Genomic DNA, 57,671 nt, shown 5'->3' on the forward strand with positions numbered 1-57,671 from the left:
ACAATACGACGCGCAACTGGCGGAAAAAGTCAGCCGTTTACAGACGATGATGACGCCCTTTGCTGCGCCTGAGGTGGAGGTGTTTCGTTCACCGGTTAGTCACTACCGGATGCGCGCCGAATTCCGCATCTGGCACGATGGTGACGATCTGTACCACATCATCTTTGATCAGCAGACCAAACAGCGCATCCGCGTCGATCAATTTCCCGCCGCCAGTGAACTGATCAATCAGTTAATGCCAAAAATGATCGCCGCGATCCGCGATAATCGCGCATTGCGCCATAAGTTGTTCCAGATCGATTACCTGTCGACCATGAGCAACCAGATCGTTATCTCCCTGCTCTATCACCGTAAGCTGGAGGAGGAGTGGCAGCAGGCTGCCACGGCCCTGCGCGATGCGCTGCGTGCCGAAGGTCTGGATGTGCAGCTGATTGGCCGCGCTACAAAAACCAAGATCTGCCTCGACCGTGATTATATTGATGAGCGTCTGCCGGTGGCGGGCCGCGAGTTGATTTACCGTCAGGTGGAAAACAGTTTCACCCAGCCCAATGCAGCGATGAATATCCAGATGCTGGAGTGGGCGCTCGACGTGACGCAAAACGCACGCGGCGATCTGCTGGAGTTGTACTGCGGTAACGGTAACTTTTCACTGGCGTTGGCGCGCAATTTCCGCCGCGTGCTGGCGACCGAAATCGCCAAACCTTCGGTGGCGGCTGCGCAGTACAACATTGCAGCCAACCAAATCGATAACGTGCAGATTATCCGCATGGCGGCGGAAGAGTTCACTCAGGCGATGAACGGTGTGCGCAGTTTTAACCGCTTAGAAGGCATCGATTTGCAGAGCTATCAATGCGAAACCATTTTTGTCGATCCGCCGCGCAGCGGGCTGGATGCTGATACCGTGAAGATGGTGCAGGCCTATCCGCGCATCCTTTATATCTCGTGCAATCCGCAGACCCTGTGCGACAACCTCGCCACCCTGGGGGACACTCACGAGGTGGCTCGCCTCGCGCTGTTCGATCAATTCCCCTATACCCATCATATGGAGTGCGGCGTGTTGCTGACGCGCAAAGGCTGAATAAAAACGGGAACCCTGAGGTTCCCGTTTTTTTAGTTCTTGTTCTTCGGCCGCTTAAAGCGCGTCGCAATCCAGAACACCAGACCCACCATCAGGATAGTCGGAATGAAGTTGGAGCCGATATCCGGGTATTCGGCACGCACCAGCGCGCTGTAAACCAGAATGCCCAGCAGGAAAAACGCGGCCGCCAGCGATGGCATACCATCCGGCATATTACGGTTGAGATACCGCTGATGCAGGCACCAGGCCGCGAGGCCAAGGGCAATCAGCGGAAAAATCGAAAATGGCACAAACGCACTGAACAGCACCGAAAAGGAGCCGTTGATGGCTAAACCGGTGATAAAAGCCAGTAACAGCGTTCCTTTATCGCGGGGGTTTTGCTCAATCATTTCATTATCCTTATCACATTACTCTTCGGGTTTTTCCAGTGTTACCGCCAGACGTTCCTGCTCCCGGCGATACCAGTAATACGCACCTTTGGCGATCATCCGCAGTTGCAGCACCAGCCGTTCTTCCAGCCTGCGACGCTGCTCGATATCCACATCCAGCGCTTCCGCACCGGCGCTGAACACAATGGTCACCATCGCTTCCGCCTGCGCTTCGGTAAAACTGCGCGGCATATGATTTTCCAGCTCAAGGTAATCCGCCAGTTCAGCAATAAAGTGCTGAATCTCACGCGCAACGGCGGCACGAAACGCAGCTGACGTTCCGGAGCGCTCGCGTAGTAAGAGACGAAAAGCGTTGGGATTGTTCCCGATGAATTCCATAAAAGTGGAGACCGAGGTCTTAATGATGCTGCCACCCTTGGCAATACGCTGGCGTGCCTGACGCATCAGCTGACGCAGCATCAGGCCGCTTTCGTCAACCATCGTCAGCCCCAGTTCGTCCACATCCCGGAAATGACGGTAAAACGAGGTGGGCGCAATGCCAGCTTCACGCGCGACTTCACGCAAACTCAGGCTGGCGAAACTCCGTTCTGCACTTAACTGACTGAAGGCGGCTTCAATCAGAGAACGTCTTGTACGTTCTTTTTGTTGCGCTCTGACGCCCATTCTCTCTGCCTTGTGAGTAATCAGGCAGGCACTATAACAAACTTTTCAGCGTACAGGCCGCAAAGTTTGTGACCGCCTGTTAACCTCACGGTTTGTCAAAATCGGGCAAAAATCGCTGTTAGAATTCAGAAGTGCGCGGCGGGATGTTAGAATCTCGTTGTAAAAATGTATAGAAACATAGGACGTACTGGTATGCAAAAGTCTTACGATTACGATGCCATTGTGATTGGCTCCGGTCCGGGCGGTGAAGGTGCGGCCATGGGCCTGGTGAAGCAGGGAGCGCGCATCGCGGTGATCGAACGCTACCATAACATCGGCGGCGGTTGTACTCACTGGGGCACCATCCCCTCCAAAGCGTTGCGTCATGCTGTCAGCCGTATTATCGAGTTCAATCAGAATCCCCTTTATAGTGATCACACCCGACTTCTGCGTTCCTCCTTTGCAGATATCCTTAACCACACTGAAAACGTTATCAGCCAGCAAACCGCGATGCGGCAGGGCTTTTACGAGCGAAATCGTTGTGAGCTTTATCAGGGCGATGCCCATTTTGTTGATGCTAACACCATCGAAGTGGAACAGCCGGACGGCACCCGTGAGCGTTTAACCGCAGAAAAATTCGTGATTGCCTGTGGTTCGCGCCCTTATCACCCGGCTGATGTCGACTTTACCCATCCCCGCATTTATGACTCCGACTCAATTCTCAACCTGCACCATGAACCAGGCCACGTCATTATTTACGGTGCCGGGGTGATTGGCTGTGAGTACGCCTCGATTTTCCGCGGGCTGAACGTCAAGGTTGACCTGATCAACACCCGCGATCGTCTGCTGGCGTTCCTCGACCAGGAGATGTCAGATTCGCTGTCTTATCACTTCTGGAACAGCGGCGTGGTGATTCGTCACAACGAAGAGTTTGAGAAGATTGAAGGCGTTGACGATGGCGTCATCATCCACCTCAAGTCCGGCAAGAAGGTGAAAGCGGATTGTCTGCTGTATGCCAACGGCCGTACCGGTAATACCGATTCGCTGTCGCTGGAAAATGTTGGGCTGGAAGCGGATGGTCGCGGCCTGCTGAAGGTCAACAGCATGTACCAGACGGCGCAGCCGCATATCTATGCGGTTGGTGACGTGATTGGTTATCCGAGCCTTGCCTCAGCCGCTTACGACCAGGGTCGTATTGCCGCGCAGGCGATTATCAAAGGCGAAGCCACCGCGCATCTGATTGAGGATATCCCCACCGGGATTTATACCATTCCGGAAATCAGCTCCGTCGGCAAAACGGAACAGCAGTTAACCGCAATGAAGGTGCCGTATGAAGTGGGACGTGCCCAGTTTAAACACCTGGCGCGTGCGCAGATTGTCGGTATGCATGTGGGCAGCCTGAAGATCCTGTTCCACCGCGAAACCAAAGAGATTCTGGGTATTCACTGCTTTGGTGAGCGTGCGGCGGAGATCATCCACATCGGCCAGGCCATCATGGAACAGAAAAATGGCGGTAACACGATTGAATACTTCGTGAATACCACCTTTAACTATCCCACCATGGCTGAAGCCTATCGCGTCGCCGCGCTTAACGGGTTAAACCGCCTGTTTTAACGTGGAGTCGAGAAGCGTAAGCATATGGGTTTTGATTGCTTCTGCCAGCTGCTCATAGCGGCTGCGCAGAGGCGACCCAGGACGATACACCAGTGCAATGGTGCGCTGCGGCACCGGTTTGTAACAAGGCAGATAACAGACGCCATCGCGCACGCGCTCATGGGGAACCGCCAGCGCCGGTAACAACGTGATCCCGCTTCCTGCGGCCACCATATTACGCAGCGTTTCCAGGCTGGTCGCCCGGAAATGGGTGTCTTCATCCGCACCCGCTTCAAAGCAGAAACCCATCGCCTGATCGCGCAGGCAGTGACCATCTTCCAGCATCAGCAGCTTTTCACCGGCCAGATCCGACATCGGCACACGATCGCGGTCGTGCCACGGATGATCCTCGTAGATCGCCAGTTTCATTGGCTCGTCAAACAGCGGCACCTCAATAAAGGCTTCGCTCTCTTTCACCAACGCCAGAATGGCGCAATCGAGCTTACCGCTGTCGAGCTGCGCCAGCAGCTGTTGCGTCTGCGCTTCGTGCAGATACATCTCCAGCTTCGGGAAGGTCTGATGCAGCATCGGGATGATTTGCGGCAATAGATACGGACCCGTGGTGGGGATAAGGCCAATGTGCAGCGGACCGGACATGGTTTCGCCCTGCTGGCTGGCCATCTCCTTCAACACCTTAACTTCACGCAGTACGGTGCGGGCCTGATCCACCAGCAACAATCCCGCCTGGGTAAACAATACCTTACGGCTGGTTCGCTCCAGCAGCATGACGCCCAGTTCATCTTCCAGCTTACGAATTTGCCCGCTTAGCGTGGGTTGGCTGACATGACAGGCATCAGCGGCACGGCGGAAGTGACGATGCTCCGCAAGCGAAACCAAATACTCCAGATCACGAATGTTCATTGATATCCTCCGAACCACGATAGCCCGTGGCGATAGATAGAATAGCAATGAACGATTAGCCCTATCAAGCTGCGGACAGGAATAATACGTGGCATCTGAGAAGCAATGAAAAAAAGAGGCTGAGAGAGTAAGGAGCAACACCTGCAATCAGTCTGACAAATCACTGTGTTGGCCGGGAGTGCCAACCCTTTGATGATGTGCCAATAACAATATGAAATTCCGAAGCTAGAGGTTGGCGGGCTATCGACATAGCCCGCTTTTTTTTGCCTGCTTAACGCAGACGCTGCTGGGCTTCCTGAATCGCCAGCGCGACCTGCTGTGGCGACACACCGCCACGCGCATTACGTTTGTCGAGGCAGGATTGCAGCGACAGAATCGGATAGACATCGTCCTCGATCACCGCGCTGAATTGCTTCAGCTGCGCCAGGCTCAGCGCTTCCAGCGCCACGCCCTGCTTAATCGCTTCAACTACCGTTTCACCCACGATATGGTGCGCTTCACGGAACGGCACGCCTTTGGCGACCAGATAGTCGGCCAGCTCGGTGGAGTTGGCATAGCCCTGCTCAGCCGCTTCCTGGCAACGCGGACGTTTCAGCTGAATACCATCCAGCACCAGTACCGACATATGCAGACAGTCGAGCCAGGTGTCGAGCGCATCGAACAGCCCTTCTTTGTCTTCCTGCATATCTTTGTTGTAGGCCAGCGGCAGACCTTTCAGCGTCATCATCATGCCCGTCAGCGCGCCCTGTACACGGCCACACTTGCCGCGGATCAGCTCCAGCGCATCCGGGTTTTTCTTCTGCGGCATCAATGAGGAGCCGGAGGTCACTTTGTCTGACAGCTCAACAAAACCCGCTTCACCGGTGTTGAAGAAAATCAGGTCTTCCGCAAAGCGCGACAGGTGAACCATGCCAATCGAGGCATCCGACAGCAGCTCCAGTACGTGGTCGCGGTCGGAAACGGTATCGAGGCTGTTACGGGTGGCAGAGGCGAAACCTAACCAACCCGCCAGCTGCTGACGATCGATCTCATAGGCCGTACCGGCCAGCGCGCCGCAACCCAGCGGGCTGACGTCGAGACGCTTCAGCGTGTCCTGCAAACGGCTCTCATCACGCGCCAGCATTTCGACATAGGCCAGACACCAGTGCGCAAAGGTCACCGGCTGGGCGCGTTGCAGGTGGGTATAACCCGGCATCACCGCGTCCTGATTCGCTTCCGCAGTCACCACCAGCGCTTTTTGCAGCTCACGCGTCGCATCCAGCAGCACAGCGACCTGCTCTTTGCACCACAGTTTCAGATCGGTCGCGACCTGATCGTTACGGCTACGGCCGGTGTGCAGTTTTTTGCCCAGCGCGCCGACTTTCTCAATCAGTTTGCCTTCCACCCAGCTGTGGATGTCTTCGGCATCGCTTTGCAGAATCTGTTGCGGATTAGCGCGCACTTCGGCCAGCAATTCGTTCAGCGCGGCTTCCAGCTGCTGCTGTTCTTCACTGCTCAGCACGTTAACCGTGACCAGCGCTTTTGACCAGGCGACAGAACCGATGATGTCCTGCTCCGCCAGGCGGTAGTCGAAACGCAGCGAGTCATTGAATTGTTTGAACCGTTGGTCTGCTGCCTGAGTAAAGCGTCCACCCCAAAGTGCCATCTGAATACTCCTGAATGCTGTTAAACAAAGGGCGGCCCGAAGCCGCCCTTGAAACTGTGTCGTTACCGCGGAATTACTTCTTCTGCTCGTTCAGCGCGCGAATGCGTGAAGAGAGCGAGAACAGACGGATAAAGCCGCCCGCGTGACGGTGGTCGTAGACTTCGTCTTCGCCGAAGGTGGCAAACTCTTCAGAGTACAGGCTGTTGACGGATTTCTTCTGAATCGCCGTGGCCTGGCCTTTGTACAGTTGCAGAACCACTTCGCCGTTGACCAGCTCAGCCAGGGACTCAGCGGCCGCCTGGATAGACTGACGCAGCGGTGCGAACCAGCGACCGTCGTACACCACGTATGACATTTCCTGGCCCAGCTGCTCGCGCCATTTGAAGCTGTCGCGATCCAGAACCAGCTGCTCAACCGCACGCAGCGCGTTCACCATGATGGTGCCGCCTGGGGTTTCGTAGCAACCGCGAGACTTGATGCCCACCAGACGGTTTTCCACGATGTCGATACGGCCCACACCGTGTTTCGCGCCCAGTACGTTCAGTTTTTCCAGGCACTGGAACGGGCTAAGCTTCTCGCCGTTCACGCCAACCACGCGACCTTTTTCTACGGTCACGGTGACGTTCTCCGGCTGATCCGGCGCTTCCAGCGGATCAACGGTCCACACCCAGCAATCTTTGTTCGGTGCGTTCCACGGGCTTTCCAGCACGCCGCCTTCGGTGGAGATGTGCCAGGCGTTCTCGTCACGGCTGTAGATTTTTTCCAGCGACGCGGTGGTCGGGATGTTGCGCTCTTTCAGGTAGTCGAGCAGCGCTTCACGCGAACGCAGGTTCCACTCACGCCACGGCGCAACCACTTTCAGCTGCGGCGCCAGCGCGGTGTAGGTGGTTTCGAAACGCACCTGGTCGTTACCTTTACCGGTCGCACCGTGGCACAGCGCATCCGCGCCGACTTTCAGTGCCAGCTCAACCTGGGCTTTCGCGATAATCGGACGCGCCATGGAAGTACCCAGCAGGTAGGTGCCTTCGTACAGCGCACCGGTCTGCAATACCGGGTAAACATATTCACTGATGAACTCTTCACGCAGATCAACAACGTGGCACTCAGACGCACCTGACTGCAACGCTTTCTTCTCAACGCCATCCAGATCGGCAGGGTCCTGGCCGATATTCGCCACGAAGGCAACCACTTCACAGCCGCCGTAGTTCTCTTTCAGCCATGGAATGATGGCAGACGTATCAAGGCCACCGGAGTAAGCCAGAACAATTTTTTTGATGCCTTGCGTTTGCATTTCGTAATCCTTGAATCAGTATCGTTAAGCGAGAATCCGGGTGCCAATCGACACGCCGTTGAAAAGGGTTGGCAGCTGTTCAGCATGACGCCAGCTGGCGATATCGACCGGACGACCCAGGGTACGGGCCGCGTCGAGCGCTGCGTTAACTTTAACAATCATGCCATCGGTAATGATGCCCTGCGCGATCAGCTGTTCCGCTTTCGCTGCGGTCATCTCGGCGATGCGCTGGCCTTTGCCATCGAGAATACCGCTGACATCCGACAGCAGCACCAGATCGGCACCGATAGTCGCCGCCAGCGCGGTCGCCGCCTGGTCAGCGTTGACGTTCATCAGTTCGCCGCCATCGGTGATACCGATAGAGCTGATCACCGGCATATAGCCTGCGCCCAGCAGCGTATTCACCAGCGCCGGGTTGCCCGGTGTCGCATTACCTACGTGGCCCAGTTCTTCGTCGAACTGCTCGACATTCACCAGACCCGCATCACCCAGGCACAAACCCACCGCGTTGATGCCATATTTTTTCGCCCAGGCCAGCAGGGTCTTGTTCGCCGTACCGGCCAGGGCACCGGTAATAATGTCAATCTGATCGGCTGGCGTCACGCGCAAACCGTTCTTCTTTTTCACCGGCAGCGCGAGTTTCTTCATCAGCTCGTCCACCAGGCAGCCGCCACCGTGCACGATAATCAGCGGACGCTGATATTCAGTGCGGTACGCCAGCAGCGCATCAAACAGACGGGCCAGCGCTTCTTCGCTGTCCAGCAGGACGCCACCCAGTTTAATAATCAGCGGATTGGTCATGGTTTACTTACTCGTCCGTTAAATCAGTGACAGCGTTTCGGGGAAGCCGAAACGAATATTCAAACACTGAACCGCCTGGGAAGAGGCGCCTTTCAGCAGGTTATCTTCGGCGGCAACCACAATCAGGTGCTCGCCCTGTAATGCAAAACCGATGTCGCAGAACGGCAGGCCGACCACGCCTTTCAGCGCCGGCACACCTTTCTTATAGAGACGCACCAGCGGCTTGTCGTGATAAGCATTGTGGAACGCTTCCGCCACGTCCTCTTCCGTCACGCCCGGCTTCAGGCGGCAGGTCACGGTCGCGAGGATGCCGCGCGGGAAGTTGCCCAGATGCGGCGTAAAGATCACCGGCGTGCCGAGATGGGCAACAATTTCCGGATGATGACGATGATTGAACAGGCCATACGGTTGCAGGCTGACTTCGCAGAAACTGGTGGTGACGCTGGCTTTACGCCCGGCACCGCTCACGCCGCTGGTGGCGTTGATCACCGGCCATTGCGCTTCATTCAGCAGGCCCGCTTCCACCAGAGGTTTCAGTGCCAGCTGCGAGGCGGTGGGATAGCATCCCGGTACCGCCACCAGCTGCGCGTCTTTGATTTTTTCGTGTTGCCACTCCGCCAGACCGTAGACCGCTTTATCCAGCCAGTCGCCGTGCTGATGGGTGAAACCGTAATATTGATTGTAGAAAGCACCGTCGTTGACGCGGAACGCGCCGGAGAGATCGAACACCACACAACCGGCCTTGAGGAATTCCGGGGCCAGATCGTGGCTGACTTCGTGCGCCGTGGCGAGGAACACCACATCGACTTTATCCGCCCATTCAGCCGCATCGCTCAGCGGCTGCAACGGCAGGTCGACAATCCCTTTCAGCTGCGGATGCAGATCGGAGAGTAATTTTCCGGCATCCGGGCTTTGCGCTGAAACCGCTAAAGCGGTTATGTTCATATGCGGATGGCGATTCAGGTAGGTGGCAAGCTCTACGCCAGCGTAACCACTGGCACCAACGATCAGCGTATTCAACATCAGGCTGTATACCTTATTACAGTCACACGTTCCGGGTCGCGGCCTTGCCCCGTTGCCCACGATGCCGTTTGCAGAAGATTTACTGTTCACATGCAGACGACGTTAATGTATTTTTATTCACTATTAATGCATGAATATTGATACATCCTAACCCAAGGACCGTCAACAGTGAAGACAAAATTACCACCTTTTATCGAACTCTACCGCCAGCTGATTGCCACCCCATCGATCAGCGCCACCGATGCCGCACTCGATCAGAGCAATGAAACTTTAATCAATTTGCTGGCGGGCTGGTTCCGCGATCTGGGCTTCAGCACCGAAGTGCAACCGGTACCCGGAACCCGCCATAAATTCAACCTGCTGGCGCGGACCGGAACCGGGGCTGGCGGCTTATTACTGGCGGGTCACACCGACACCGTTCCGTTCGATGATGGCCGCTGGACGCGCGATCCGTTTACCCTGACTGAACACGACAACAAACTGTACGGTTTAGGCACGGCGGATATGAAAGGGTTCTTTGCCTTTATTCTGGATGCGCTGCGTGACGTTGACGTGACCAAACTGAACAAGCCGCTCTACATTCTCGCCACCGCCGATGAAGAAACCACCATGGCGGGCGCGAAATATTTTGCCGAATCCACGCAACTGCGCCCGGACTGCGCCATTATCGGTGAACCGACGTCGCTCAAGCCGGTACGCGCGCACAAAGGCCATCTGTCGAATGTGATCCGTATTCAGGGGCAATCCGGCCACTCCAGCGACCCGGCGCGTGGCGTTAACGCCATCGAACTGATGCACGAGTCGATCACCCAGCTGATGCAGCTGCGCAACACGCTGAAGTCGCGTTACAACCACGATGGTTTCGAGATTCCTTATCCGACCATGAACTTCGGCCATATTCATGGCGGTGATGCGGCCAACCGTATTTGCGCCTGCTGTGAACTGCATATGGATATTCGTCCGTTGCCGGGTCTGACCCTGAGCGATCTGGATGGCCTGCTCAACGAAGCGCTGGCACCGGTAAGCGAGCGCTGGCCGGGTCGTCTGACGGTGGGCGAGCTGCATCCGCCGATTCCGGGTTATGAGTGTCCGGCGGATCATGAGCTGGTAAAAGTGGTGGAAAAACTGCTGGGTACGCCGACCGAAGTGGTGAATTACTGCACCGAAGCGCCGTTTATCCAGCAACTGTGCCCGACGCTGGTATTAGGTCCGGGTTCTATCAATCAGGCACATCAGCCGGATGAGTTTATTGATACATCATTTATTAAGCCGACCCATGCGCTCATCACGCAGGTTGTGCATCATTTTTGCCATTGATTAACAACAAATGGGGCATTTCACTGTTTAATCAGCAAAATGCCCCGTCAATGTTCGGGATTTGATAATAAGAATAACTTATCTCGCTTCACTCCAGTTAAATTCTTTGAATTTCCAACATTTAGCAGCAAAATTTCGTCAGTTTAAGGCAATTGACGAACCGGACGATACGTGGCTAGATAAAAGACGAAGTTATGCCCGTTGGGTGTATGAATTAAAAAGACGATAAGGGTGTCAGGGTCAAATGAACGAACAATATTCCGCAATGCGAAGTAATGTCAGTATGCTCGGCAAACTGCTCGGGGATACGATAAAGGATGCACTGGGAGAGAACATCCTCGATCAGGTGGAGACTATCCGCAAACTCTCTAAGTCATCCCGTGCAGGAAATGACACTCATCGTAAGGAACTGCTGACTACGCTGCAAAATCTGTCGAATGACGAGCTGCTGCCCGTCGCGCGCGCATTCAGCCAGTTCCTGAATCTTACCAACGTGGCAGAACAGTATCAGACCATTTCCCGTAGCGGCGACGGCGCTAATCACCCGGAACTGCTGAAAACCACGTTCGATCGCCTGAAACAGCAGAAAGATCTCAATGAAAACGACATCCGCGCGGCGATTGAATCGCTATCGCTGGAGCTGGTGCTGACCGCGCACCCCACCGAGATCACCCGTCGTACGCTGATCCACAAGCTGGTTGAAGTTAACAGCTGCCTGCAACAACTCGACCATACCGATATCTCCGATTACGAACGTAATCAGGTGATGCGCCGTCTGCGTCAGCTGGTCGCCCAGGCATGGCATACCGACGAAATCCGTAAATATCGCCCGACGCCGGTCGACGAAGCCAAATGGGGCTTTGCCGTGGTGGAAAACAGCCTGTGGGAAGGCGTACCGGCGTTTCTGCGCGAGCTGAATGAGCAGGTGGAAGAGACCTTTGGTATGCAGCTACCGGTCGATTTTGTGCCGGTGAAGTTTACCTCGTGGATGGGCGGTGACCGCGACGGCAACCCGAACGTGACCGCCAGCGTCACGCGCCATGTCCTGCAACTCAGCCGCTGGAAAGCAGCCGATCTGTTCCTGCGGGATATCGGCGTGCTGATTTCCGAGCTGTCGATGTCCGAGTGCAGCGACGAAGTGCGCGAGCTGAGCGGCGACCCGGAAGCGCTCGAGCCGTACCGCGTGATTCTGAAGCGTATCCGCAGCCAGCTGATGACCACGCAAGCGTTTCTGGAGCGTCGTCTGAAAGGCGAACGCCTGCCGCGTCCGGCCGATCTGCTGGTGTCCAACGATCAGCTGTGGTTGCCGCTGTATGCCATCTATCAGTCCCTGCAACAATGCGGCATGAGCATCATCGCCAATGGCCAGCTGCTGGATACGCTGCGCCGCGTGAAGTGCTTTGGCGTGCCGCTGGTACGTATCGACCTGCGTCAGGAGAGCACCCGTCACACCGAAGCGATTGCCGAAGTGACGCGCTATCTCGGCCTTGGTGACTACGAAAGCTGGTCAGAAGCCGATAAGCAGGCGTTCCTGATCCGTGAACTGAATTCCAAACGTCCGCTGCTGCCGCGCCAGTGGGAGCCGAGCGATAACACCCTCGAAGTGCTGGATACCTGCAAAGTCGCAGCAGAAGCGCCGCAGGGATCGATTGCCGCCTATGTGATTTCCATGGCGAAGACGCCATCCGACGTGCTGGCCGTACATCTGCTGCTGAAAGAAGCCGGCATTCCCTACGCCATGCCGGTGGCACCGCTGTTCGAAACCCTCGACGACCTGAACAACGCGAACGACGTGATGAGCCAGTTGCTCAGCATCGACTGGTATCGCGGCTTTATTCAGGGCAAGCAGATGGTGATGATTGGCTATTCTGACTCAGCAAAAGATGCTGGCGTTATGGCGGCCAGCTGGGCGCAGTATCAGGCGCAGGATGCCTTGATCAAGACCTGCGAGAAAGCCGGTATCGCGCTGACGCTGTTCCACGGACGCGGCGGTTCTATCGGCCGTGGCGGCGCACCGGCTCATGCTGCGCTGCTGTCGCAACCGCCGGGCAGCCTGAAAGGCGGCCTGCGCGTCACCGAACAGGGTGAGATGATCCGCTTCAAATACGGCCTGCCGGAAGTGACAATCGCCAGTCTGTCGTTGTATACCGGTGCGATTCTCGAAGCCAACCTGATGCCACCGCCGGAGCCGAAAAACGAATGGTGCGACATCATGGACAATTTATCTGCCCATTCCTGCGCGATGTATCGTGGTTATGTGCGTGAGAATCCCGATTTCGTGCCGTATTTCCGCTCAGCCACGCCGGAGCAGGAACTGGGCAAATTGCCGCTCGGCTCGCGTCCGGCGAAACGTCGTGCCAGCGGTGGCGTAGAATCGCTGCGCGCCATCCCGTGGATCTTTGCCTGGACGCAGAACCGTCTGATGCTGCCCGCCTGGCTGGGTGCCGGTGCCGCGTTGCAGAAGGCGATGGATGAGGGGCATCAGGATCAGCTGGAAGCGATGTGTCGTGACTGGCCGTTCTTCTCCACCCGCCTCGGTATGCTGGAGATGGTGTTCTCGAAAGCTGACCTGTGGCTGGCGGAATATTACGATCAGCGTCTGGTGGATAAATCACTGTGGCCGCTGGGCCAGCAGCTGCGCGATCAGCTGGACGCCGATATCAAAGCGGTGCTGACCATTGCCAACGATGCGCATCTGATGGCGGATCAGCCGTGGATTGCCGAATCTATCGCGCTGCGTAACGTCTATACCGACCCGCTGAACGTGTTGCAGGCAGAGTTGCTGTATCGCTCACGCGCGCAGGAAGAACGTGGTGATGAGCCAGATGCGCGCGTAGAACAGGCGCTGATGGTGACCATTGCGGGTGTTGCAGCGGGGATGCGTAATACCGGTTAAGCAGAGTGATTGCTGACGAGGTCGCCATTAATGGCGACCCTACACGCAAAGTGCGCATTTATATGCGCCGTCAGAAAAGCAAAAGGGGCCGAAGCCCCTTTTTTCTTATCCAACCGCAGCGCCCGGACGCACGCCCAGCGTGTGGCAAATCGCATAACTCATTTCGGCGCGATTCAGGGTGTAGAAGTGAAAATCTTTCACGCCTTCACGCGACAGAATCTTCACCATATCCATCGCGATATTGGCGCCGACCATTTTGCGCGTTTCCGCGTCATCATCCAGCCCCTCAAACATCGCGTTCATCCAGCCCGGCACGCGCACGTTAGTCATGGTGGCAAAACGTTGCAGCTGTTTAAAGTTTGAGACCGGCAGAATGCCCGGCACGATTTCTACGTCGATACCGGTCGCTACGCAGCGGTCGCGGAAGCGCAGATAGCTTTCCACGTCGAAGAAGAACTGGGTAATCGCACGGTTGGCACCGGCATCAATCTTACGCTTCAGGTTAATCAGGTCCGCCTGCGCGCTTTTGGCTTCCGGGTGCACTTCCGGATACGCCGCCACCGAGATATCGAAATCGCCCACCTCTTTCAGCAGTTCGACCAGGTCAGAGCCGTACATATCCGGCTTGCCGCCGCCCGGAGGTAAATCCCCGCGCAGGGCGACGATGTGGCGAATGCCGTTATTCCAGTAATCGGTCGCAATGGTTCGCAGCTCATCGCGGGTCGCGTCAATGCAGGTCAGATGCGGTGCTGCTTCCAGACCGGTGCGTTCTTTGATGCCCTTGATAATGCTGTGCGTGCGGTCGCGCTCGCCGGAGTTCGCGCCATAGGTGACTGACACAAATTTCGGCTTCAGGCTGCTGAGGCGATCGATAGAATTCCACAGGGTCTCTTCCATTTCGCTGGTGCGTGGCGGGAAAAACTCAAAGGAGACATTAATTTGCCCGTTCAGCTCAGCCAGGCTTTGATTCAGCGCTTCGCGCTGATTGGCATGAAAGAAACTCATCCTGTTACCTCATCTTCACACATCGATTATTTGCGGCCTGCGAACATCCATACGTTTAGACGTCCAGATGCACAAAATGAACGATTAACGTCGAAGCGTCAATGGAAAATTAATGAACAAGCGTGACAAATATTCAAACAAGGTGAAAGAGTTTCATGATCGCAGGGGCAAGATGAAAAACGCAGACGGTAAATACCGTCTGCATGGCACTGACAGATTACAGCAGTTGGGCGAGGCGGTTGATATCAGACTGGATAGCCCCCGCGGTAACGTCGCGTCCGGCGCCTGGCCCGCGGATCACCAGCGGATTATCGCGATACCAGCGACTTTCGATGGCGAACACGTTATCGCAGGGCAGCAGCGCCGCCAGCGGATGTTCCGGGCGCACCGCTTCAACGCCGACACGCGCTTTCCCGTTGGCATCGAAACGCGCGACATAACGCAGCACCAGCCCCATCTCCTGCGCCGCTTCCAGACGCTGAACCATCTGATCATTCAGTTCGTCAGCGTTTTCAAAGAAGTGGTCAATCGATTCGCCTTCACAGCTGGATGGCACCAGCGACTCAACGCGGACCTGATTCGGTTCGATGTTGTATCCCGCTTCACGCGCCAGAATCACCAGCTTGCGCATCACGTCCTGACCAGAGAGATCAACACGCGGATCGGGTTCAGTCAGCCCCTGCTGCCACGCCTGATCCACCAGCTCGGAGAACGGCACGGTGCCATCAAATTGCAGGAACAACCAGGAGAGCGTTCCGGAGAAAATGCCGCTGATCGCCAGAATGGCATCGCCGCTTTCACGCAGATCGCGCACCGTGTGGTTTACCGGCAGGCCCGCGCCGACGGTGGCGTTATACAACCAGTGACGACCGGTTTTGGCGAAGGCATCGCGAATCTGGCGCCAGCTCTGGCTATTCGACGCCCCGGCGACTTTGTTGGCGCTGATCACATGGAAACCGTGGCTGGCGAAATCCAGGTACTGCTGCGCCAGCGGCTCACTGGCCGTGACGTCCAGCACCACCAAATCATCGAACGGATGCGCCCGCATCCACAGGAACAGCGACTCTTCATCGCGCTCCACAGCCTCATCGTCAAAGAACGCCAGCGCGCGGCTGGCTTCGAGACCATCATAGCTCAGCAGGCTGCGGCGGCTGTCCGCCACACCGGCCAGGATAAACTCAAACCCGGTACGCGCCGACAACGTCTCCTGCTCACGCGCAAACAGCTCCAGCCAGCGCGAGCCGATATTGCCTTTGCCGAACAGCATCAGGCCGATGCGCTTCTCCGCACGGAACAGCGACTGATGCAGCCCCTGAATCAAATGCTGGGTAGGTCCGACGCGCAGCACCGCCACGATGCTGATGTGCTCATCCGACTGCCAGACAAACTCCACCGGCTGATCTTTGATCTGCTGCCAGAAGCGATGGCTGTGCAACGGATTGCGCGTCACACCGGCACCGACCAGCGCCACCAGCGCTAAGCCATCACGCAGTTGCAGATGGCCCGGCAGCGCCGCGTCCTGAAGCAAGCTAAAGGCGCTGTTGACCACTTCGGAGGTATAGCAGAGCTGCAAAAGCTGACGATCAGGATGCGTACCCACCGCCAGCGGACGCAGTTGCGCGCGCTTCAGCAGCAGATCGATCTCTTTATTAAGGATGGCGAAATCGTGGCTGTCCGGGATCTGAATCTCAATCAGGCAGACATCATCGTGACTGGTCACGATACGCGCGCCGGTGCCAGAGGCCAGCACGCGTTCAATACGTGTTGAACCCTGCTCCGGCTGGTAGCTGCAACGCAGCTGTAAATCGATATCGCTGTTGGACACCGGCTGAAGAGTACGGGTGTGCAGCACCGGCGCAGCCAGACGCGCCAGCTCGCTGGCTTCATCCAGGCGCAACAACGGCAGCAGACAGGCATCCGAGACTTTGCGCGGGTCGGCGCTATATACGCCCGCCACGTCACTCCAGATGGTGACGCGCCCGACACCGGCCAGCGCACCAATCTGGGTGGCCGAATAGTCAGAACCATTGCGCCCCAGCAGTACGGTTTCGCCCGCGTCGTTGCGACTGATAAAGCCGGTTACCACCAGGCGTTTATGCGGATGCTGCGTCAGCAGCGCCTGCAACAACGGCCAGGATTTGCCTTCATCCACCTGCGGTTGTGCGGCACGTTCAGCGCGCAGGAAATCGCGCGCATCCAGCCAGACCGCGTCAATATCACGCTGGCTCAGCACTGCCGCCATTAAACGCGCAGACCAGACTTCGCCATGCCCCACCACCTCAGCGTAAACCGCATCGGTAATAGTGCCATCCAGCAGCGCCGCCAGTTTTTCCAGATCGCGGATAAAGGTGGCGGTGAGGGTTTCAGCGGTTTCAGCAGGCAGCAGCGAAGCAATCAATTCACTGTGGAAACGCCGTAATGCCTGTTGCACCTGGTGCGCAGACAACCGATCGTTCTGGCTCAGCTTGAGCCAGCTAATCAGCTGGTTAGTGGTGCTGCCTGCGGCAGAGACCACCATCAAATCGCCCGGCTGGCTGTAATCCGCCATAATGCTGGCAACGCGTTGATAACAACGCGCATCGGCCAGGCTACTGCCACCAAATTTGTGCAACTGCTTACTGGTCGGCGTTCCCGCGCCTGCTGAAATCGTCATGGTTACCCCTCGGCTGCGATCCGGAATGCATTATCCAGATCGGCGATTAAATCTTCGTGATCTTCAATTCCGACAGAAATGCGCAGCAGCGTTTCGGAAATTCCCGCAGCCGCGCGCGCTTCGGCCGACATGCCAGCGTGTGTCATGGTTGCCGTGTGTGAAATCAGGCTTTCAACGCCGCCCAGCGACTCAGCCAGCGTAAACAGCTGCAACGCTTTCAGGAAACGACGCAGACGGGCTTCGTCGGCATCCAGTTCGAAACTTAACATGGCGCCAAAGCCACGCTGTTGACGCACCGCATATTCGTGACCGGCATTTTCCGGCAGTGAAGGATGATACAGTTTTTTCACCAGCGGTTGTTGCTTTAGGTAATCAACAATCGCCAGCGCATTACGCTGAGCGGCCGCCATGCGCGGTGCCAGGGTGCGCAGACCGCGCAGCAGCAGATAGCTATCAAAAGCCGCGCCGGTCACGCCAATATTGTTGGCCCACCAGGCCAGTTCAGTAACCAGCGCCGGGTCTTTGGCGATCACCACACCCGCGACCACATCTGAGTGACCGTTGAGGTATTTGGTACAGGAGTGAAGCACCAGGTCAGCGCCAAGCGCCAGCGGGTTTTGCAGTGCCGGGCTGAGGAAGGTGTTATCAACTACGCTGATGGCGCCCGCTGCGCGCGCAGCCTCACAAATTCCGGCGATATCCACCACGCGTAATAACGGATTGCTGGGGCTTTCGACCAGCACCAGTTTTGGTTTTTCCGCCAGCGCCGCCTGCAATGCCGCTTTATCGCCCTGATCAACAAACTTCACGCGATACGCGCCGCGTTTGCTCAGGCTATCGAACAGACGGTAGCTGCCGCCGTAGCAGTCGTGCGGGGCCACCAGCAGGTCACCCGGCTTCAGGAACACCGTTGTCACCAGATGAATCGCCGACATGCCGGTATTGGTTAATACCGCGCCTGCGCCACCTTCCAGTTCCGCCAGCGCACGCTGCACCACATCACGCGTCGGATTGCCGCGACGTGAATAGTCATGAGCGCGTGGCTCGTTGAAATCGAGAAAGTTATAGGTACTGGAAAGGTGAATCGGTGGGACAACGCAGCCATATTGCTCGTCATCATTCAAACCGCTGCGAACTGCGATGGTTGCCTGTTTACGCGTCATGGTGCTTACTGTTCCTGAAGAGTAATAAGAAGAGGCAACAGGATAGCACTCCGTAGATGGACGTCAATACATCTGGACATCTAAATGTCTTTGCGTATAGATTGAGCAAAGCCCGAATAACCGCTAAAATTACGCGTCATCGCCTGGTGTTCAGCGCGCTTTCTGCCGAAAGTAACGTTTAAGCATAAAACCTGCATTTTCAGGGGTCAGGCACCAAAAAATCGGGCATAATCAACGGATTTCCCCACATTCCACTTTTATTGATTAAGGTAACCCATGGCTGAATGGAACGGCGAATATATCAGCCCTTACGCTGAACACGGTAAGAAAAGCGAGCAGGTCAAAAAGATTACGGTATCTATCCCGCTGAAAGTTCTGAAGATTTTAACGGACGAGCGTACCCGCCGTCAGGTGAACAACCTGCGTCATGCCACGAACAGCGAGCTGCTGTGCGAAGCCTTTTTGCATGCTTTCACCGGCCAGCCTCTGCCGGACGACGTTGATCTGCGCAAAGAACGCAGCGATGAGATCCCGGAAGAAGCGAAGAAGATCATGCGTGAGATGGGCATCAATCCCGATACCTGGGAATACTGAAGCCAGAAACAAAAAAACCCAGCCGAGGCTGGGTTTTTTCTTGCTGCCGACTCCTGAAAGCCGACGGCAAACAAATCTTATTTCTTGCTGGTTGGCAGGCTGAAACGCTTGTTGAAGCGATCAACACGACCACCGGTGTCAACGACACGCTGCTTACCAGTGTAGAACGGGTGGCATTTGCCGCACACGTCCAGGTTCAGGTTGTGGTTCATGGTAGAGCGAGTGTTGATCACGTTACCGCAAGAGCAAGTGATGGTCACTGCTTCGTATTTCGGGTGAATACCTTGTTTCATGGGAGAACCTCATAAAAGGCCGTGTCGCTCTCTATGCCAGGCGAACCTGCACAGCACCACACGCGGTTGAACAATATGTGTAATCTTTGACGAGCGATTCTCATCAAAGGCGGCGTAGTATACAGAAAATGACCGCTTTTGGCAAATGGCGTGGATGGATATCCGCCTGCCGCGCCAGCGTGTACACTACTTCTCCTTATTACAGAACCGGATAGAGATCGTCATGCCCGTTGTTCAGGTTGCCCTGCCCGTTCCGCTGCCTCGCCTGTTTGACTACCTGCTCCCCGCTGATGCGGCACAGCCGGTGGCGGGCAGCCGTGTCAGCGTGCCGTTTGGCAACCGAAAAATGGTGGGCATTGTGGTCGCGGTGCGCGCAACCAGCGACCTGCCGCTGACGCAGCTAAAGCAAATCGATGCGCTGCTGGACGACGGCAGCCTGTTCTCCCCCGAACTGTGGCGCATTCTGCACTGGGCGGCGCAGTACTACCATTCGCCACTCGGCGAAGTGCTCAGCCATGCGTTGCCGGTATTGCTGCGTCAGGGCAAACCGGCGCAGGAAGCCCCGCTGTGGCAATGGGTGATCAATGACGCCGGACGTGAAGTGGCGATGGAGAGCCTGAAGCGCGCACCCAAGCAGCAGCAGGCGCTGGCAGCGCTTCGGCAGCAGCCGCTCTATCGTCATCAGGTCAGCGAGCAGGATCTTACCGATGCCGCGCTCCAGGCGCTGCGGGCCAAAGGGTTGTGCGATCTGCGTGAACACGCCGCGCAAATGCACGACTGGCGCGAGACCTTCGCGGTCAAAGGCGAACGGCTGCGCCTCAATACCGATCAGGCGATGGCGGTGGGCGCGATTCGTAGCGAAGACGATCGTTATGCCGCCTGGCTGCTGGCCGGTATCACCGGTTCCGGTAAAACCGAGGTCTATCTCAGCGTGCTGGAAAACGTGCTGGCGCGGGGTAAACAGGCGCTGGTGCTGGTGCCGGAAATTGGCCTGACGCCGCAAACCATCGCCCGCTTCCGGGAACGTTTCCACGCACCGATTGATGTGCTGCACTCCGCGCTGAACGACAGCGAACGCCTTGCCGTCTGGCTGCGGGCGCGCAGCGGCGAAACCGCGATTGTGATTGGCACCCGCTCCGCCCTCTTCACTCCGCTGGCCCGCCCTGGGGTGATCATCATTGATGAAGAACACGACAGCTCCTATAAACAGCAGGAAGGCTGGCGCTACCAGGCGCGCGACCTGGCGGTTTTTCGCGCCCATGAAGAAGACATCCCGATTGTGATGGGATCGGCGACGCCGGCGCTGGAAACGCTGCACAACGTGCGCAACGGCAAATATCGCCAGCTCAACCTCACCAAGCGCGCCGGTAATGCTAAACCGGCGTTGCAGCAGCTGATTGATCTGAAAGGCCAGCAGCTGAAAGGCGGCCTGGCCCCGGCGCTGCTGGGCAAAATGCGCCAGCATTTGCAGGCCGATAACCAGGTGCTGCTGTTCCTTAACCGCCGCGGTTTTTCACCGGCGCTGATGTGCCATGACTGCGGCTGGATTGCCGAATGTCAGCGCTGCGACCGTTATTACACCCTGCATCAACATCACCGCCAGCTGCGCTGCCACCATTGCGACAGCCAGCGTCCGCTGCCCAATCAGTGTCCGGGTTGTGGTTCCACCCATTTAATGCCGGTGGGCGTTGGGACGGAACAGCTGGAGCAGCAGCTCGGCACACTCTTTCCTGGCGTGCCGGTATCGCGCATCGACCGTGACACCACCAGCCGCAAAGGCGCGCTGGAGCAACATCTGGCCGATGTGCATCGCGGTGGCGCGCGCATTCTGGTTGGCACCCAGATGCTGGCGAAAGGCCACCACTTTCCCGATGTCACGCTGGTGTCGTTATTAGATGTCGATGGCGCGTTGTTCTCCGCTGATTTCCGCGCTGCCGAGCGTTTCGCGCAGCTCTACACCCAGGTTGCCGGACGCGCCGGGCGCGCAGGCAAACAGGGCGAAGTGTTGTTGCAGACCCACCACCCTGAACATCCGTTGCTGCAAACCCTGCTGCACCGCGGCTATTTTGCCTTTGCCGAGCAGACGCTGCTGGAACGCCAGTCAGTCCATTTGCCCCCCTGGACCAGCCACGCGCTGTTCCGCGCCGAAGATATGGATAACCAGCAGGCGGCCGAATTTCTCAACCAGCTGCGCAATTTGCTGGAAGCCAGCCCGCTGAAGGATGCATCGCTGTGGCTGATGGGGCCGGTCCCGGCATTGCAGCCTAAACGCAGCGGACGCTGGCGCTGGCAGCTGCTGCTGCAACATCCATCGCGTAAACGTCTGCAACAGTTGCTAAGCAGTTCGCTACCGCTAATCTCGACGTTACCCGCCTCGCGCAAAGTCAAATGGACGCTGGATATCGACCCGACTGAGAGCTAGGTCATGTCACATCTGCGATCGGGATCGAAAAAAGTCGCGCAAGTCACAAATTTTATGCAAATTAGGTAACAACCCCACCCGACGTTCGGTTAACAATAGTGCCCAGCCTGGCTGATGCCTGGCTTTCGTTAGAAATTCACGCACCGTATTGCGTCAGGAGCAAAACGTTGGATCAGAAGCAACCCTCATCCGTCGCCACCATGAAAGATGTGGCAGAGAAAGCGGGCGTTTCGACCGCCACGGTTTCTCGTGCATTGATGAATCCGGAAAAAGTCTCACCGGCCACGCGGCAGAAAGTCGAACAGGCGGTGATCGCCGTCGGTTATTCACCGCATAGTCTGGCGCGCAACGCCAAACGCGGCGATACACTCACTATCCTGGTGATAGTGCCGGATATCTGCGATCCCTTTTTCAGTGAAATAATTCGGGGTGTGGAAGTGACCGCCGCCCAGGAGGGATATCTGGTGCTGATTGGCGATTGCGCCCATCAGAATAAGCAGGAAAGAACCTTTCTCAATCTTTTGATGACGCGTCAAATCGACGGCATGGTGCTGCTCGGTTCGCAGCTGCCGTTTGAGGCAGGCATTGATGACCAGCGCAACCTGCCGCCGATGGTAATGGGGAATGAATTCGCGCCGGAGATGGCGCTGCCTACGGTGCATATCGATAACCTGACGGCCGCCTTCGAAGCGGTTAATCACCTGCTGCAACTCGGCCATCGCCAGATTGCCTGCATCACCGGGCCGGAACATGTCCCGCTGTGTCAGTACCGTTTGCAGGGCTACATTCAGGCGCTGCGTCGCAGCAACCTGCCGGTTGACCCCACGCTGATTGTGCACGGCGACTTTACCTTTGAAGCCGGCGCCAATGCGCTGAAGCAGCTGATGAGCCTGCCGAATCCGCCCAAAGCGCTGTTTTGCCATAGTGATTTGATGGCGCTGGGCGCGATGAATCAGGCACGCAAGCTGGGTATGCGCATTCCGCAGGATCTTTCCGTGGTGGGCTTTGACGATATCGAACTGGCGCAATATTACGATCCGCCCCTGACTACCGTCGCGCAGCCGCGGTTTGAGATCGGTCGTGAAGCGATGTTATTGCTGCTGGATGAGTTGCAAGGCAAGCGCGTCAACAACGGTTCCCGCCTGCTGGATGCGGAACTGCGCGTGCGCGGCAGCACGGCACCGGCCGCAAAACGTGAAAAATAGCCGCCTTTGCTGTGCATTTTCAGCGGATTCTGAAGGCAGACTCCGCTGGTCAAAGTTCCGGCCCTTGAGTAACATGGCGAATTCCTTGCCGGGCAATTAACAGCACATTTACACGCCCATGGCACTTTTTTGAAGGGTATCAGAACGAGAGTGGCACAAAGAGATTACGTAGGCCGCGGGCGTTCAACAGGGACGCGTCGCAAAAAAAGCACGGGCCGCAGCAAGAAAAGCAAAGGCGGTTCGGGCACCTCCAAACTGATGATCGTACTGGCCGCGGCCGTACTGGTCACCTTTGCCGGTGGCTTATGGTTCATCTCCCACCACAAAAAAGAAGAGACACCGGTCATCCCGGATCACAAAGCTAACGGCAACGGCCTGCCGCCGAAGCCGGAAGAACGCTGGAAATACATCAAAGAACTGGAAAATCGTCAGCTCACCGTCCCGACCCCAACGGAACCTTCCGCGGGCGGCGGCGTACAATCGCAAACGCAGCTGACCGATGAACAGCGCCAGCTACTGGAACAGATGCAGGCGGATATGCGCCAGCAGCCGACCCAGCTGAATGAAGTGCCGTGGAACGAACAAACCCCGGCGCAGCGCCAGCAGACCCTGCAACGTCAGCAGCAGCAACAACAGTTGCAGCGCCAGCAGCAGGTTCAGCAACAGCAACACGCGCAGCCGATACCGCAGCAGCAGCCGGTAACCCGTCAGCCGCAGCAGCCTGCGCCGATCACGCGTGTGCCGGAACCGCAAAGTCGTCCAGCGGAAACCGCGAAAGCGAAACCGGTCGAGAAAGCGCCGTCACAGCGCTGGATGGTGCAGTGTGGTTCGTTTAAAGGGACGGACCAGGCGGAATCCGCGCGTGCCGCGCTGGCTTTCGAAGGTTTTGAGAGCCGGATTACCACCGGCGGTGGCTGGAATCGCGTGGTCATTGGGCCGTTCAAAGATCGTACCAGCGCCGACAGCACGGTAAAACGCCTGCACAGTTCCGGCCACGGAAACTGTATTCCCCTCGCTATTGGGGGTTGAAACCCTTCAATCCCGCCCCATATCTGGTTGCATGATACTCCGCGCTGTATGCGCGGAGTCCTTTATCTACTGCAACAAGGGGTCTGCCCGTGACAACAATAGTAAGTGTACGACGCAACGGCCATGTAGTGATTGGCGGTGATGGCCAGGCTACTCTCGGCAATACCGTAATGAAAGGCAACGTTAAGAAAGTGCGTCGTCTTTACAACGACAAAGTTATCGCCGGTTTTGCTGGCGGCACCGCAGATGCCTTTACCCTCTTCGAACTGTTCGAACGCAAACTGGAAATGCACCAGGGACATCTGGTGAAAGCCGCGGTCGAGCTGGCTAAAGACTGGCGTACCGACCGTATGCTGCGCCGCCTGGAAGCACTGCTGGCGGTGGCCGACGAATCCGCCTCGCTGATCATCAGCGGTAACGGCGACGTGATCCAGCCGGAAAATGATCTGATTGCTATCGGTTCGGGTGGACCTTACGCCCAGGCAGCGGCACGCGCCCTGCTGGAAAACACCGAGTTAGGTGCAAAGGATATCGTGGCCAAAGCGCTCGATATCGCTGGCGATATCTGCATCTACACCAACCATAATGTTAACTTCGAAGAATTACCGTCCAAGGCGTAAGGATCTGAATCATGTCTGAGATGACTCCCCGCGAGATTGTCAGCGAACTCAATCGCTTTATTATCGGCCAGGACGGCGCAAAACGTGCCGTGGCTATTGCGCTGCGTAACCGCTGGCGTCGTATGCAGCTCGACGAAGAGCTGCGCCATGAAGTCACGCCGAAAAACATCCTGATGATCGGCCCGACCGGCGTCGGTAAAACCGAAATCGCCCGTCGTCTGGCCAAACTGGCCCATGCGCCGTTCATCAAAGTGGAAGCCACCAAATTCACCGAAGTGGGTTACGTCGGTAAAGAAGTGGATTCCATCATTCGCGATCTGACCGATGCGGCCGTGAAAATGGTGCGCATTCAGGCGATTGAGAAGAACAAATACCGTGCCGAAGAGATGGCTGAAGAACGCATTCTCGACGTGCTGATCCCACCAGCGAAAAACAACTGGGGCCAGCCGGAGCACAACGCGGAGCCGTCTGCGGCACGTCAGTCTTTCCGCAAGAAGCTGCGTGAAGGCCAGCTGGACGACAAAGAGATTGAGATCGATCTGGCGGCCGCCCCTATGGGTGTGGAAATCATGGCCCCTCCGGGCATGGAAGAGATGACCAGCCAGCTGCAATCCATGTTCCAGAATCTCGGCGGTCAGAAGCAGAAGCCGCGTAAGCTGAAAATCAAAGACGCCATGAAGCTGCTGATTGAAGAAGAAGCCGCCAAACTGGTGAACCCGGAAGAACTGAAGCAGGATGCTATCGACGCCGTTGAGCAGCACGGCATCGTGTTTATCGATGAGATCGACAAAATCTGTAAGCGCGGCCAGTCATCCGGCCCGGATGTGTCGCGTGAAGGCGTGCAGCGTGACCTGCTGCCGCTGGTGGAAGGCTGTACCGTTTCCACCAAACACGGCATGGTGAAAACGGACCATATCCTGTTTATCGCCTCCGGCGCGTTCCAGGTGGCCAGCCCGTCCGATCTGATTCCGGAGTTGCAGGGCCGTCTGCCGATTCGCGTTGAGTTGCAGGCGCTGACGGTAAACGATTTCGAGCGCATTCTGACCGAACCGAATGCCTCCGTGACCGTGCAGTATAAAGCGCTGATGGCGACAGAAGGGGTGAATATTGATTTCACCGAGGACAGCATCCGCCGCATCGCCGAAGCAGCATGGCAGGTGAACGAAACCACCGAGAACATCGGTGCGCGTCGTCTGCATACCGTGCTGGAGCGTCTGATGGAAGATATCTCCTATGACGCCAGCGATCGTAACGGTGAATCGATCACCATCGATGCTGAATATGTTGGTAAGCATCTGGATCAGCTGGTCGCCGACGAAGATCTCAGCCGCTTTATCCTGTAAGTCATCGTCGCAACGATGCCCGGCCACTGTGCCGGGCATTTTTTTTGCGCAGGATATTGATGCAGCGCTTTTTTTAGCGGGTGATGATTTTGCCAACACTTGCCAGATAGCGATATACTTATCGCTCCTGTGGCAAACAGACGACATCCTTATGAAATACGACATATCTGGACTCTGCGACATCTACCATGAAGAAGTGAACGTTGTTGAACCGCTTTTTTCCAACTTTGGCGGACGCACCTCATTCGGTGGTCAGATAACCACAGTGAAATGCTTTGAAGACAACGGCCTGTTGTATGACCTGCTGGAAGAGAACGGCCGTGGTCGGGTGCTGCTGGTTGATGGCGGCGGTTCCGTGCGCCGTGCGCTGGTGGACGCAGAACTGGCGCGTCTGGCGGTGCAAAACGAGTGGGAAGGGATTGTGGTGTACGGCTCGGTGCGTCAGGTTGACGAACTGGAAGAGCTGGAACTCGGCATCCAGGCGATTGCAGCCATCCCGGTCGGTGCTGCCGGTGAAGGCATTGGCGAAAGCGATGTGCGCGTCAACTTTGGCGGCGTGACCTTCTTCTCCGGCGATCATCTTTACGCGGATAACACCGGGATGATCCTGTCTGAAGACGCACTCGACATCGAGTAACCTCAGAAACAAAAACGGGTGCCGCGGCACCCGTTGTTTCAAGCGTTCAAAGTACGCTTAAACTTCTTCCATTTTTCCCAGCAGGGCACGCAGACGCTCCTGCCATACATGCTGTTCTTCTTTCAGCTGCTGGTTTTCGCGCACCAGCGCATCCTGGTTGCCAGAAGACTGCTGAACTTCATTCTTCAGGCTATTATTCTGATCTTTCAGCTCTTCGATTTCCATCTGCAGCAGGGTGATGGTATCAATCGCCTGCTGTACTTTCGCTTCCAGTTTTTCGAACACTTCAAATGACATCTTTCTGACCTCTCCTAAATCTTGCAAGGCGTTGATGGTGCTGACCCGACGCAACGCGCGCCCGTCCATGACGCGGTCAGCAACGATGTCCCGATTGTATGTAGCGCGCCCCGGCAAGTCCAGCGGCGCAAGGCTGGCGAGGGGAGTCTGTAACACTTTTCAGTCAATGCCTAAAAAAATGCGCACCTGCGAGCATATTTATCCATAACACCAACGATAACCCTGCGCACAACGCGGCTAATAGCGCTTAAAGAAACGCAAAAGACGCGAAAACGCGCATTTTTATGACGGAGCACACAGAATTCGATTTCGCTATTTCTCGTTTATGCTCGTTAACGATAAATTTACAACAGCCCTACAAGTGAGCTGGGTGCCTCAAGGAATGAGAACAAAAACTGATAAAATTTAACCTCGCTTCAGGAATGCCATTATGAGTCAGACAACAAACACACTAACTGGTCAGTGCATCGCCGAATTTCTTGGTACTGGTTTGATTATCTTCTTTGGCGCGGGCTGTGTTGCTGCGTTGAAACTTGCCGGTGCCAGCTTCGGTCAATGGGAAATTTGTATTATCTGGGGTTTAGCTGTCTCCATGGCGGTCTATCTGAGCGCTGGTGTTTCGGGTGCGCATCTTAATCCGGCGGTGACCGTGGCACTTTGCCTGTTTGCCAACTTTGAAGGCCGCAAAGTGCTGCCCTACATTGTGGCGCAGGTCGCAGGTGCGTTCTGTGCTGCGGCGCTGGTCTACGGTCTTTACTACAATTTGTTTATCGATTTCGAGCAAAGTCATCAGATGGTGCGTGGCAGCGTGGATAGCCTCCAGCTGGCAGGTATCTTCTCTACCTATCCAAACCCGCATATCAGCGTGGGTCAGGCGTTCCTGGTTGAGATGGTAATCACGGCTGTGCTGATGGCGGTCATCATGGCGCTGACTGATGACGGTAACGGTGTGCCGCGTGGCCCGCTGGCACCGCTGCTGATTGGTCTGCTGGTTGCTGTGATTGGTGGTTCGATGGGGCCGCTCACCGGCTTCGCCCTAAACCCGGCTCGTGATTTTGGTCCGAAGCTGTTTGCGTGGCTGGCAGGCTGGGGTAACGTCGCCTTCACGGGTGGCAAAGACATTCCTTACTTCCTGGTTCCGATTTTTGGCCCGCTGGTCGGCGCCTGCCTCGGTGCCTTCGGTTACCGCGCATTGATTGGCCGTCACCTGCCAGTCAACATCGTGGAAAGCAGCAAATCAGACAATACGGTCGCCCGCGCTGAGCAGCGTAAAGCGTAAGTTTCACATTTAGATCATCAGGAAAAGCATAATGACTACGACTGATAAAAAATACATTGTCGCGCTCGATCAGGGCACAACCAGCTCACGCGCCGTGGTTCTGGACCATGACGCCAATATCATCGCGGTTTCGCAGCGTGAATTCACCCAGATCTACCCGAAAGCGGGCTGGGTAGAGCATGACCCGATGGATATCTGGGCGTCACAGAGTTCAACGCTGGTCGAAGTGCTGGCCCATGCCGACATCCGTTCTGACGAAATCGCCGCGATTGGTATTACCAACCAGCGTGAAACGGCCATTGTCTGGGATAAAGAGAGCGGCAAACCGATCTATAACGCCATCGTCTGGCAGGACCCGCGTACTGCGGATTACTGTAACAAACTGAAGAAAGAGGGTCTGGAGGAGTATATCCAGCACACCACCGGCCTGGTGATTAACCCTTACTTCTCCGGCACCAAAGTGAAGTGGATCCTCGACCATGTGGAAGGCGCGCGTGAGCGTGCAAAACGCGGCGAGCTGCTGTTCGGCACCGTGGACACCTGGCTGGTGTGGAAAATGACCCAGGGCCGTGTGCACATCACCGACCACACCAACGCCTCACGTACCATGATGTACAACATTCACAAGCTGGAGTGGGATGAGCGTATGCTGGAAATCCTCGACATCCCGCGTGAGATGTTGCCAGAGGTTAAAGGCTCGTCTGAAGTTTACGGCCAGACCAACATTGGTGGTAAAGGCGGTACGCGTATTCCAATCGCCGGGATTGCCGGTGACCAGCAGGCCGCGCTGTACGGTCAAATGTGTGTTGAGCCGGGTATGGCGAAAAACACCTACGGTACCGGCTGCTTTATGCTGATGAACACCGGCACAGAAGCCGTCAACTCAACCCACGGCCTGCTGACCACCATTGCCTGCGGTCCACGCGGTGAAGTGAACTATGCGCTGGAAGGTGCGGTGTTTATTGGTGGTGCGGCAATTCAGTGGCTGCGTGACGAGATGAAGCTGATCAGCGATTCGGCTGACTCTGAATACTTCGCGCTGAAAGTGAAAGACACCAACGGCGTCTATATGGTGCCCGCCTTTACCGGCCTTGGCGCACCATACTGGGACCCGTATGCGCGTGGCGCGATTTTCGGCCTGACGCGTGGCGCTAACGCCAACCACATCATCCGTGCAACGCTGGAGTCGGTGGCTTACCAGACGCGTGACGTGCTGGAAGCGATGCAAAACGATGCCAACACTCGCCTGCAATCTCTGCGTGTGGATGGCGGTGCGGTTGCCAACAACTTCCTGATGCAGTTCCAATCGGACATTCTGGGCACCCGCGTTGAGCGTCCGGAAGTGCGTGAAGTTACCGCGTTGGGTGCGGCGTACCTTGCTGGTCTGGCAGTGGGCTTCTGGAATGACCTTGATGAAGTGCGTTCCAAAGCCGTGATTGAACGCGAGTTCCGTCCGAGCATTGAAACCACCGAGCGCAACTTCCGCTACGCCGGCTGGCAGAAAGCCGTCGCCCGCGCCCAGGCGTGGGAAGAACAAGACCAGTAATCCCCCTGTGACCCGCGGCGCCCTGCCGCGGGTTTTTTCCGCCGCTTTTCCCCGCTGTGCTACACTGCCCGCCTGTTTTTTGTCAGGTGCAGACCATGAAACGAGAACTCGCGATTGAATTTTCCCGCGTTACCGAAGCCGCCGCACTGGCGGGCTATCACTGGTTAGGACGCGGCGATAAGAACGCTGCTGACGGCGCTGCCGTCAACGCCATGCGCATAATGCTTAACACCATCAATATCGACGGCCAGATCGTCATTGGCGAAGGCGAAATCGACGAAGCGCCGATGCTGTACATCGGCGAAAAGGTCGGTACCGGCCAGGGCGATGCGGTGGATATCGCCGTCGATCCGATTGAAGGCACGCGTATGACCGCGCTGGGCCAGGCCAATGCGCTGGCGGTACTGGCGGTGGGCGATAAAGGCAGCTTCCTGCATGCACCTGATATGTACATGGAGAAATTGATTGTCGGGCCTGGAGCGCATGGCGCTATCGACCTCAATTTACCGCTGGAAACCAATCTCCGGCAGATCGCCGACGCGCTGGGCAAATCGCTCGGCCAGCTCACGGTCTCCATTCTGGCCAAGCCGCGTCACGATGCGGTGATTGCCCAGCTGCAGCAACTCGGCGTGCGCGTCTTCACCTTTCCCGATGGCGATGTGGCGGCATCAATTCTGACCTGTATGCCAGACAGCGAAGTGGATGTGTTATATGGCATTGGCGGCGCGCCGGAAGGCGTGGTGTCTGCGGCGGTGATCCGCGCGCTGGATGGCGATATGCAGGCGCGTCTGCTGCCGCGCCATCAGGTGAAAGGCGATAATGAAGAGAATCGCCGCCTGGGCGAGCAGGAGTTGCAGCGCTGTGCCGCAATGGGCATTGAAGCGGGTAAGGTGCTGACGCTGGAACAGATGGCGCGCAACGATAACGTGATTTTTGCCGCCACCGGCATTACCACCGGCGATTTACTCAAAGGCATCACGCGCAACGGCAACATCGCCACCAGCGAAACCCTGCTGATTCGCGGCAAGTCGCGCACCATTCGCCGCATCCAGTCGATTCACTATCTGGATCGCAAAGACGCGGCGCTGCACCCGTTTATCCTGTAACCGTCTGCTTGCCGCTCTCGGGATGACGTGAGAGCGGCCACCAGCACAGCAGCATCACCAGCGCGGTGACAAACATCAGCATCCCAAGGCTGAACTGATCGCGTTGCGGCATCATGGCCGACAGCCACGCGACCAGCCCGGAACCGAGATTCTGCAAACCGCCGATCAACGCCCCCGCGCTGCCCGCCAGCCAGGCGTATGGCTCCATCGCGCCTGATGTCGCCAGCGGAAACAACATACCTGCGCCAAAGAAAAACAGCGCAGCAGGCACCAGCAGCGTCCAGATGTTCATCACGCCAAACCAGGCCGGAACCCACATCAGCAAGCCCGCCAGCAGGCAGCTGTTTACGCCATACCACATCAGCGTATGCCAGGATTTTTGCTCGCGTCCTGCAAACCAGGCGCCGAAAAACGCCGCCGGGATTGGCAGGATAAACAGGATGCTGACCGTCAAGCCATCCAGCCCCAGCACGCCGCCCATCAACACGCCACAGCTGGCTTCAAACACCGCGATCCCCGCCAGCGCGCCAATCAGCAGCAACAGATAACGCACGAAGTTGCCATCGCTAAGTAAGGTGGCGTAGCGCCGCAAAAACGGCGTCACCGGCGCTTCGGCTGGCCGTGTTTCCGGCAGCCAGCGCGCCATGGCCGCCGTCACGCCCACGCACAACAGCAGCAGGAAGGCGAAACAGGCATGCCAGCCAAACAGATGGGTCAGCAACGCGCCGATGACCGGCGCCAGCAGCGGACTGACAAGGATGCCCATATTCAGCAGGCTATTGGCCTGGCGCAGCGCCACACCGGCATAGAGGTCACGCGGCATGGTGCGCGCCATCACCCCTGCCACCCCGGTACCCAGCCCCTGAATGGCGCTACCCAGCACCAGGATATGCAGCGATGGCGCAAACAGCGCGATCAAGGCGCCAGCGGCAAAGATCGTCATACCGGCGAGGATCACCGGCCGCCGTCCGATATTGTCCGACAGCGGGCCGTAGATCAGCTGCGATCCGCCGTAGGTCATTAAATAGGCCGCCATCACCTGCTGCATCGCGCCGCTGCGCACGTTGAGCGCATCCGCCATCGCTGCCATCGCCGGTACATAGATGGTTTGCGCCATCTGCCCTACGGCCACCAGCACAATCAGCATAAACAACAGGAAGCGGTTTTTCGTTTTCGTAATCAACATGGAACAAAATGTCTGTCTGAGAAACAAAGTAAAGACAGCAGTAAAAAAGGCTGTCCCGAATGAATGGCGGCAAAAATATCAGGAATAGATGACAAAGCGAGAGGTGAGGCAAAAGCAATTGCCCCAATGTCGTCAATGCTGCTGTACCGGGTTGTAAAGCGCCCGCTACAGTTGAAGCTGAGTGCGCTGCATTTGTCGCTGAGAGCCATTTGGCCCGCCTGGGACTGGAAATCTGTCTGGCGGCTGACGAAGATAGTGACATGCCTGAAAAATCAACAATAAGGAGTGATCATGGCAGAGTGGGTCAATGCTGAAGTGAAAGAAGTGAAAAACTGGACCGACGCCCTGTTCAGCCTGCGCGTGCAGGCGTCGATCGATCCCTTTATTGCCGGGCAGTTTGCCAAGCTGGCGCTGGAAATCGATGGCGAACGCGTGCAGCGAGCCTATTCCTACGTCAATGCGCCGCAGGATCCGCTGCTGGAGTTCTATCTGGTGACGGTGCCTGAAGGCAAGCTCAGTCCGAAATTACAGGCGCTGCTTCCGGGCGATCAGGTGATGGTGACCAAAGAGGCCTCCGGCTTTTTCGTGCTGGATGAGATCCCGGACTGCCAGACGCTGTGGATGCTGGCCACCGGTACCGCCATTGGTCCCTATCTGTCGATTCTGCAGCAAGGCGCAGGGCTGGAGCGCTTCGACAATATCGTGCTGGTTCATGCCGCGCGCTTTGCCGCCGATCTCAGCTTTCTGCCTCTGATGCAGCAATTGCAGCAGCGTTATCAGGGCAAATTACATATTCAGACGGTGGTCAGCCGTGAGCAGATCGCCGGCTCGCTGCATGGCCGGGTACCGGCGCTGATCGAAAGCGGTGAACTGGAGCAGGCGGTGGGGCTGCCAATGGATGCGGAAACCAGCCACATCATGCTGTGCGGCAACCCGCAAATGGTGCGCGATACCCAGCAATTACTCAAAGACAGCCGCGGTATGCGCAAGCATTTCAAACGCAAACCCGGCCATATGAGCAGCGAACACTACTGGTAAGACGAACGGCACTGATCATGTCAGCATTTTCCCCGTGCGGGTTTTGACTTTCGCCGGTAAAAACCGTTCTAATCGTTGGCTATGTTATTGGGTCAGGACCAAAGCAATGAAGAATCTGCCAGGCGCGTTGCTACTTAGCCTCGCACTGACATTTCCCGTCTGGGCGGACGATGCACTGCCGCAGGATCGCAGCGATCATCTGCCTGCGGCACCCTATTTACTGCCCGGTGCGCCCACCTTTGATATGACCATTGCTCAGTTCCGCGAAAAGTACAACGCGGCCAATCCTGACCTGCAACTGTCGGAATATCGCGCCATCGATAATAGCGATGACAAAAGCAACCTGACGCGTGCCGCCAGCAAAATCAGTGAAACGCTGTACGCCTCAACCGCGCTGGAGCCAGGCACCGGCAAAATTAAAACCCTGCAAATTACCTGGCTGCCGGTCCCCGGCCCGGATGAGAAAAACGCCCAGGAAAAGGCCATGGCTTATATGACCGCCCTGCTGCGCTTTTTCTCACCCGGTTTATCGCCGGAAGACGGGCGCAAAAAACTCGATTCACTGCTCGCGGCGGGTAAGGGTTCACGCTATTTTTCCCGCAGCGAAGGGGCGTTGCGATTTGTCGTCGCCGATAACGGTGATAAGGGTCTGACCTTCGCCGTAGAGCCGATAAAACTGGCGCTCGCCACCCCCTGATCCCCCCGGCAAAAATGACGAAAAGCAAAGCCAGCGACACATTTGATCTCTATACTGTCTGGCAGACATCGCTGCCCAGAGGCAGCGCTATTTCATGAATCGCGTTACGCGGAGGAAAGAATGCGACATCCACTGGTTATGGGTAACTGGAAACTGAACGGCAGCAAGCACATGACGGGCGAGCTGATCGAAGGTCTGCGCAAAGAGCTGTCTGGTGTTGAGGGTTGTGGTGTAGCGATTGCTCCGCCGGCACTGTACCTTGACCAGGCGAAACACGCCATTTCCGGTAGCCACATCGCACTGGGTGCCCAGAATGTCGACGTTAACCTGTCTGGCGCATTCACCGGCGAAACTTCAGCTGACATGCTGAAAGACATCGGTGCCAAATACATCATCATCGGCCACTCTGAGCGTCGTACTTACCACAAAGAAAGCGACGAATTTATCGCGAAAAAATTCGCTGTGCTGAAAGCAGCTGGCCTGGTGCCGGTTCTGTGCATCGGTGAAACTGAATCCGAAAACGAAGCAGGCAAAACCGAAGAAGTGTGCGCACGTCAGATCGACGCCGTGCTGGAAACTCAGGGCGCAGAAGCCTTCCAGGGCGTTGTGATTGCCTACGAACCGGTATGGGCGATTGGTACTGGCAAATCAGCCACCCCGGCGCAGGCGCAGGCGGTGCACAAATTCATTCGTGACCATATCGCGAAGAAAGATGCCGCAATCGCAGCCCAGGTCATCATTCAGTACGGCGGTTCTGTGAATGACAAAAATGCCGCAGAACTGTTCACTCAGCCGGACATCGATGGCGCGCTGGTTGGCGGTGCATCACTGAAAGCTGATGCCTTCGCCGTTATCGTGAAAGCTGCGGCTGCCGCGAAAAACGCGTAATCGTACGGTTATCTGACGAGGCGGCTAATCAGCCGCCTTTTTTATTGCAGAATCTGGCAGCGATGATCCTGCAACTCTTCCGCCGAACCGCTATTCAGTTTCAGCCAGTTGCGTTCAATCGCCATCAACGCCAGTCGGCCATCCGGTAACGCGGCCAGCGCCATGCCATATTTTCCCATCTCCGTACGCGCGTCAGGCACTTCTTCTGCCAGACGGATAAAGACGCTCTGCTGCGCCAGCTGGGCGGTTGTTAGTGTGCGGATCTGATAACGATGATTGCGCAGCGTCTCACTTTGCCACTGCTCGCTGAGCTGAGGCGCCAGCAGATCCAGCCGCTGGCGCACATCCGGACGCAGGCAGGAAATATGGATATGCAGCTGATTTTGCGTGCGGCCGTATTGCGCGTTAATCGCCAGCGATAGCGCGCTATCGGCGATGGGCTTACCGCGGCGCTGCGCCAGCAAATCGCGTTCACGCCAGGCGTCTGCGAACAGATTCGGCGTCTCAGGATGCAGCAATATCGGGCTTTCCATGCCGGTGATTTTTTCAATCGGCATCAGCAGATATTGCAACGGGCCATTAAGATCTTTCAGCGTAACGTAGCCTTTTGCCACATCCACCCGCTGACAGGGCGCGGGATTGCCTTTTTGCGTCATGCCCGGCAGGCATTTTTCACTGATGATTTGCCACAGGGCATTGGCGTTTTTTTGGGCGTGCACAGCGGCCAGTAGCAAACCGACAATCAGAAGTGCAAGCAGGAAGGTAATCAGACTCAGGGCACGGCGGCTTCCCTGCATAGCAAGGTCCCTCTGTTCATCATCTGCCAGCATCCTCGCCTGGCGCGTGATGAATGTCACGGACTTTTGCCGCGCCATCAAAGCAAAACGGCCAGCTTTCGCTGGCCGTGATACGACGATGACAAAACGATTACGGCGTCATGACCTGATCGTAAGTACCACCATCGGAGAAGTGCGTTTTCTGTGCCTTATCCCAGCCACCAAATTTGCTGTCGATAGTGAACAGTTTCACTGGAGCAAAGGTGCTGGCGAATTTCTTAGCCACCGCCTCATCACGCGGACGATAGAAGTTTTCCGCAGCGATGGTTTGCCCTTCCGGCGAGTAGAGATATTTCAGATACTCTTCGGCCACTTTACGCGTGCCCTGCTCATCCACCACTTTATCCACTACGGAAACCGTCGGTTCGGCGAGGATAGATTCACTCGGGGTGATGATTTCAAACTTGTCTTTACCCAGCTTGTTCACCGCCAGATAAGCTTCGTTTTCCCAGGCAATCAGCACATCGCCGATGCCGCGTTCAACGAAGGTGTTGGTAGCGCCGCGAGCGCCGGAATCCTGAACCTGAACGTTCTTAAACAGCGCTTTGACGTAAGCCTGTGCTTTGGCCTGATCGCCATGGTTTTGATCCAGCGCCCAGCCCCAGGCAGCCAGATAGTTCCAGCGCGCACCACCCGAAGTTTTCGGGTTTGGCGTGATAACGGAAACACCCGGTTTGGTCAGATCGCCCCAGTCATGAATCCCTTTCGGGTTGCCTTTACGGACCAGGAACACAATGGTGGAGGTGTAAGGTGCGGAGTTGTCCGGCAGACGTTTGATCCAGTTTTTATCAATACGGCCGCGCTCGGCAATGGCATCAACGTCAGACTGCAACGCCAGCGTCACCACATCAGCACGGATACCGTTGATCACCGAGGTGGCCTGCTTGCCTGAGCCGCCGTGCGACTGGCGAATCACCACGTTATCACCGGTTTCCTGTTTGTAATGGGCGCTGAAGGCTTTGTTGTACTGTTCGTACAGCTCACGCGTCGGATCGTAAGACACGTTTAACAGCTGGATATCCTTTGCCAAAACACTGGTCGAAGCCAGTAACAGGGTGACACCAATACTCCACTTGTTCATTGCTTGCTCTCCGAAGTCGTTATAGAACAAGACTGACACAAACTAATCCACAGATTAAAGAATTAAAAATAAGCTGTTATAACCGGATAGAATATAAGCAGACATAAAAAAGGCGCGTCTGACAACGCGCCCTGCTTTTGCGGATTAATACAGTTTTTTCGCGGTATCCAGCCAGTCGCGTTTGAACGGACGCTTCATGTTTTCGATGGCGTCGATGATGTCGTGATGCACCATCTTCTCGTTCTGAATACCGACGCAACGACCGCCGTAGCCCTGCAGCAGCAGTTCAATCGAGTATGCGCCCATGCGGGAAGCCAGGATACGGTCGTAAGCGCAAGGCGCACCGCCACGCTGAATGTGGCCCAGCACCGTGGCGCGGGTTTCCCGTTTGGTTTCGGTTTCGATATAGCGAGCCAGTTCGTCGATATCGCAGATATGCTCGGTAATCGCCACGATGGCGTGTTTTTTACCTTTGGCGATACCGGCTTTGATTTCATTCACCAGCTCTTCACGGGTGTAGGGAATCTCCGGCAGCACGATGAACTCACATCCACCGGCAATGGCCGCTGCCAGGGTCAGATCGCCGCAATAACGCCCCATCACTTCAACAATCGAGATACGCTGATGCGAAGAGGAGGTGTCGCGCAGGCGGTCAATCGCCTCGACGACAGTTTCCAGCGCGGTGAAGTAACCGATGGTGTAGTCAGTGCCCGCAACGTCGTTATCGATGGTGCCCGGTAAGCCAATGCACGGGAAGCCCATTTCCGTCAGGCGCTTCGCGCCCATGTAGGAACCGTCACCGCCGATCACGACCAGCGCGTCAATGCCGCGCTTTTTCATGTTCTCGATAGCCGTCTGACGCACTTCTTCGTTACGAAATTCCGGGAAACGCGCTGAACCGAGGAAGGTACCGCCACGGTTGATCATGTCTGATACGCTGTAGCGATCGAGATTGATCATGCGGTCTTCATACAGACCCAGATAGCCGTCGTAGATACCAAAAACTTCAAGTCCTTCACTCAGCGCGGAACGTACAACTCCGCGAATGGCTGCGTTCATGCCTGGGGCGTCGCCGCCGCTGGTCAAAACTCCGATTTTTTTGATCATGACAACCTCTGGATTGTTCAAAACTAAGGATTATTCCCGCCAGTGCCCCTGCGGAGACCAGCTCGCGGTCGCACGGCTTAATAGTTGCAGATAGTATATCAAAGGCTGAATGCTGAATTGATTCAGGTCAGACAAGTTTTCGCTAATTTTTTACAGAGTTGTTAGCGTTACGTCATTTTTTTTGCGCAACGCCATGATTTTAATTGCTAAAACTGAAAAAATCCTTGTTGATTTTCTGGCACAACTGAACAAGGGTCCTGATGGATGATCACATCCGAACCAGGGAATTTGCGGCGTAGCGCCTGCTCAATCTGGTCGGCCACCTTGTGCGCCTGCACCAGCGGCAGATGATCATCCATTTCCAGATGCAGCTGAATAAAGCGCGTCGGACCCGATTGTCGGGTACGCAAATCATGCGCGCCGCGCACGCCCGGCCAGTTGGCGATCACATCCATAATCGCCTGACGCTCCTCTTCCGGCAAAGCCCGATCAAGCAACGCCTGCACCGCTTCATAACCCATGCGCAGCGCGTTGTAGAGGATATATACGCCAATCCCCAGCGCGAATAACGCATCGGCACGGGTGAAACCGTAGCTGCTTAAACCGAGCGCCACCAGAATGGCGCCATTCATGATGACATCGGATTGATAGTGAAGCATATCGGCGCGGATTGCCTGGCTGCGGGTGCGGCGCACCACCCAACGCTGAAAAGTGACCAGCAGCAGTGTGGAAAATAGCGCGATCAGCGTGACCACGATACCCACCAAAGGCGCGCGCAGGGTTGCTGGCGAAGCCAGATGTTGAATGCCGGTCAGAAACAGGAACAATGCCGAGCCGGAAATAAACATACTTTGCGCCAGCGCGGCGAGGGATTCAGCCTTGCCGTGGCCAAAAGTGTGGTCAGCATCTGCGGGTTGCAGCGAATAACGTACTACCAGCAAATTGGTCAGCGAAGCGGCGATATCCACCAGTGAATCCACCAGAGCGGCCAGCACACTGACTGAACCGGTGTACCACCAGGCAAAAATTTTGACGATCAATAACAACGTTGCCAGCACCGTCGCCGCCAGCGCTGCGCGGTTTACCAGCTTTGCATAGGATTGTTCCATGCCAGTGCCTCATCGGGCGGTTCGAGTCACTGCGCCCGTTTAATCTCAGAATGGCTCAAGTTTATCATCAGCAGGGAAACGCTGCCTGAACTGGCGGGAGAAGTCTTAATTTTGATAAGGAAATCAGCAGACAAAAAAAACCCCGCCGTCATGGCGGGGAAGACAGGGATGGTGTCTATGGCAAGGAAAACAGGGATACTATGTTACTGGTTACTGCTGGTACTACTCACTGCTTGCAGCGGAGATGATGGCTGCAATTCTGAGAGCCTGCGCATTTCATTGAGGCGCCGCTCATAATTCTTCTGCAATGTCGCTTGCTGTGCAGGCGTTAGCAGGTGATACATCTGGTTACGAACCCGAGCCATCTCGACGTGCTGCTCAACCTGAGCCTGGGCAATTTTCTCTGCCTGCTGGCGGATGGCCGATTCGTTAAATTTGTCTGCAATGACAAGGTCATGCATAGTTTCTATATCCTGAACGCTCAGTGCGGGACGTTCGTGTCGCGCTTGTTGCATCAGGTCTCGCATCTGTTGCCGTTGCTGCTCAGTAAGCTCGATGCCGTCAAACATGTGGCTTTGCGGATTTTGCGTCATACTGCCTGTCGTCAATCCGCCATTCTGATGCATCTCGTCAATCGTCGTCGTGTCTGCTGCTCCTGCGCTGGCGTGACTGAGAACCATCGCTGAGGCAATGACGACGGCGGTTAAGTTGCGCATCGTTTACTCCCAGTTCGTTCCGTTTTGCGATTCAACGAGGGCTAGTGTACGGCGACAGCTGCAAACATCCGTCAGGGGGTGTAAAACTACGTAAAGCGTTGGATTGGCGATATGGGAACACGGTATTTTGCCTGCGGAGGGCAATAAAAAATGAATAAGATCCTGTTGGTTGATGATGACCGCGAATTGACTTCGCTGCTTAAAGAACTGCTTGAGATGGAAGGTTTTGAGGTGATTGTCGCCAGCGATGGCGAGCAGGCACTCAACCTACTGGACAACACCGTAGACCTGTTACTGCTTGATGTGATGATGCCGAAAAAGAACGGTATCGACACCCTGAAAGAACTTCGCCAGCAGCATCAGACTCCGGTAATTATGCTAACCGCACGCGGTAGCGAGCTGGATCGCGTTCTCGGCCTCGAATTAGGGGCGGATGACTATCTGCCGAAGCCGTTTAACGATCGCGAGCTGGTCGCGCGTATCCGTGCCATTTTGCGTCGTTCTAACTGGAGCGAACAGCAGCAACAGCACGATAACAGCTCACCTACCCTGGAAGTGGACTGTCTGCGTCTTAACCCCGGTCGCCAGGAAGCCAGCTTCGATAATGAGACGCTGGATCTCACTGGCACCGAGTTCACCCTGCTTTATCTGCTGGCACAGCATCTTGGCCAGGTGGTGTCGCGTGAACATCTCAGCCAGGAAGTGCTGGGTAAACGTCTGACGCCGTTTGACCGTGCCATCGATATGCATATCTCTAACCTGCGTCGTAAATTACCGGAACGTCGGGATGGTCATCCGTGGTTTAAAACCCTGCGCGGACGTGGCTACCTGATGGTTTCGACATCATGATTGGAAGTTTGACCACCCGCATCTTCGCCATCTTCTGGCTTACCCTGGCGCTGGTGTTGATGCTGGTATTAATGGTGCCCAAGCTCGACTCTCGCCAGATGACTTCGCTGCTGGAAAGCGAACAGCGGCAGGGCACCATGATTGAACAGCATGTCGAAGCTGAACTGGCGCAGGACCCACCGAATGATTTGATGTGGTGGCGCCGGTTGTTTCGCGCCACTGATAAGTGGGCGCCGCCGGGTCAGCGGCTGCTGCTGGTCACCAGTGAAGGGCGCGTCATTGGCGCCAAGCACGACGAAATGCAGGTCATCCGCAACTTTATTGGTCAGTCTGACAATGCCGATCACCCACAGAAGAAAAAATACGGTCGGGTAGAGATGGTCGGTCCCTTTGCCGTACGCGATGGCGAAGATAACTACCAGCTTTACCTGATCCGCCCTGCCACCAGTTCACAGCTTGATTTCGTTAATCTGCTGTTTGATCGCCCGTTGCTGCTGCTTATCGTCACCATGCTCATCAGCTCCCCGCTGTTGCTGTGGCTGGCATGGAGCCTGGCGCGTCCGGCACGTAAACTCAAACATGCTGCCGACGAAGTGGCGAGCGGTAATTTGCGACAGCATCCGGAACTGGAATCAGGGCCGCAGGAGTTCCTTGCCGCCGGTTCGAGCTTCAACCAGATGGTGAGCGCGCTGGAACGGATGATGACGGCACAGCAGCGCCTGCTGTCGGATATCAGCCATGAGCTGCGCACGCCGCTGACCCGTTTGCAGCTGGCCACCGCGCTGCTGCGCCGCCGTCATGGCGAAGGCAAAGAGCTGGAACGCATTGAAACCGAAGCCCAGCGCCTTGATGGCATGATCAACGACCTGCTGGTGCTGTCACGCACCCAGCATAAAAATGCGCTGGTCAGCGAAGCGATGAAAGCCAATCATCTGTGGAATGGTGTGCTGGAAGATGCCAAATTCGAAGCGGAGCAGATGGGTAAACAGATGGATGTGCCCTATCCGCCGGGGCCCTGGCCGCTGTACGGCAATCCACACGCGCTGGAAAGCGCGCTGGAAAACATCGTACGTAATGCGCTGCGGTATTCACATACGCATATCAGCGTAAGTTTTTCCGTGGATATTCAGGGCATTACTGTGCATGTGGATGATGACGGTCCTGGTGTCAGCCCGGAAGATCGTGAGCAGATTTTCCGCCCGTTCTACCGCACCGATGAAGCGCGCGATCGCGAATCTGGCGGTACGGGCCTCGGTCTGGCGATTGTCGAAACTGCCGTGCAACAGCATCGCGGTTGGGTCAAAGCCGATGACAGCCCGCTCGGCGGTCTGCGTCTGACGCTCTGGCTGCCGCTGTACTCCGCACGCCAATAATTTGCTATGCTTCGGCCCTCGTTTCCGGGGGCCTTATGCTAAACATCGTATTATTTGAACCTGAAATCCCACCTAACACCGGCAATATCATTCGTCTCTGCGCCAACACCGGCTTTCAGCTACACCTGATTGAACCCCTGGGTTTCGCCTGGGATGATAAGCGGCTACGTCGCGCCGGGCTGGATTATCACGAATTTACCGCCATCAAACATCATGCCAGCTATGCGGCATTTGTCGCCGCAGAAGCGCCGCAGCGGCTGTTTGCGCTCACCACCAAAGGAACCCCAGCGCACAGCGCCGTGCGTTATCAGGCGGGTGATTATCTGGTCTTTGGCCCCGAGAGCCGTGGTCTGCCCGCAGAGATCCTGAACGCGCTGCCGCCAGAGCAAAAAATTCGTATTCCGATGATGCCGGAAAGCCGCAGCATGAATCTGTCGAACGCGGTATCCGTGGTGGTGTATGAGGCGTGGCGCCAGCTGGATTATGCTGGCGCGCTGATTAAAAGCTAGATGCCGTCGCCGAATTCGAAGCCGGGTGTGCCGTTGAAGTGCTGATCCATATCCATTGAAGGTTTGTCGCTGCCAGGTTTACCGACAATGCGAGCCGGTACGCCTGCGGCCGTGGTATGCGGCGGCACCGGCTGGAGCACCACGGAACCGGCACCAATTTTCGCGCCGCGCCCTACCTCGATATTGCCGAGAATTTTGGCACCTGCGCCAATCATCACCCCTTCACGAATCTTCGGATGGCGGTCACCGCTGGTTTTACCGGTACCGCCCAAGGTGACGGATTGCAGAATGGAGACATCGTTTTCCACCACCGCGGTTTCACCAATCACGATGCCGGTGGCGTGGTCGAGCATGATACCGTGTCCGATGCGAGCCGCCGGGTGGATATCCACGGCAAACGACACCGAGATTTCGTTTTGCAGATAGACCGCCAGTGCGCGGCGCCCTTCATTCCACAGCCAGTGACCGATGCGATACGCCTGCAAGGCGTGAAACCCTTTCAGATACAGCAGCGGCGTAGAGTATTTATCGACCGCCGGGTCACGCTGGCGCACCGCCTGAATATCATAGGCAGCGGAAACGATCATCGAAGGGTCTTCACGATAGGCTTCTTCCACCACTTCACGAATCGCGATGGCAGGCATAATTGGGTTAGCCAGTTTGTTGGCCAGCATGTAACTGAGTGCGCTACCCAGATTTTCGTGCTTCAGCAATGTCGCATGGTAAAAACTGGCCAGCATGGGTTCACAGTCGGCCAGCGCTCTGGCTTCCGCTTTAATATTGTTCCAGACCAGTTCTAACTCTTCAGACGACATTGCTGTTTTCTCCCGAAAAAAAAAGCGCCTGATGGGCGCTACAGGTGATGAAGCCGCTTATCCTGCTTCAGCTATTGCTGTTCTCGTCCTTCCTTGCACGGCCGAGTAAGCTCAATGCTGCCTCTCGCGCTGATTTTTCGCAATATAATACCTGATAAATTTGCTCGGTTATTGGCATTTCCACGCCAACGCGAGCGGCTAACGCTCTGACTTCTTTGGTATTTCTGTAGCCTTCTACAACTTGTCCGATAATGCGTTGCGCCTCATCAACGTTCTCGCCCTGCCCCAGCATCATGCCGAAACGACGATTGCGTGACTGATTATCGGTACAGGTCAGCACCAGGTCACCCAGCCCCGCCATCCCCATAAAGGTGGTAGGATCGGCACCCAGTGCCGCGCCCAGTCGGCTCATTTCCGCCAGACCACGGGTAATCAGCGCGGTACGCGCATTGGCGCCAAAGCCGATGCCATCTGAAATCCCGGCACCAATCGCTATGACGTTCTTCACCGCGCCGCCCAGCTGGACACCGATAAAATCGAGATTGTTATACACGCGGAAACTTTTACCGCAGTGCAGCTTTTGCTGTAAATCGTCAGCAAACTGCGCATCGGTCGCCGCCAGCGCAATGGCCGTCGGTAAACCGGCTGCCAGCTCTTTGGCAAAAGTCGGTCCTGAAATCACGGCTAACGGAATGGCATCGCCAAGGATTTCACGCGCGACATCCTGCAACAGACGCCCGGTTTCCTTCTCCAGCCCTTTGGTTGCCCAGACGATGCGCGAATCAGCACGCAGATGCGGCTTTAGCTGCATCAGGACATCGCCGAACACATGGCTTGGAACCACAACCAGCAGATCGCGGCTGGCTTTGACCACCTGCGCTAAATCGGCTTCAGGGACGAGATTATCGGGAAAGGGCACATCAGGCAGAAAGGCGGTGTTGCAGCGGTCAGTCTGGAGTTTTGCCACGCTTTGCGGGTTGTGGCCCCAGAGCAGAACCGGATGACCATTGCGGGCCAGGGTGATGGCCAATGCGGTGCCGTACGAGCCGGCACCGATGACGCTAATCGAAGCGTTGAGTGTAGTCATCAGGCATCCTGATGTGGCGCGTCGCCTTCACCTTGCTGCTGCAGATAGTTCATGAACAGCGCATCAAAGTTGACCGGTGCCAGGTTGAGCTGCGGGAAAGTACCGCGTGACACCAGGCTGGTGATGCATTCGCGCGCATACGGGAACAGAATGTTCGGGCAGTACGCACCAAGGCAATGTGCCATCTGAGTGCCTTCGATACCGCTGATGGTGAAAATACCGGCTTGCTGGACTTCGCACAGGAACGCCGTTTCTTCGCCGACGCTGGCCGTTACGGTAACACGCAGCACCACTTCATAGACTTCATCAGCCAGCTGAGAGGACGCGGTGTCCAGATCCAGCTTCACTTCCGGTTCCCACTCTTTCTGGAAAACCTGAGGCGCGTTTGGCGCTTCGAAAGAGACGTCTTTGGTGTAAACACGTTGAATCTGGAACTGCATTTCGTTGGTGCTATGTTCTGACATGTTACAAAATCCTGTAAGTTAGAATTGTGTGGCCGTAAAGTTATGCCTGTAATAAGGGATCAAGTCCCTGGCGCCCATCCAGCGCAAAGAGATCATCGCAGCCGCCAATGTGCTGCGCATCGATAAATATCTGTGGCACGGTGGTTCTGCCGCTGCGTTGAATCATCTCTTCACGTTTCACCGCGTCCCCATCAATAGGGATCTCCTGAAACGTCACACCTTTCTGATTAAGCAGCGCCTTTGCCCGGTGGCAGTAAGGACAGGTAGCTTTGGTGTAAATCTCGACATTAGCCATGCGGTTACCTCTGCGAATTATTTACCGCGCACCAGCGGCAGGTTTTCACCGCTCCAGCCGCTTACGCCGTCTTTCAATACAGTCACCTGAGTGAAACCTGCTGCGCTCAGCTGAGCTGCTGGCTCGCCTGCGGTTTGACCCGTAGCGCATACCACAATTATGGGCTGAGACTTATGCTTTTCCAGCTCGCCAAAACTGCCTTTTTTAATGTCTGCCGCCGCTACATTCAACGCCCCAGAAATGTGTCCTTTGCGGTAATCGTCGCGTGAACGAACGTCTACCACCACCGCGTCCTCTTTATTAATCAGGCGGGTCGCTTCACCGCGGCTGATGGTTTTTACCTTAGAGAACATTCCTTTAACGGTGGTTACAATCACCAGAACGAGTAAAACAACCCATGCCAGACTGAGGATGGGGTGATTGCTTGCAAACTGCATAATTTCTTGCATGAGGGGTAACGACTCCAGACCGGGCTAATAAGCTAAAACAAGGGTTCTGAGTATACCTGCGCCACTTCGCATGTACAGTCGCTAAGGGGCCAGAGTTACGATTTGTGCGTCATTTTCCAAAAAAAGTGTTCTAATCGCAAAATTGATACAAAGTTTATCCCGGTAAGCTGAAGGTCGACATCTTTGGAAAAGCAAAACCCGGCCGGGAAAACTGGTAAGCGGCTGTTCATCGTGGAATAATTATCGACTATGAAGGGAAAAGCGATCGTTTTACCAACAAGGACCTGTCACAACGGCCCAGCGCATCCGTTGTCATCACGCTGGTCCGTACTCTCCCTCAGCCTGCTCTGTGCGGGCGCGCTGTTATTGCCCCCTGGCGCGCATAGTGCTGACGACAGTAAATCGCAGCTGAAATCCATTCAGCAAAATATCGCTGAGAAAGAAAAAAGCGTCAAAGCGCAAAAATTGCAGCGCAGTAAGCTGCTGGACCAGCTGCAAAGCCAGGAAAAGGTGATTGCGCAGGCCAGTCGCCAGCTGCGTGAAACCCGCAATAGCCTGAGCGCGCTCAACAACGACATCGCCCAACTTAACGCATCCATCGCTCGCCTCGAAAAACAGCAGGCGCAGCAGGAAAAATTACTCGCACAGCAGCTTGATGCAGCCTTTCGTCAGGGCCAGCACAATGGTTTACAACTGCTGCTGGGCGGTGAAGAAGCGCAGCGTAGCGAACGCATTCTGGCTTATTTCGGCTACCTCAACGCGGCACGCCAGAAGAATATCGATGACCTGAAGCAGACGCAGCAGCAGCTTGCGGAACAGCGTCAGTCGCTACAGGACAAACAGCAGCAGCAAAAAAATCTGTTAACCCAGCAGCAGGCTCAGCAAAGCAAACTGGAATCTGCCAGTGCCGCGCGCAAGAAAACCCTGACCGCGCTGGAAAGTTCGCTGCAAAAAGACCAGGCTGACCTGGTCGAGATGCGTGAGAACGAAAGCCGTCTGCAGGATAAAATCGCTAAGGCCGAACGTGAGGCGCGCGAGCGTGCCGAACGTGAAGCCCGCGAAGCGGAGAAAGTGCGCCAGCGTCAGGCGCAGGCGAAAGCGAAAGGCTCCAGCTATCAGCCGACGCAGAGCGAGCGCGAGCTGATGGCGCGTACCGGTGGACTGGGTCGCCCTGGCGGCCAGGCCGTCTGGCCGGTACATGGACGTATTGAACATCGCTTCGGTGAATCCATGCAGGGCGAACTGCGCTGGAAAGGTCTGGTGATTGATGCATCAGAAGGCACCGAAGTGAAAGCCATCGCCGATGGACGCGTACTGATGGCCGACTGGCTGCAAGGCTACGGTCTGGTTGTGGTGCTGGAACACGGTAAAGGCGATATGAGTCTTTACGGCTACAATCAAAGTGCGCTGGTGAGTGTCGGTGCCCAGGTGAAGGCAGGACAGCCTATCGCTCTGGTGGGTACCAGCGGCGGCCGCGGCACGCCCTCGCTCTATTTTGAAATCCGACGTCAGGGACAGGCCGTCAATCCACTGCCGTGGTTAGGAAGATAACCTTTGTTTCAGCCTCATAAGCTCTCAGCCGCACTCTGTGGCCTGTTTTTGTCACTTTCCGCCCATGCCGGAAAACTGTCCATCGTCATTGACGACTTTGGTTATCGGCCGGTCGAAGAAAACAAAGTGTTGCAGATGCCTCCGGCCATCTCCGTCGCGGTGCTGCCCAACGCGACTTATGCGCATCAAATGGCCACCAAAGCGCATCAGGGAGGCCATGAAGTGCTTATCCATCTGCCAATGGCGCCTTTAAGTAAGCAGCCACTGGAGAAAGATACGCTCACGCCGGAGATGTCGAGTGCTGAGATTGAACGCATAATCCGCGATGCGGTAGCAAAGGTGCCTTTTGCGGTCGGTCTGAATAACCATATGGGCAGCAAAATGACCTCCAGCCTGCCCGGTATGCAGAAAGTGATGCAGGTGCTGAATCAGTACAATTTCTACTTTCTCGACAGCATGACCATCGGCAACAGCCAGTCGATCCCCGCCGCGCAGGGCACCCATGTGAAAGTGCTGAAACGCCGGGTCTTTCTGGATGACAGCCAGAGTGAAGCCTCGATTCGCCAGCAGTTTACCCGCGCGGTGAAGTTAGCTCAGCGCGATGGTTACGCGATCGCCATCGGGCATCCGCATCCCAATACGGTGCGGGTCTTGCAACAAATGCTGCCAACATTGCCTGCCGATATCACGCTGGTACGTCCCAGCCAGCTGCTGAATGAGCCGCTGCATCAGGGATCGACCCTGCCGGTGAAACCGCAGCCGGACACTCATCCCCGCTTCCGCGCGCCGGGCCTGTGTAAGCCCAGCAAACCGCTGGCACCAGTGCCGCAAAGCCGGGCGATAGATGTGATCACCGGAAGTGTGGCGGAAAGTCCGTTGATCAGGAATTTAGAGCAGTTATTTTAACGGGCGCTGTACAAAATCCAGACGAAAAATTAGCGTTAACCTCTTATGAGGCTAACGCTTTTTTCGTTATGATATTGGAATTATTCCCCGTTAATGACGTCCAATAGTCAGATTCTTTATGGGTAATCAGCATTAATGAAAAAGCTTTGGAAAATAAATCTCATCAATAGCGTGCTCAAGCTTCATGCCGGGCTGAGTCAACTCGATAAAAATAAAACAGAACTGAGTTCATCTCTCGAGTTTAATCGGATTGTGATTTTCTCGACAACCGCATTGGGCGATTTGCTGTTTAACACACCCGCCATAAAGGCCATCCGACGTCGTTATCCGTCGGCTAAAATCATGCTGATCTCCAGCGACAAAAATCAGGATCTGGTGAATAACAGTGAATGGTTCGACGAGGTCGTGATTTGGGATAATAAAATTTTCAATGCCGGTCGGGTGATCAGAAGAATGCGACGCTTTCAGCCCGATGTGACATTTTTGCTTCACTCCAGAATAGGCTATGACATTCTCTGCTCACGCCTCGGTGGTTCAAAATATATTATCAGAGATAACTTCCGTAGCGACACAACCGCATTTAACCACTGGATTGATCTCTATTCTCAGGCGGCGGATACGCATATTATTCAGCGTAAGCTGAATTTGATTAGCGCGCTGGGATGCGACACCTCAGATATCAGAATGCAATTTCCCATTACCGTAAATACCCTTTCCCGTGATGAATATTCTCCGGTTATTGGTTTTCAAATGGGCGCATCGGGGAAAAACCGCTGCTGGCCGGTTGAACATTTCGCCCAATTGGCCGAGCGTATTTTTGCAAACTATCCAAATGCAAAACTGGTGCTAACCGGAGCAGCCCATGACTCACCGATCGAAAAGGCCTTTTTTGCAGCATTATCAGAAAAATATCATGACCGGGTACGTTCATATATCGGCAAAACGCGGCTGCCTGAATTGCTCCAGCTCATCCATAACCTGGATGTGTTGATTACCGGTGACACCGGCCCACTGCATATTGCGATTACAGCCAAAACGCCAACGGTGAGCCTCTATGTCAGCGCGAATCCCCGCCATACCGGCCCTTATCAGGATTTAGATATTCACCAGATTATTCGTATAGAACCTGATGAAAATGACGACCCGCATTACCCATTACGTAAAATCAGCGTCGATCAGGTCTATCAGGCCATGTTGAAAAGTCTGTCCGCCTGATTCCTCAGCCAGATTTCACATAAGTCTGGCTGAGGGAGTGCATTCAGGCCTTGCGGGTTGAGAGCACAATCGCCAGCGGCAGCCAGAACAGCATCCAGGACTCTCCCGGCCCACCAATGACAAACATACCCTGGGTGATGAAAAACATAATAGAAAACAGATAAATGGACGATTCCAGCCCGGCTCCCTGATGGTACTTCAGCCAGGCGTGGTATAAGCCTGCAACGATAACCGCCGCAAGAAAGGCGACACCGACGCCGCCGCCCAGCAGGAAAGCCGCGAAATAGAGGCTGTGTGTCGTACTCACCTGTGCGCCGAGGCTGTTTACAAACTCCAGCTGTTTATCAAAACCCCATCCCAGAACAGGGTGCACCTTCGCAACGCTATAAGCGTGCTCCCAGATGCCAAACCGAACAAAACTTTGCGCGTATGAAGAAACCATACGGCTATAAAACTCGCTGCCATAGTCGGTGAAATAGAAGAACAGTCCAACAACAACAATAGAAAGAAGCAGGTAGATAATATGACGAAGATGGACGTGTCGGTATTTCGCCAATAAGACCGCTAACGACACCAGTAACGCCAGCAAAGGGCCACGGCTCTGGGTTAACAGCAGCCCGATAAAAAGCAATGATGCCGGTAAATACATCCAGTGCTTGCCCGTCTCGCGCGCCACGATCAGTCCACTCAGAATACCCAGCGCGAAATAGCCACCCAAATCAATGACATTAGAAGGAGAAGCGAAGAAGCCATTCTCCAGTCTGTTGGTGAGAATGGAGGCTTTATCGACTAAGGCAAACGTCAGCAGAAGTATGATGAAACAGCTGAGAAAAATAAAACTATGGACTTTCAATACGCCATAGCGCCGAATAGAATAATTCACCATTAATACGAAGAACAGCAGATACATACTGTGTTTCAGCGTGGATGAAATATTTCCGGGATTATCTGACCACAGGTTGCTCAGACTAAAATAAAGCAGAAACAGTGCGACAATACCCAGCGATTTCCAGGGCACGTCGTCCGCTGAAAATGGATTTTTACGGGTTAACACCATAAACAGCAACATGGTGGATATTGAGAGATGGAAAAGATTACTGACTTTGCCGACGCCGGTAAAGATCGGCATGAGTAAAAGAAATGCCATAAAGGCAATGGCAGAAATAACTTCTAACTTCTCACATTTTTTTAAAAATGACATCTGGTGTCGCCTTCTCAAAAATATCCTCACCCAACCCGCTGTTTAAGGAAAGATTATATATTTTTATACCCGCCCGTTCTAATTCCCGGCTGGCGTGCAAGAAGGCCGGCCTGATAATATGGGTAAAATTAGATTCCAGAAGGCTGGGAAGTTTATCATTCTCTTGCTCATAAAACCGTGGCGCCGAGAAGTTATTCATATCAACCCCGGCCAGAAAAATACGGCTGGCACCGAGCCAGGTTGATAATTGCAACGCCCAATAAGCAACGGTTCCGGCATCAAATATCCCCTGGCGAATATCCCAGGCATATCCTGAGCGTGGGTCCGTGGGGAACAACACCATGCCTTCTTTATTGCAGTGCTTTTCATATTCATGAGGCTGAACCTTGCCTCTGAATACTTTAAAACTGACATCTTCAATAATCGCCAGGCGGCACTTCAGTTCCCGCAGGTCCAGTCTCTTCAGCATGTCGTTGAGGCAATGTACGGTGGTAAACAGCACCAATTCCCGATCGGCGAGCACCTCGGTGACCAGATCAAATCGATTCTCAACAAAGCCGCGATCCACAATGACGTAATACGAGAACTTAACCTTGTCGCGCAAATGATAGGCGCCGTTGACGCCGATAAATGTCGTGCCCGCAAGTTTTTGCAGATCCAGCGACTTCACCGAGGGACCGGTTGCCAGCACGGTGATATCGCCGGGCACCGCAGCACGGAGCGCGCTGAGATCTTCCAGCTGGAGTTCCTGTTTGCGATAGGTCAGACGTTGGATATGGTCTGCCTCAGCACGTTGAATGGCGATATGCGGCCAAAAGTTTTCGTTATGCCGAAGCGATCGATCGTGGGTATAACGATAAATTTGTTTGAAGATCGAGTCCATTCAGAGCAGTTCCTGCAATTTTTCCATCACTGCGCTGGCATCGATTGCTTGCATGGTGCCGTCTTTTCCACTGAGTACGTATTGATTCAAACCATAGCCGCCAATCAGCCCCGGATCTGTCGGTCCATACAGCGTGATATTTGGGCGGTCCAGCGCTGCCGTCAGGTGACTCAATCCGGTGTCCACCGAAATCACGGCTCGCGCACCGGCCAGCTGACGCGCCACCTGCTCCAGCGTCAGGCGCGGCAACACGTCAACATGGGTAAAACCTGCCGCCAGTCGCTGCGCGCGCTGATGTTCATGCTCGGCACCCCATGGCAGTTTTACGCGTAGCCCCGTCGGCTGCACTAACTCAATCAGCTCACGCCAGTGTGCCTCCGGCCAGTGTTTGTTGTCACGCGTGGTGGCGTGCAAAAACACCAGATACTGATGTGCATCATCCGGCAGCGAAGAAAGGAAGTGCCGCGCTATCGCATAATCCCCGTGGGTCGCCGGTTTTTCATAGCCGAGGCTTTTGGCGAACAGCTCACGGGTGCGCTCTACGGCATGTTGCTGCTTATTGATTTCATGGCGTTTGTCATACCACCAGCTGGCAAACGGCTCGCGGGCGCTGCGGCTATCCTGTCCATGCTTCACGCCTTTTGCCAGACGCGTGACCAGCGCAGCACTTTTAATCAGACCCTGCGCATCAATCACCACATCATATTGACGTGATTGTAATTCGCGCTTGAACAACACGCGTTCTTCACGTTGCTGGCTGCCGAACCAGTGTTTACGCCAGCGGCGAATGGCCACCGGCATAACTTTATCAACCGCCGGGTGCCACGCGGGAATCTGCGCAAAATTTTCTTCCACCACCCAATCAAAACGGATGCCAGGAATCGCCTGCATCGCATCGGTGAGCGCGGGCAACGTATGCAGCACATCACCCATTGACGAGGTTTTCACAATCAGGACGTGCATGTTTACTCCTGCGCTGCATTCAGCAGTGCACTTAATTCCTGATGCACGCGAGTGGGCTGAATGTCGATCAGACTTTGATGATAGCCTTGTTCGGCATCGCCTTTACGGACTTTGTGATAGCCGGTGATCAGGCGAATAATACGCGCCTGATGCGATAGCGGCGGAGTGAAATCGGGGCTGCTTGGGCCATACAACGCCACCAGCGGACGGTTGAGCGCCGCCGCGATATGCATCAGCCCGGAATCATTGCTCACCACCGCAGCACAGTGCGCCAGCAAAATCACCGCCTGTTCCAGCTGGGTATCACCGGCCAGGTTTTTACAGTGGCTGCGCGCCTCTTCCGACAGCGTCTGCACAATGGTGTCGCCGGTGGCGCGATCTTTCGCCGAACCAAACAGCACCACCTGATAGCCTTCGCTGATCAGCTGCTCCGCCAGCGCGGCGTAGTGATAATGCGGCCAGCGTTTTGCCGGGCCAAACTCCGCGCCAGGGCAGAAACCAATCGCAGGACGATCGGCAGAGAGCGCAAACTGCGCGGCAGTCATGCGCTTCTCCTCTTCCTCAACCCGTAGCTGCGGCCACAATAATGGCTGCGGCAACTGTTGTGCTGAAGCAACCGGCTTGTCGTAGCCCAGTGCCACATAACGTTCGACCATCAGCGGGAACGCCGCTTTATCCAGCACGCGCACATCATTCAGCACACCGTAGCGCATCTCGCCACGCCAGCCGGTGCGACGTTTAATACCGGCAAAAAACGGCACCAGCGCCGATTTAAAGGAGTTCGGCAGCACATAAGCGCGATCGTAGCCGCTGGCCTGCAAGGTTTTGCCCAGTCGACGACGCTCGCCAAGTGCCAGTGCACCGTGGCCGAGCGGCATCGCCAGTGCCTGATTCACTTCCGGCATACGTGACAGCAGCGGTCGGCACCAGGCGGGTGCCATTACATCAATAACTGCCTCAGGATGCTCAGCCTTGAGCGTGCGATAGAGACTTTGCGACATCATCATATCGCCGACCCAGGAAGGGCCAATTACCAGAATTTTCATCGCTGCTGCCGGTTCCCTTATGCGTTACGGTTCAGCCAGACCATATATTCGGACACACCTTCTGCCACGGTTTTGAACGGCTTGTCGTAGCCGGCCGCGCGCAGTTTAGTCAGATCTGCCTGCGTGTACGCCTGGTAACGGCCTTTCAGCTTGTCCGGGAACGGAATGTATTCAATCTGGCCTTTCTGATGGAATTTCAGCACCGCATCAGCCACTTCCTGGAAGGATTCCGCACGGCCAGTGCCGCAGTTGTAAATGCCGGAGATACCGTTTTCCCAGCACCACAGATTCACGGCGGCAACATCATCAACGTGGATAAAGTCGCGACGGAAATCATCGCTGCCTTCAAACAGCTTCGGGTTTTCGCCGCTGCTGATTTGCGTGTTGAGGTGGAACGCCACACTCGCCATGCTGCCTTTATGGCCTTCACGCGGGCCATAAACGTTGAAGTAACGGAAACCACACACCGGTGAATCGGCTTCCGGCAAAATCTGGCGGACATAGTGATCGAACAGCATTTTGGAGTAGCCGTAGACGTTCAGCGGCTGCTCATACTGGCGCTCTTCGATGAAGTTTTCGTTGCGACCGCCGTAAGTGGCAGCGGAAGAGGCATACAGGAACGGGATACCGCGATCGAGGCAGAAATGCAGCAGATCTTTGGAATACTGATAGTTGTTATCCATCATGTATTTGCCGTCCCACTCGGTGGTCGCCGAACAGGCACCTTCGTGGAATACCGCTTCAATCGGGCCGAGATCTTCACCCGACATGATGTAGCTGAGGAATTCCTCTTTATCCATGTAATCAGAGATGTCCAGATCCGCCAGGTTCACGAATTTGGTGCCATCTTTCAGATTATCTACCACCAGAATGTCGGTATGACCGCGATCGTTCAATGCCTTGACGATGTTGCTGCCAATCATGCCAGCGCCACCCGTTACGATAATCATGTGCTTTGCCTTTAAACAGTTGGGGTGAAACAGGAGGTTTCACGCACGAATACCTATCATCATAACATTTCAGTCCGCAGCAGACAGCCAGATGACTCCGTAAGCCCTGCACATTTCCCGTCCGCAGCGTGAACTATGCTGCAAAACAGAGATTTGATCGGCTGAAATGTCGTTAATTCGCTTTTCTGGCAGTAACATGTGCCAAAATTTTGCTATCTGAGGAGCAGAATCATGTCCGATCAATTCTATTCGCAAATCCATCAGCAACTTGAGACAACACGCCAGGACGGATTGTTCAAACACGAACGCGCCATTACCTCGGCACAACAGGCAGAAATCCACGTTGCCCATGGCCAGCCGGTCATCAATTTTTGCGCCAATAACTATCTTGGCCTGGCGAATCATCCCGCGCTGATTCAGGCAGCCAAAGAGGGGATGGATTCCCACGGTTTTGGCATGGCATCCGTGCGCTTTATCTGCGGCACCCAGGATATCCACCAGCAGCTGGAGCAGCGGCTGGCGGCGTTTCTCGGCATGGAAGATGTCATTCTGTTCTCCTCCTGCTTTGATGCTAACGGCGGCCTGTTTGAGACACTGCTTGGCGCAGAAGATGCCATTATTTCTGATGCCCTTAATCACGCCTCCATCATTGATGGTGTGCGTCTGTGCAAAGCGCAGCGCTATCGTTATGCCAACAACGACATGCATGAGCTGCGCGCCCGCTTGCAGGAAGCGCGGGATAACGGCGCGCGCCACATCCTGATTGCCACCGACGGTGTGTTTTCAATGGATGGCGTGATTGCCAATTTGCCGGGCATCTGCGATCTGGCTGACGAATTTGATGCGCTGGTGATGGTCGATGATTCACACGCCGTCGGCTTTGTGGGTGCCAGCGGGCGCGGTACGCACGAATACTGCAACGTGATGGATCGCATCGATATTCTTACCGGTACCCTGGGCAAAGCGCTCGGCGGCGCATCAGGCGGTTATGTCGCGGCGAAAAAAGAGGTGGTGGCGTGGCTGCGTCAGCGCTCGCGTCCTTATCTGTTTTCCAACTCACTGGCACCCGCGATAGTGGCTGCTTCGCTGCGCGTGCTGGAGATACTCAGCGAGGGCGATGGCCTGCGCCAGCGCCTGTGGGAAAACGCACGTTTCTTCCGCGAAAAAATGACCGCCGCCGGATTTACGCTGGCCGGTGCCGATCACGCCATCATTCCGGTGATGCTGGGCGATGCAAAAGTGGCACAAGAGTTTGCCAGCCTGCTGCAACGCGAAGGTATATACGTGACCGGCTTCTTCTATCCGGTGGTGCCAAAAGGCCAGGCGCGCATTCGCACCCAGATTTCTGCCGCTCATACTCAGGCGCAGCTGGAGCAAGCGGTGGCCGCCTTTACCCGCATTGGTCAACAACTGGGCGTCATCGCCTGAGGAGCCGGGAATGAAAGCACTCGCCAAATTAAAGGCGGAAGAAGGCATCTGGATGGTAAAGGATGCGCCGATTCCCGAACCTGGTCATAACGACCTGTTGATCAAAATCCGCAAAACCGCCATCTGCGGCACCGATGTCCATATCTATAACTGGGACGACTGGTCACGCAAAACCATCCCGGTGCCGATGATTGTCGGCCACGAATATGTGGGCGAAGTGGTGGCCATCGGGCAGGAAGTGAAAGGTTTCGCCATCGGCGACCGAGTCTCCGGTGAAGGACATATCACCTGCGGCCATTGTCGTAACTGTCGCGCCGGGCGCACCCATCTGTGCCGCAACACCGTTGGCGTCGGTGTGAATCGCCAGGGCTGTTTCGCTGAATACCTGGTGATCCCGGCCTTTAACGCCTTCAAAATCCCGGACAACATTTCTGACGAGCTGGCCGCCATTTTTGACCCGTTTGGCAACGCCGTGCATACCGCGCTGTCGTTTGATCTGGTGGGTGAAGATGTACTGATTTCCGGCGCTGGCCCCATCGGTATCATGGCGGCCGCGGTATGCAAACATGTTGGCGCGCGCAATGTCGTGATCACCGATATCAATGAATATCGTCTTGGCCTTGCACGCAGCATGGGCGTGACGCGTGCCGTAAACGTGGCGCAGGAGGATCTGCATCAGGTGATGGCCGCATTGGGCATGACCGAAGGGTTTGACGTCGGGCTGGAGATGTCCGGTGCGCCACCGGCCTTCCGCACGCTGCTGGAGGTGATGAACCACGGCGGGCGTATCGCGCTGCTGGGCATTCCGCCGGGCGAGATGGCGATTGACTGGAATCAGGTGATTTTCAAGGGGCTGTTTATCAAAGGGATTTACGGCCGCGAGATGTTTGAAACCTGGTACAAAATGGCGGCGCTGATTCAGTCCGGCCTCGATCTGACCCCCATCATCACCCATCGCTTCCACATCGATGATTTCCAGCAGGGCTTTGATGAGATGCGCTCGGGGCGCTCCGGCAAAGTGGTCCTTAGCTGGGATTAAGCAAACGGCCCGCGAGCGGGCCGTTTTCTTCAGCGTGCCGCCGCAATCAACGCGGAATATTGCTGGCAAATCACGCGGGTATCAAACGCGGAGAAATCAATCTGCGCAAGATCGGGCGGCTGCTGGTAGATCTGCAACATGGCATCGGCCAGCGAGACGGGGTTAAGGTCGGCCAGCCCACGCGCCAGATCGCCCTGCAACAACGATACCGGCCCGCCCGGACAGCGCGTGCTGACCACCGGCGTGCCGCACAGCATCGATTCAATCAACACGTTGCCGAACCCTTCACTGTCGGAACTGACCACCAGCAGGCTGGCATGGGCCATCCATGCATAAGGGTTGTCAGAAAATCCCTGAAAGATGACGCGTTGTTCAATACCCAGCTCCTGTGCCAGCGCTTTCAGCGCGGCGGTTTTTTCCTCGCCCCCTTTCCCCAGCAACACCAGCGGCACGGCAAGCCCGGACAGGGCATAGGCGCGCAACAGACGATCGTGGCGTTTAGTTTCGTGGAAGCGCCCTACGTGCAGAATGAATTCGGACGGTGATGGCGGGATCGGTTGCTGCGCCAGGGCTTTAATCTTCGCGACGTCAAAAGGGTTGGCGATTACCGCGTCGCGCGCTGGCTGCACGCCAAAGGCCGATTTGAGGTCATCCAGCGCATATTGTGACACGCCGATGATATTGCGCTGCTGATAGACCCGCTGAATCTTGCGCGCTTTGAGCCAGCGCGAAAATCCGCTGCGATGCCCTAAATAGGAGGCCGAAAACACCCCATGCAGGCAGAACCAGGTATTTCTCTCCCCCAGCACCTTGCTGCGTCGGACGATGCGATCGGTTTTGTGTAAATGGGAAACGACAAGGTCAAACGTCCCTTCCGTCTGCTCGGCAGTTTGCACAGCTTTATCGAGCTGACGCGCCCGACGCGATAACTCTGTTAGCTTGCGCCACGGCTGACGGCACTGATCTTCAACGACGAGGTAATCAACCCCATCAGGCAGCGTGTATTCTCGTACCTTACGCAGTGAAAAAAGGGACACCCGGTGACCAGCGTCCAGCAGACCCGCAACCAGCGTGATGACCACCTTTTCTGCTCCACCGCCCGGCAAGCCATCAATCACCATAAGAACGCGCTTCGACAAAGTGTTTCCTTTTTTCAGTAAAATGAACGCCATTAAGCCACTCAGGCTCCGGCTATAGTATAT

The 57,671-nt window shown here is 55.7% G+C and carries 54 protein-coding genes (1 of these 54 cut by a window edge); 25 read left to right on the top strand and 29 right to left on the bottom strand.

The features are described from left to right. Positions 1–1,078: the 3' portion of a tRNA (uridine(54)-C5)-methyltransferase TrmA gene (gene trmA, locus AC6I8V_RS19505; RefSeq protein WP_497843810.1), read on the top strand. The gene continues 26 nt to the left of window position 1, outside the view; the window shows 1,078 of its 1,104 coding nt (coding positions 27–1,104); the start codon falls outside the window, past its left edge; it ends in the stop codon at positions 1,076–1,078. Positions 1,079–1,110: 32 nt separating this feature from the next. Here the strand turns inward: trmA and AC6I8V_RS19510 are convergent, their stop codons facing one another. Together AC6I8V_RS19510 and fabR are read right to left on the bottom strand one after the other, a co-directional pair. Continuing rightward, entirely contained in the window at positions 1,111–1,467 is a 357-nt protein-coding gene (locus tag AC6I8V_RS19510; protein ID WP_497843811.1) for a YijD family membrane protein, read from the bottom strand. A gap of 18 nt (positions 1,468–1,485) precedes the next feature. Further along, positions 1,486–2,130, bottom strand: coding sequence for an HTH-type transcriptional repressor FabR (gene fabR / locus AC6I8V_RS19515; RefSeq protein WP_497843812.1), 645 nt, complete (start codon positions 2,128–2,130; stop codon positions 1,486–1,488). 192 nt (positions 2,131–2,322) lie between these two features. Here fabR and sthA point away from each other — a divergent pair, with 192 nt between their 5' ends. Further along, positions 2,323–3,723, top strand: a complete 1,401-nt coding sequence (gene sthA / locus AC6I8V_RS19520; RefSeq protein WP_497843813.1) for a Si-specific NAD(P)(+) transhydrogenase — start codon at positions 2,323–2,325, stop codon at positions 3,721–3,723. Here sthA and oxyR read toward each other — a convergent pair. The 5 genes from oxyR to argC form a co-directional block, all read right to left on the bottom strand. Next, positions 3,706–4,623 (bottom strand): DNA-binding transcriptional regulator OxyR, encoded by a 918-nt coding sequence (oxyR, locus tag AC6I8V_RS19525; protein ID WP_497843814.1) that lies wholly within the window; start codon positions 4,621–4,623, stop codon positions 3,706–3,708. The genes sthA and oxyR overlap by 18 nt on opposite strands. Before the next feature lie 271 nt (positions 4,624–4,894). Next, positions 4,895–6,268, bottom strand: coding sequence for an argininosuccinate lyase (gene argH / locus AC6I8V_RS19530; protein ID WP_497843815.1), 1,374 nt, complete (start codon positions 6,266–6,268; stop codon positions 4,895–4,897). Between the two features lie 73 nt (positions 6,269–6,341). After that, positions 6,342–7,559 (bottom strand): argininosuccinate synthase, encoded by a 1,218-nt coding sequence (locus tag AC6I8V_RS19535; RefSeq protein ID WP_497843816.1) that lies wholly within the window; start codon positions 7,557–7,559, stop codon positions 6,342–6,344. Positions 7,560–7,583: 24 nt separating this feature from the next. Then, positions 7,584–8,360, bottom strand: a complete 777-nt coding sequence (argB, locus tag AC6I8V_RS19540; RefSeq protein WP_497843817.1) for an acetylglutamate kinase — start codon at positions 8,358–8,360, stop codon at positions 7,584–7,586. An 18-nt stretch (positions 8,361–8,378) separates the two neighbouring features. After that, on the bottom strand, positions 8,379–9,383 hold the full coding sequence (gene argC, locus AC6I8V_RS19545) for an N-acetyl-gamma-glutamyl-phosphate reductase (RefSeq protein ID WP_497843818.1): 1,005 nt from the start codon (positions 9,381–9,383) through the stop codon (positions 8,379–8,381). A 168-nt stretch (positions 9,384–9,551) separates the two neighbouring features. On the opposite strand from argC, the gene argE reads away from it, so the two are divergent. After that, complete coding sequence (argE, locus tag AC6I8V_RS19550) at positions 9,552–10,700, top strand: acetylornithine deacetylase (RefSeq protein ID WP_497843819.1); 1,149 nt, start codon at positions 9,552–9,554, stop codon at positions 10,698–10,700. Between the two features lie 244 nt (positions 10,701–10,944). Then, on the top strand, positions 10,945–13,596 hold the full coding sequence (ppc, locus tag AC6I8V_RS19555) for a phosphoenolpyruvate carboxylase (protein ID WP_497843820.1): 2,652 nt from the start codon (positions 10,945–10,947) through the stop codon (positions 13,594–13,596). A gap of 105 nt (positions 13,597–13,701) precedes the next feature. Here the strand turns inward: ppc and metF are convergent, their stop codons facing one another. The 3 genes from metF to metB form a co-directional block, all read right to left on the bottom strand. Next, positions 13,702–14,601, bottom strand: a complete 900-nt coding sequence (metF, locus tag AC6I8V_RS19560) for a methylenetetrahydrofolate reductase (protein ID WP_497843821.1) — start codon at positions 14,599–14,601, stop codon at positions 13,702–13,704. A gap of 217 nt (positions 14,602–14,818) precedes the next feature. Then, positions 14,819–17,254, bottom strand: a complete 2,436-nt coding sequence (locus AC6I8V_RS19565; protein WP_497843822.1) for a bifunctional aspartate kinase/homoserine dehydrogenase II — start codon at positions 17,252–17,254, stop codon at positions 14,819–14,821. A 2-nt stretch (positions 17,255–17,256) separates the two neighbouring features. Beyond that, positions 17,257–18,417, bottom strand: a complete 1,161-nt coding sequence (gene metB / locus AC6I8V_RS19570; protein WP_497843823.1) for a cystathionine gamma-synthase — start codon at positions 18,415–18,417, stop codon at positions 17,257–17,259. 276 nt (positions 18,418–18,693) lie between these two features. Here metB and metJ point away from each other — a divergent pair, with 276 nt between their 5' ends. Beyond that, entirely contained in the window at positions 18,694–19,011 is a 318-nt protein-coding gene (gene metJ / locus AC6I8V_RS19575; RefSeq protein ID WP_013510984.1) for a met regulon transcriptional regulator MetJ, read from the top strand. Between the two features lie 77 nt (positions 19,012–19,088). Here the strand turns inward: metJ and rpmE are convergent, their stop codons facing one another. Continuing rightward, positions 19,089–19,304, bottom strand: coding sequence for a 50S ribosomal protein L31 (rpmE, locus tag AC6I8V_RS19580; RefSeq protein WP_497843824.1), 216 nt, complete (start codon positions 19,302–19,304; stop codon positions 19,089–19,091). A 223-nt stretch (positions 19,305–19,527) separates the two neighbouring features. Between rpmE and priA the strand changes: the two genes are divergently transcribed. From priA to rraA, 6 genes are all read left to right on the top strand, one after another. Then, the gene (priA, locus tag AC6I8V_RS19585) at positions 19,528–21,726 is read left to right on the top strand and encodes a primosomal protein N' (protein WP_497845889.1); all 2,199 of its coding nucleotides are present in this window, start codon (positions 19,528–19,530) and stop codon (positions 21,724–21,726) included. 167 nt (positions 21,727–21,893) lie between these two features. Next, a complete protein-coding gene (gene cytR / locus AC6I8V_RS19590) occupies positions 21,894–22,931 on the top strand; it encodes a DNA-binding transcriptional regulator CytR (RefSeq protein WP_497843825.1) in 1,038 nt (345 codons plus the stop codon). Positions 22,932–23,081: 150 nt separating this feature from the next. Beyond that, the gene (gene ftsN, locus AC6I8V_RS19595) at positions 23,082–23,960 is read left to right on the top strand and encodes a cell division protein FtsN (RefSeq protein WP_497843826.1); all 879 of its coding nucleotides are present in this window, start codon (positions 23,082–23,084) and stop codon (positions 23,958–23,960) included. A gap of 89 nt (positions 23,961–24,049) precedes the next feature. After that, positions 24,050–24,580: an ATP-dependent protease subunit HslV gene (gene hslV, locus AC6I8V_RS19600; protein ID WP_497843827.1), complete on the top strand. Its 531-nt coding sequence runs from the start codon at positions 24,050–24,052 to the stop codon at positions 24,578–24,580. An 11-nt stretch (positions 24,581–24,591) separates the two neighbouring features. Next, on the top strand, positions 24,592–25,923 hold the full coding sequence (hslU, locus tag AC6I8V_RS19605; protein WP_497843828.1) for an ATP-dependent protease ATPase subunit HslU: 1,332 nt from the start codon (positions 24,592–24,594) through the stop codon (positions 25,921–25,923). Positions 25,924–26,074: 151 nt separating this feature from the next. Then, positions 26,075–26,560, top strand: a complete 486-nt coding sequence (gene rraA, locus AC6I8V_RS19610; RefSeq protein WP_497843829.1) for a ribonuclease E activity regulator RraA — start codon at positions 26,075–26,077, stop codon at positions 26,558–26,560. 57 nt (positions 26,561–26,617) lie between these two features. Here the strand turns inward: rraA and zapB are convergent, their stop codons facing one another. Then, positions 26,618–26,857, bottom strand: coding sequence for a cell division protein ZapB (gene zapB, locus AC6I8V_RS19615; protein ID WP_497845890.1), 240 nt, complete (start codon positions 26,855–26,857; stop codon positions 26,618–26,620). A gap of 430 nt (positions 26,858–27,287) precedes the next feature. Here zapB and AC6I8V_RS19620 point away from each other — a divergent pair, with 430 nt between their 5' ends. The 3 genes from AC6I8V_RS19620 (at position 27,288) to glpX (ending at position 30,788) form a co-directional block, all read left to right on the top strand. Further along, on the top strand, positions 27,288–28,136 hold the full coding sequence (locus tag AC6I8V_RS19620) for an MIP/aquaporin family protein (protein ID WP_497843830.1): 849 nt from the start codon (positions 27,288–27,290) through the stop codon (positions 28,134–28,136). 31 nt (positions 28,137–28,167) lie between these two features. Continuing rightward, positions 28,168–29,682, top strand: coding sequence for a glycerol kinase GlpK (gene glpK, locus AC6I8V_RS19625; RefSeq protein ID WP_497843831.1), 1,515 nt, complete (start codon positions 28,168–28,170; stop codon positions 29,680–29,682). A gap of 95 nt (positions 29,683–29,777) precedes the next feature. Next, the gene (gene glpX / locus AC6I8V_RS19630) at positions 29,778–30,788 is read left to right on the top strand and encodes a class II fructose-bisphosphatase (RefSeq protein WP_497843832.1); all 1,011 of its coding nucleotides are present in this window, start codon (positions 29,778–29,780) and stop codon (positions 30,786–30,788) included. Here glpX and emrD read toward each other — a convergent pair. Further along, on the bottom strand, positions 30,778–31,974 hold the full coding sequence (emrD, locus tag AC6I8V_RS19635) for a multidrug efflux MFS transporter EmrD (protein WP_497843833.1): 1,197 nt from the start codon (positions 31,972–31,974) through the stop codon (positions 30,778–30,780). The genes glpX and emrD overlap by 11 nt on opposite strands. Before the next feature lie 291 nt (positions 31,975–32,265). On the opposite strand from emrD, the gene fpr reads away from it, so the two are divergent. The 3 genes from fpr (at position 32,266) to tpiA (ending at position 34,597) form a co-directional block, all read left to right on the top strand. Continuing rightward, positions 32,266–33,012 carry a ferredoxin--NADP(+) reductase gene (gene fpr / locus AC6I8V_RS19640; protein ID WP_497843834.1) on the top strand — a complete coding sequence of 249 codons (747 nt, stop codon included), beginning with the start codon at positions 32,266–32,268 and terminating at the stop codon, positions 33,010–33,012. A 106-nt stretch (positions 33,013–33,118) separates the two neighbouring features. Then, the gene (locus tag AC6I8V_RS19645; protein WP_497843835.1) at positions 33,119–33,709 is read left to right on the top strand and encodes a YiiQ family protein; all 591 of its coding nucleotides are present in this window, start codon (positions 33,119–33,121) and stop codon (positions 33,707–33,709) included. 120 nt (positions 33,710–33,829) lie between these two features. Next, entirely contained in the window at positions 33,830–34,597 is a 768-nt protein-coding gene (gene tpiA, locus AC6I8V_RS19650; protein WP_497843836.1) for a triose-phosphate isomerase, read from the top strand. 41 nt (positions 34,598–34,638) lie between these two features. Here the strand turns inward: tpiA and AC6I8V_RS19655 are convergent, their stop codons facing one another. From AC6I8V_RS19655 to cpxP, 5 genes are all read right to left on the bottom strand, one after another. Beyond that, on the bottom strand, positions 34,639–35,394 hold the full coding sequence (locus tag AC6I8V_RS19655; protein WP_497843837.1) for a CDP-diacylglycerol diphosphatase: 756 nt from the start codon (positions 35,392–35,394) through the stop codon (positions 34,639–34,641). A gap of 130 nt (positions 35,395–35,524) precedes the next feature. Beyond that, positions 35,525–36,514: a sulfate ABC transporter substrate-binding protein gene (locus AC6I8V_RS19660; RefSeq protein ID WP_497843838.1), complete on the bottom strand. Its 990-nt coding sequence runs from the start codon at positions 36,512–36,514 to the stop codon at positions 35,525–35,527. A gap of 144 nt (positions 36,515–36,658) precedes the next feature. Beyond that, complete coding sequence (gene pfkA, locus AC6I8V_RS19665; RefSeq protein ID WP_497843839.1) at positions 36,659–37,621, bottom strand: 6-phosphofructokinase; 963 nt, start codon at positions 37,619–37,621, stop codon at positions 36,659–36,661. Between the two features lie 206 nt (positions 37,622–37,827). Continuing rightward, entirely contained in the window at positions 37,828–38,730 is a 903-nt protein-coding gene (fieF, locus tag AC6I8V_RS19670) for a CDF family cation-efflux transporter FieF (protein ID WP_497843840.1), read from the bottom strand. Positions 38,731–38,933: 203 nt separating this feature from the next. Further along, positions 38,934–39,446, bottom strand: a complete 513-nt coding sequence (gene cpxP, locus AC6I8V_RS19675) for a cell-envelope stress modulator CpxP (RefSeq protein ID WP_497843841.1) — start codon at positions 39,444–39,446, stop codon at positions 38,934–38,936. 150 nt (positions 39,447–39,596) lie between these two features. On the opposite strand from cpxP, the gene cpxR reads away from it, so the two are divergent. The 3 genes from cpxR to trmL are packed head-to-tail and all read left to right on the top strand — an operon-like array spanning position 39,597 to position 42,177. Next, on the top strand, positions 39,597–40,295 hold the full coding sequence (gene cpxR / locus AC6I8V_RS19680) for an envelope stress response regulator transcription factor CpxR (RefSeq protein WP_497843842.1): 699 nt from the start codon (positions 39,597–39,599) through the stop codon (positions 40,293–40,295). Then, complete coding sequence (cpxA, locus tag AC6I8V_RS19685; protein ID WP_497843843.1) at positions 40,292–41,668, top strand: envelope stress sensor histidine kinase CpxA; 1,377 nt, start codon at positions 40,292–40,294, stop codon at positions 41,666–41,668. The genes cpxR and cpxA overlap by 4 nt, the downstream gene beginning before the upstream one ends. Positions 41,669–41,703: 35 nt before the next feature. After that, the gene (gene trmL / locus AC6I8V_RS19690) at positions 41,704–42,177 is read left to right on the top strand and encodes a tRNA (uridine(34)/cytosine(34)/5-carboxymethylaminomethyluridine(34)-2'-O)-methyltransferase TrmL (RefSeq protein WP_497843844.1); all 474 of its coding nucleotides are present in this window, start codon (positions 41,704–41,706) and stop codon (positions 42,175–42,177) included. On the opposite strand, the gene cysE is transcribed toward trmL, so the two are convergent. The 5 genes from cysE to AC6I8V_RS19715 all read right to left on the bottom strand — a co-directional run bounded on the left by cysE (position 42,174) and on the right by AC6I8V_RS19715 (position 45,287). Further along, positions 42,174–42,992, bottom strand: coding sequence for a serine O-acetyltransferase (gene cysE / locus AC6I8V_RS19695; RefSeq protein ID WP_497843845.1), 819 nt, complete (start codon positions 42,990–42,992; stop codon positions 42,174–42,176). The two genes, trmL and cysE, sit on opposite strands and share 4 nt — an antisense overlap. A gap of 67 nt (positions 42,993–43,059) precedes the next feature. Continuing rightward, a complete protein-coding gene (gpsA, locus tag AC6I8V_RS19700) occupies positions 43,060–44,079 on the bottom strand; it encodes an NAD(P)H-dependent glycerol-3-phosphate dehydrogenase (protein ID WP_497843846.1) in 1,020 nt (339 codons plus the stop codon). Next, positions 44,079–44,543 carry a protein-export chaperone SecB gene (gene secB, locus AC6I8V_RS19705; RefSeq protein ID WP_497843847.1) on the bottom strand — a complete coding sequence of 155 codons (465 nt, stop codon included), beginning with the start codon at positions 44,541–44,543 and terminating at the stop codon, positions 44,079–44,081. Before secB ends, gpsA begins: the two co-directional genes overlap by 1 nt. Before the next feature lie 40 nt (positions 44,544–44,583). Continuing rightward, on the bottom strand, positions 44,584–44,838 hold the full coding sequence (gene grxC / locus AC6I8V_RS19710) for a glutaredoxin 3 (RefSeq protein WP_497843848.1): 255 nt from the start codon (positions 44,836–44,838) through the stop codon (positions 44,584–44,586). Positions 44,839–44,855: 17 nt separating this feature from the next. Then, complete coding sequence (locus AC6I8V_RS19715) at positions 44,856–45,287, bottom strand: rhodanese-like domain-containing protein (RefSeq protein ID WP_497843849.1); 432 nt, start codon at positions 45,285–45,287, stop codon at positions 44,856–44,858. Between the two features lie 249 nt (positions 45,288–45,536). Between AC6I8V_RS19715 and envC the strand changes: the two genes are divergently transcribed. The 3 genes from envC to AC6I8V_RS19730 all read left to right on the top strand — a co-directional run bounded on the left by envC (position 45,537) and on the right by AC6I8V_RS19730 (position 48,959). After that, a complete protein-coding gene (envC, locus tag AC6I8V_RS19720; RefSeq protein WP_497843850.1) occupies positions 45,537–46,838 on the top strand; it encodes a murein hydrolase activator EnvC in 1,302 nt (433 codons plus the stop codon). Between the two features lie 3 nt (positions 46,839–46,841). Further along, positions 46,842–47,744, top strand: coding sequence for a divergent polysaccharide deacetylase family protein (locus AC6I8V_RS19725; protein WP_497843851.1), 903 nt, complete (start codon positions 46,842–46,844; stop codon positions 47,742–47,744). 135 nt (positions 47,745–47,879) lie between these two features. Next, positions 47,880–48,959 carry a glycosyltransferase family 9 protein gene (locus AC6I8V_RS19730; RefSeq protein WP_497843852.1) on the top strand — a complete coding sequence of 360 codons (1,080 nt, stop codon included), beginning with the start codon at positions 47,880–47,882 and terminating at the stop codon, positions 48,957–48,959. Positions 48,960–49,002: 43 nt separating this feature from the next. Here the strand turns inward: AC6I8V_RS19730 and AC6I8V_RS19735 are convergent, their stop codons facing one another. The 5 genes from AC6I8V_RS19735 to rfaD are packed head-to-tail and all read right to left on the bottom strand — an operon-like array spanning position 49,003 to position 54,002. Beyond that, complete coding sequence (locus AC6I8V_RS19735; RefSeq protein ID WP_497843853.1) at positions 49,003–50,160, bottom strand: O-antigen ligase family protein; 1,158 nt, start codon at positions 50,158–50,160, stop codon at positions 49,003–49,005. After that, positions 50,138–51,043 carry a WaaZ-like lipopolysaccharide core biosynthesis protein gene (locus AC6I8V_RS19740; protein ID WP_497843854.1) on the bottom strand — a complete coding sequence of 302 codons (906 nt, stop codon included), beginning with the start codon at positions 51,041–51,043 and terminating at the stop codon, positions 50,138–50,140. Before AC6I8V_RS19740 ends, AC6I8V_RS19735 begins: the two co-directional genes overlap by 23 nt. Continuing rightward, positions 51,044–52,006, bottom strand: a complete 963-nt coding sequence (gene rfaC, locus AC6I8V_RS19745) for a lipopolysaccharide heptosyltransferase RfaC (protein ID WP_497843855.1) — start codon at positions 52,004–52,006, stop codon at positions 51,044–51,046. Between the two features lie 2 nt (positions 52,007–52,008). Then, positions 52,009–53,052, bottom strand: a complete 1,044-nt coding sequence (gene rfaF, locus AC6I8V_RS19750; protein WP_497843856.1) for an ADP-heptose--LPS heptosyltransferase RfaF — start codon at positions 53,050–53,052, stop codon at positions 52,009–52,011. Between the two features lie 17 nt (positions 53,053–53,069). Next, positions 53,070–54,002, bottom strand: a complete 933-nt coding sequence (rfaD, locus tag AC6I8V_RS19755; protein ID WP_497843857.1) for an ADP-glyceromanno-heptose 6-epimerase — start codon at positions 54,000–54,002, stop codon at positions 53,070–53,072. Between the two features lie 231 nt (positions 54,003–54,233). Between rfaD and AC6I8V_RS19760 the strand changes: the two genes are divergently transcribed. Together AC6I8V_RS19760 and tdh are read left to right on the top strand one after the other, a co-directional pair. Continuing rightward, positions 54,234–55,430, top strand: coding sequence for a glycine C-acetyltransferase (locus AC6I8V_RS19760; protein WP_497843858.1), 1,197 nt, complete (start codon positions 54,234–54,236; stop codon positions 55,428–55,430). Between the two features lie 10 nt (positions 55,431–55,440). Continuing rightward, complete coding sequence (gene tdh / locus AC6I8V_RS19765) at positions 55,441–56,469, top strand: L-threonine 3-dehydrogenase (protein ID WP_497843859.1); 1,029 nt, start codon at positions 55,441–55,443, stop codon at positions 56,467–56,469. Positions 56,470–56,498: 29 nt separating this feature from the next. Here tdh and AC6I8V_RS19770 read toward each other — a convergent pair whose 3' ends face one another. Further along, entirely contained in the window at positions 56,499–57,608 is a 1,110-nt protein-coding gene (locus AC6I8V_RS19770) for a glycosyltransferase (protein WP_497843860.1), read from the bottom strand. Positions 57,609–57,671: the final 63 nt, after the last annotated feature.

Source organism: Pantoea sp. X-Soil-TKNS-1207, assembly GCF_059730485.1.

Bases quoted from the DNA above. Each gene is read 5' to 3' on its own strand.
- emrD (WP_497843833.1), bottom strand. From the start codon at position 31,974: ATGTTGATTACGAAAACGAAAAACCGCTTCCTGTTGTTTATGCTGATT.
- glpX (WP_497843832.1), top strand. From the start codon at position 29,778: ATGAAACGAGAACTCGCGATTGAATTTTCCCGCGTTACCGAAGCCGCC.
- tdh (WP_497843859.1), top strand. From the start codon at position 55,441: ATGAAAGCACTCGCCAAATTAAAGGCGGAAGAAGGCATCTGGATGGTA.
- oxyR (WP_497843814.1), bottom strand. From the start codon at position 4,623: ATGAACATTCGTGATCTGGAGTATTTGGTTTCGCTTGCGGAGCATCGT.
- priA (WP_497845889.1), top strand. From the start codon at position 19,528: ATGCCCGTTGTTCAGGTTGCCCTGCCCGTTCCGCTGCCTCGCCTGTTT.
- rfaF (WP_497843856.1), bottom strand. From the start codon at position 53,052: ATGAAAATTCTGGTAATTGGCCCTTCCTGGGTCGGCGATATGATGATG.
- ppc (WP_497843820.1), top strand. From the start codon at position 10,945: ATGAACGAACAATATTCCGCAATGCGAAGTAATGTCAGTATGCTCGGC.
- fpr (WP_497843834.1), top strand. From the start codon at position 32,266: ATGGCAGAGTGGGTCAATGCTGAAGTGAAAGAAGTGAAAAACTGGACC.
- metF (WP_497843821.1), bottom strand. From the start codon at position 14,601: ATGAGTTTCTTTCATGCCAATCAGCGCGAAGCGCTGAATCAAAGCCTG.
- fabR (WP_497843812.1), bottom strand. From the start codon at position 2,130: ATGGGCGTCAGAGCGCAACAAAAAGAACGTACAAGACGTTCTCTGATT.
- grxC (WP_497843848.1), bottom strand. From the start codon at position 44,838: ATGGCTAATGTCGAGATTTACACCAAAGCTACCTGTCCTTACTGCCAC.
- AC6I8V_RS19715 (WP_497843849.1), bottom strand. From the start codon at position 45,287: ATGCAAGAAATTATGCAGTTTGCAAGCAATCACCCCATCCTCAGTCTG.
- rfaD (WP_497843857.1), bottom strand. From the start codon at position 54,002: ATGATTATCGTAACGGGTGGCGCTGGCATGATTGGCAGCAACATCGTC.
- argC (WP_497843818.1), bottom strand. From the start codon at position 9,383: ATGTTGAATACGCTGATCGTTGGTGCCAGTGGTTACGCTGGCGTAGAG.
- AC6I8V_RS19760 (WP_497843858.1), top strand. From the start codon at position 54,234: ATGTCCGATCAATTCTATTCGCAAATCCATCAGCAACTTGAGACAACA.
- cpxA (WP_497843843.1), top strand. From the start codon at position 40,292: ATGATTGGAAGTTTGACCACCCGCATCTTCGCCATCTTCTGGCTTACC.
- argH (WP_497843815.1), bottom strand. From the start codon at position 6,268: ATGGCACTTTGGGGTGGACGCTTTACTCAGGCAGCAGACCAACGGTTC.
- metB (WP_497843823.1), bottom strand. From the start codon at position 18,417: ATGACGCGTAAACAGGCAACCATCGCAGTTCGCAGCGGTTTGAATGAT.
- cpxP (WP_497843841.1), bottom strand. From the start codon at position 39,446: ATGCGCAACTTAACCGCCGTCGTCATTGCCTCAGCGATGGTTCTCAGT.
- AC6I8V_RS19620 (WP_497843830.1), top strand. From the start codon at position 27,288: ATGAGTCAGACAACAAACACACTAACTGGTCAGTGCATCGCCGAATTT.
- secB (WP_497843847.1), bottom strand. From the start codon at position 44,543: ATGTCAGAACATAGCACCAACGAAATGCAGTTCCAGATTCAACGTGTT.
- AC6I8V_RS19535 (WP_497843816.1), bottom strand. From the start codon at position 7,559: ATGCAAACGCAAGGCATCAAAAAAATTGTTCTGGCTTACTCCGGTGGC.
- AC6I8V_RS19565 (WP_497843822.1), bottom strand. From the start codon at position 17,254: ATGACGATTTCAGCAGGCGCGGGAACGCCGACCAGTAAGCAGTTGCAC.
- zapB (WP_497845890.1), bottom strand. From the start codon at position 26,857: ATGTCATTTGAAGTGTTCGAAAAACTGGAAGCGAAAGTACAGCAGGCG.
- metJ (WP_013510984.1), top strand. From the start codon at position 18,694: ATGGCTGAATGGAACGGCGAATATATCAGCCCTTACGCTGAACACGGT.
- cpxR (WP_497843842.1), top strand. From the start codon at position 39,597: ATGAATAAGATCCTGTTGGTTGATGATGACCGCGAATTGACTTCGCTG.
- cysE (WP_497843845.1), bottom strand. From the start codon at position 42,992: ATGTCGTCTGAAGAGTTAGAACTGGTCTGGAACAATATTAAAGCGGAA.
- glpK (WP_497843831.1), top strand. From the start codon at position 28,168: ATGACTACGACTGATAAAAAATACATTGTCGCGCTCGATCAGGGCACA.
- hslU (WP_497843828.1), top strand. From the start codon at position 24,592: ATGTCTGAGATGACTCCCCGCGAGATTGTCAGCGAACTCAATCGCTTT.
- rpmE (WP_497843824.1), bottom strand. From the start codon at position 19,304: ATGAAACAAGGTATTCACCCGAAATACGAAGCAGTGACCATCACTTGC.
- envC (WP_497843850.1), top strand. From the start codon at position 45,537: ATGAAGGGAAAAGCGATCGTTTTACCAACAAGGACCTGTCACAACGGC.
- tpiA (WP_497843836.1), top strand. From the start codon at position 33,830: ATGCGACATCCACTGGTTATGGGTAACTGGAAACTGAACGGCAGCAAG.
- AC6I8V_RS19740 (WP_497843854.1), bottom strand. From the start codon at position 51,043: ATGGACTCGATCTTCAAACAAATTTATCGTTATACCCACGATCGATCG.
- trmL (WP_497843844.1), top strand. From the start codon at position 41,704: ATGCTAAACATCGTATTATTTGAACCTGAAATCCCACCTAACACCGGC.
- AC6I8V_RS19655 (WP_497843837.1), bottom strand. From the start codon at position 35,394: ATGCAGGGAAGCCGCCGTGCCCTGAGTCTGATTACCTTCCTGCTTGCA.
- gpsA (WP_497843846.1), bottom strand. From the start codon at position 44,079: ATGACTACACTCAACGCTTCGATTAGCGTCATCGGTGCCGGCTCGTAC.
- pfkA (WP_497843839.1), bottom strand. From the start codon at position 37,621: ATGATCAAAAAAATCGGAGTTTTGACCAGCGGCGGCGACGCCCCAGGC.
- rraA (WP_497843829.1), top strand. From the start codon at position 26,075: ATGAAATACGACATATCTGGACTCTGCGACATCTACCATGAAGAAGTG.
- rfaC (WP_497843855.1), bottom strand. From the start codon at position 52,006: ATGCACGTCCTGATTGTGAAAACCTCGTCAATGGGTGATGTGCTGCAT.
- AC6I8V_RS19660 (WP_497843838.1), bottom strand. From the start codon at position 36,514: ATGAACAAGTGGAGTATTGGTGTCACCCTGTTACTGGCTTCGACCAGT.
- AC6I8V_RS19510 (WP_497843811.1), bottom strand. From the start codon at position 1,467: ATGATTGAGCAAAACCCCCGCGATAAAGGAACGCTGTTACTGGCTTTT.
- AC6I8V_RS19730 (WP_497843852.1), top strand. From the start codon at position 47,880: ATGAAAAAGCTTTGGAAAATAAATCTCATCAATAGCGTGCTCAAGCTT.
- argB (WP_497843817.1), bottom strand. From the start codon at position 8,360: ATGACCAATCCGCTGATTATTAAACTGGGTGGCGTCCTGCTGGACAGC.
- AC6I8V_RS19645 (WP_497843835.1), top strand. From the start codon at position 33,119: ATGAAGAATCTGCCAGGCGCGTTGCTACTTAGCCTCGCACTGACATTT.
- fieF (WP_497843840.1), bottom strand. From the start codon at position 38,730: ATGGAACAATCCTATGCAAAGCTGGTAAACCGCGCAGCGCTGGCGGCG.
- AC6I8V_RS19735 (WP_497843853.1), bottom strand. From the start codon at position 50,160: ATGTCATTTTTAAAAAAATGTGAGAAGTTAGAAGTTATTTCTGCCATT.
- sthA (WP_497843813.1), top strand. From the start codon at position 2,323: ATGCAAAAGTCTTACGATTACGATGCCATTGTGATTGGCTCCGGTCCG.